Source organism: Photobacterium sagamiensis (genome assembly GCF_050337085.1).
Lineage (GTDB): Bacteria > Pseudomonadota > Gammaproteobacteria > Enterobacterales > Vibrionaceae > Photobacterium > Photobacterium sagamiensis.
The window spans coordinates 1-48358 of sequence record NZ_JAKJSP010000056.1 but is presented as its reverse complement, the minus strand read 5'-3'; the positions used below and the strand labels follow the sequence as shown (position 1 = coordinate 48358).

Genomic DNA, 48358 nt, shown 5'->3' with positions numbered 1-48358 from the left:
CAAGTAATGGTACTAGAAGAGATCGCGAAGCAGTTTATTTTACCTGCTAGAAGAGAACGAAGTTACCCTAGAGTATTGAAGTGCTCAAAAAACCGATATCCCGTTAGAAAAAACAATGCCGCTCACGTTAAGTGAACGGCATTACGCATTTGCGGCCTTTTTCTCGCGCACAAAAAAGCCGCAATACAGAAAGTAATTGCGGCATCAAGGTACAACGAAGGAAACTTATCTCAGCCGTTGATACCCTGCGGGACAATTATCCCGCTTGGTATATGACAGCCTTTTCTGGTGAAATTATGGAAGGTTAACGACTTTTCTATCGCTATCACCTTCAATATCATCCTGGTTCAATGCTTCAGCCTTGGGGTCGACCTCTACAGTCACAGAGAGCATATCAGTCAATTTTGCTAACTGTTTTTCTAATTCTTCCACTCTTTTCTGTTTCTCTAAATACAGCCTTTCGAATTCCTCGTCCTCTGGTACTAACGAATTACGCGCTGCGGTTACAGCCATTTCCACTGCCAGCGTTTCATCGTCATGAGGCTCGATCTGTTCAGCTACCGTTGAAATAGCCGCATCCATCACCTCTTGTTCAAGCTCATGCAGCGCATCTTCCATATAGCCGGCAATCACTTCAAAGCCAGGCAGCGACTGATTACATGCGACCAACGAGTAATACATGGTGCCCGCGTTGCTGTAGAAGGTGATATTAAGCGTCTGTCCGGGCATTAACAGCGATACCGGATACTGCTCTTTAACTTCCGCGCCCATGAAATAGAGACGATCTTTAGACCCTGGTACATTAGAGATCAGCAGGTTACTTGCCGGCGGAATGAAGCTATTGAGGCCAAACTTTCCGCTGATTAATGAAACACCATTAACTAACAGGGAGTAATTGATGTACGCGTCTGGTGAGATATTCAATGCTTCATTTTTAAGATCTAACGTAGCCTGCTGAATGGCTTCTAAGCGTTCAAGCGGTGATAAATCTGCCCGGCCGAGCTCAACATGCCCAATCGACATTTTATTGCCCTTAGCTTCTAATTCATTTTTACCGCGTAAATTAATCGGCATCATCGCGACCAGGGGCTTTCTTAATGGTAATGAGCGATCATTTAAATATTGATTCAAGGCTATATCACTGACAGTGAAAAGCACATCGTTCATCGACGCACCGGTGATACGACTCAGATGCTTTAATTTGGCAATCGGAAATTGCCCCAGACTTACCGCCCGGCTACGTTTGGGACTGAGGTTAAACGGCGTTTTCGGTGCAGTAAACGGGATTTTCAGGTCGCTGTCTGCCAAGTTAACAGCTTTTAAAGCCAACTTACTGCCAAGACGGAACATCGAAGGAATGAGCGAAACCTGTTTAGAAGCCTGCTTCGCCGTCTTCATCACCATGTCGGTCAAATGCGTTTCTGCTTTTCGCTCAGAAGCTGTTTTCCGTAAATCACATTGCCAAAGCGGTTTAGAGAAAGACTCTTCAATCGTCGTAGCACAGCTTTGAGTAAATATTCTGCTGGCACGCACACCATCAATCATCGAATGGTGCACTTTCAGAACCAGTGCCACACGGTCATTTTCAAGCCCACCAATCAACCATACTTCCCACATCGGTTTATTGCGATCCAATACCTGGCTATGCAAACGGCCAACGACTTGTTGCAGCTGCTGATCAGTGCCTGGTGATGGCAGCATGGTAATGCGTAAATGGTCTTCTAAATTCACAGCTGGCACTACTTTCCAGCTAGGTTTACCGGTAAATGACCAGTTTAATTTCCAGTTAAACGGGGCTGCCACATCAGTTTGTTGCAAAAAGTGCGCATAAAGATCTTGAGCAAAAGTAGCAGCTTGCTCTTTAGGCGGATCCAACACAACCAGCCCTGTCACATGCATCGGTGTTTTCGCCGACTCAAAAATAATAAAACTTAAGTCAAGAAGAGACAAATTCGGCATAGATGTTCCTTTATCATTCCTGTCTGTCTACCAATCTATCCCAAACAATAGGCACTTAAAGTCGCATTGAGAAAAGTACTTGTTCGTATCAGAGACAAAGCCATTAAGTAAGGGTTATTTTTTTTGCATTAACTTATCGACAGCTGTGGTCAGCTCATCAACGCTGTTTTCCAATCCTAATAGCCTAGTACGATCAATTCCACTAGTACAACGGATAACATGATTTACCTGACTCTCGACTTTGTTAAGTACTACAGATTTCGTTGTCTCGACACGCTGCAATGTTTCAGATTCAACGTCAGTACCCTTTTCAACGAAGCCTTTAAATTGAGTCGCCAGCAAACGCTGAGTTTGTTCACTCTGCTCCTTGCCTTTGCTATAAACACCTAAACCAGCCAGAAAAACATTACGAACGGTACCTTCACCGAAAACAGTCATTGGCTTTACATTCTTAATTATTGTTCCAAACATCATGACTTTTACCTTATTTATTATCTTCTTAAAACTTACATAATAAAGAAGACGTCTATTACCAACGGATGAGGGTAACAATAAAAATTAGATCATTCTTTCTAATTCCTATTCTTTTAAGGTATTTAGATCACAAAAATCAAACCTTAAAGATGAAACAAATAAATACCTCAATATCAACACCTTACTGCAAGATTTATTGGCTGTCATTATTTACAGAGTGAACAATACGAAGCAGGTATTCCTATGCAACCGGGTGATATTTGTGATTGGCATCAATTAAATGAAATAAGAAGTAATTAGTTGTTAGACATGTAGAGTTATGGCTCTATTCTTAAAGCGGACGAAAAAATAAAAATAAAAATAAAAATATTAATCACAACATCTCATGGCCAATAATAATACATCACAAAAGGACTTCGCTATGTCAGTACTGGAGCTGGTTGAAACAAGTACTCAATCCCTTTCTATACAATCCAAAATTCTTACTGAGGAATCAGTAGATAACGTCAAACCGCCTGCCGAGGTACTTGTTCATACAGATGAACTTGTTGATAGTATTATTGCGCACGTGGGAAAAAACATTGTAGTCGGCCTTCCTCTTGCCATTGGTAAACCCATTGCTTTTGTCAATGCACTCTACCAGAGGGCAAAATCCGACCCATCTATTTCACTGAGTATCGAAACGGGTATTTCGCTTGAAAAGCCTGTCGGAAAAAATGCGTTAGAAAGGCAATTTCTGAAACCTTTTGTCGAGCGCGAATTTGCTAATGTACCTGATCTTGACTACATACTTGATTTAAGAAAAGGTGCAGTACCAGACAACATATCCATCAACGAATTTTTCTTTAAAGCCGGAAGCTTCTTAAACTCTCCTCAACAACAAAATTACACCAGTACAAACTATACTCATGCCGTTCGTGATCTGTTAGACAAAGGCGTCAATGTCGTTGCCCAGCTTGTAGCTAAACGCACCATTAACGGAGTAACAACCTACAGCTTATGCAGTAATTCTGATCTGGCTCTCGACTTTGCCCCGGTAATGGACAAGTTACAGAAAAACGGGACAAATGTGGCGATGGTCGCAGAAGTCAACACCAACATGCCTTTCATGCAAAACCATGCCGAAGTCGCTGATAATGTCTTTGATTTGGTCTTAGACCAAAATTTACAGCAGGATCACAAAGATTACGCCCTGTTCGCCGCTCCTCACGCAAGTATTTCACCAGAAGATCATATGATAGGCTTTTATGCCAGCACACTGGTCAAAGATGGCGGCACCCTTCAAGTGGGCATTGGTTCTTTAAGCAGTGCACTTACCTACAGTACGATGCTACGCCACAGACAGAATTCACTGTATAAGCAATTAATGAAAGACCTGCAGGTAGAGCAGAAATTTCCTATCTGTAAAAGTGTCGGTGACACTGGGACTTTTGAAGAAGGATTATATGGCTGCAGCGAGTTAATGGTTGATGGTTTCATGCATCTGTTTAACGCTGGGATATTAAAGCGTGAAGTCTTTGAAGATCTGACTGTCCAGACCTTACTCAATAAAAAGAAAATTACCATTCAGGTCACTATTTCTACCCTGCTCACTTTGCAGGATCATAACGCAATCTCGACAGTATTGACTGAAAACGATGTTGAATACCTAAAACGAATTGGTGTTTTCAAACCGTCAGTGAAGCTCATAGACGACTTGCTACACATTGACGACCAGAGCTTTGTCGGAAACCTGAAAAATGCTGAAGCCCTGCAGTGGATCACCAAATATTGCTTAGGTGAGGAACTGGCTGGTGGCGTAGTCATGCATGGTGCTTTCTTCATCGGGCCGAGAGATTTCTATGATGCACTCAATAATATGAGTGATGCGGACCATAAAAAATTCTGCATGACCAGCGTTAACTACGTGAATGATCTTTATGATCACTTCATTGGAAACCAGCAGCTAAAACAAGCTCAACGTAAACATGCCCGTTTTATTAACTCAGCAATGATGGTCACACTTAATGGCTCTGCTATTTCAGATGCTTTAGAAAATGGTCAGGTGGTGAGTGGTGTTGGCGGACAGTACAACTTTGTTGCTCAGTCGCATCAGATGCCAGATTCACGCTCGATCATGAAACTACGCAGTTGCGCAGTACGAAACGGCAAACTGAAATCCAATATCTTATTTAACTACGGCCATACCACCATTCCTCGCCAACTTCGTGACATTGTTATCACTGAATATGGCATTGCTGATCTGCGCAGCAAACCGGATCATGTCGTTTATACCGAACTGATCAAAATTGCTGATTCTCGCTTCCAGCAGGAGCTACTTGATAAAGCAAAAGCCGCGGGAAAAGTCGCGAAAAATTATGAGATCCCCGCAGAGTTCCGCAATAACACCCCGCAAGCCATTGCTAAGCTCTATAAAACATATACACAGCAAGAGGTCTTCGGTCCGTTTCCCTTTGGCTGCAGCTTTACTGAACAAGAATTGCAACTGGGTAAAGCATTGAAATCACTGAAGAATAAAACCGCCTCTCGTAAAGGAAAAATGGAATGCTTATGGCAGGCTGTTACCGCACCTAAGCCAAGTCAGACCGTTGCACCTTTGCTAAAACGTATGGGACTGGATAACCCTAAAAACCTGCAAGAACATATAACTAAACGACTGCTGACGGCAGAGTTATCTAAATAACCAACCTGAGCGGTAAAAGGAAAGCAATAATCCGGTCGCTATTCATCGATGAGCTGCAGCAAATCGGTGAATAGCAACTTATCAATGTGAGCAACCGACCTTGTACGAGGTGTATTAACAATGACAAAAAAGAACAAAGAAATGGCGCTTTGCCCCTATGCAGCAGTCTGGGGTTGCCCAAAGTGTCCGGTCAAGAGAATTTGTCCGGGAAAAACCACGATTGGCGATCAGCCTTTGAAACCTAAGGCAAGTAAAACCAAATAGCACTAAAACTTCACATCACAGCTAACAGAATAAACCCCGATACAGAAAGAAAGCGATTGTGCTTTCTTTCTTTTCTCAATTGAAAGGAAATAAGGGAACCAACACGGAAAAACCTCGGCTACCATAACTCATGTCCCTGGCTAAGCGCGATCCATTCGCTACCATCCTATAATGGATCGGATTTTTTATGAGACTGACCAGCTGTCGATAACAGCAATTACCTGATCTACGGCGGCCTGAAAATCTGCCTGGCTGGCGGCTAAACGGACAAATGAAGTAAACCCCAGCAAGCTGCTCATAATAAAATTCACCTTCTGCGAAACATCACTGACAGCTGCCGCTTCCAAGTTAGCAGTAAATACTTCAGTCATTTGGCGGTAATTAGCTCGCAGCATTTGACTATGCTCCGGTGTTAACAGGTTTTCCTCATTGAGCGATAAAGTAAGCAGACATCCTTTCCCCCCCTGCCAGCCATCATCGCAAGCAGCCTGAACAAATTGACTAATATTGTTTAGCCCGAGAGGTGTCGCAATAAGAAGGTGACCAAACTTGCACTGTTTACCTTCCATGTAATGACTTAACGCAACCGCAAACAAGCCTGCTTTACTACCAAATTCATGATAAAGACTTTTACGGTTAAGGCCGGTAGCCTCAGACAGATCTGCCAGAGAGGCCGCTTCATACCCCTTCTCCTGAAACACGCCTACTGCCTTTTGAACAACATCAAGACGCTCGTACTTTTTTGCTCTAGCCATACATCTTTCACTTACTTGCCTGCATACCTAGATATATTACACCGATTAGGAAAATATGTATTGCACCAATAGTAACCGATCGTTTACCATCCATTAAGTAACCGATTGGTTACCTTTAATTTAAACTGTCATTCCAATACTAACTCTACAAGGAAGATGCTATGTCTCTGGCTCTACACTCTTTTTTCAACATAGATCGCAGCAGTCGTGTTCGCTGGCTGGCAGAAGAACTTGGGATAACGATTGAGGAAAATCGCCTCAATCCGTTTGAAGGTAAACATAAGCAAGGTGCCTTCCGAAAACTGAGCCCGTTTGGCTTAGTTCCTGCAGCGGTGATTGACGATACGCCAATGTATGACTCTGCAGCTATCATGCTGTCTCTGGCCGAGAAAGAAAACTCAGAATTAGCACCAGCCGTTGCATCTGAGGAACGTCAAAGATTTTTGAGCCTCTATTTCTATGCCGCAAGCAACCTGGATGCATCTGTTTTTCAGTATGTCTCAGCCATCCGCGCAGAAAAACCCGACGAAGATATTGCCGCAAAACGCGATTCGCTAGGTGAACAGCTGACAACTCTCAATCAATGGCTTGAAGGTAAAACAACCCTGCTTGCAAACTTCACCCTGGCAGATATCTTAGTCAGCCAACTGCTCGGTATTTTAAATCGTATTGATGCACTGGAAAGTTATCCAAGCCTGAAACAATACGTAACTGCCATGTCTGCCCGTCCGGCCGCGGTAAAAGCCGAAGTATTTACTTCAGCCTTCCCTGCTAACTGACCGGCGGTCACTTCTGTAGTAGCCAGGAAAGTTCGAGCATTACTACAAAAAATGCCTGTCAGCATGGCTGACAGGTCTTATACCCAAGTGACCTCAAGATGCAGGATTCAGAGTGAGCTCAGCGAGTTCAATTCAAGGAAAATGAGCACAGGAATGGTTGCCCCTTTCAAGCTCATTTGACACAGAAATGGGCACGCTGACTCACTCCCAAAGGGCGAGTTTTATTGGCTCCTATGCTGCGTTGCTGATTTTTAACGTAGAATAACTATGTCTTCAAATCAGCGCCTTACCTAGAAGCCAATAAATTCTCGCTGAAACGAGCATCTTGAGGTCACTTGGGTATAACGTCATTTTCAGGATCTATTAATTCTTTTCCTTTCCCTTCACTATTTTCTCAAATAGTTCATCCGAACACGACCACCCACACAGTTAACCCGCCCGAAATATCCGCTTCGTCTCCTATATACCCAAGTTACCTCCCACTCTCCGCCTATCAAGTAAGGGAATATCTGGCCAAGCAAAACGCGAATCGGGAGACTCTCATTTCTGGTGCAACTTAACACAGTATTTTTATCGCTATACTGAGTAAAGACTTAGTAACTCAGACCGGAACTAAGGAGTCAGCATGGCAAACGAACCCTCAGACCAAAGTAAAGACCAAGAAGGCCTTAAATCCACAGGCGGCAGTGCTAACCAACCGGAACAAGATGCAGACCAGTCTCGCAGAATGTTTTTTAAACGTGTCGCCGTTGGTGGCGGTGCGGCACTTTTAGGCGGTGCAGGCGCTTATGCGGCAGGAGCCGCGTCGGTTGAAGGTAAAATTGACAAAGATTATCCGGAAACCAACGAAGACTTTAAACCGTTTGACCAAAAGAATACGGTACTGAGCTATGTCGCCAGCCCAGTGCTGGTGCAAAAAGACAACACACGCATGGAGCAGTTTAAGAAGCTTCATGACAAGCCAGCTGACTATTCCTGGCAGGAGGACTTTAAACATTTTGAACACGCCTTACCTTATGATCCTAACCGCCCTGGTTTTACTCAGCTAGACGGGGCACTTCAGCACGCAACCTGGATGCCGTGGCTCGAATGGCATGGCCAAAAAGGAAAAGTTTTGCTTATGGGTGGGGCCGGTGTGCCGAATACCCCGCCGTATACCTGGGACCAATCACCTAAATATAAAGAAAAACACCAATTTAAAGATGCCAAAGAAGCCGCCGATGCGATTCGTTCTGCTGGCCGTCTGTTTGGTGCCCTGCGGGTCGGTATTGCGCACAATGATCCGCGTTGGAATTATGATCCGCTTTATGATTTGACTCAGGACAAAGAGCTGAGCTGGGAAAACGATTTTCCGTTTAAACCCAAATCCGTCATCGTCATGGTTGTCCCCATGGATTACGACGCGATGGCAACGGCGCCCAGCCGTATTTCTGCAGCAGCCGCAGGTATGGGTTACACCCAGATGGCGGTGGTCGCAGGGGCCATGAAACACTTTATGAACGGCCTTGGTTACAACGCAGTCGGGGCAGGTAATGACCTGGCAATATCCGGTGCCTACGGCATCATGGCCGGTTTAGGTGAAGGTGGCCGTAATAACTGCCTGATGGTTCCCGGTTACGGCCCTCGCGTACGTATCTGTAAGGTATTTACCGATTTCGACTTTGAAGATCAGTATGACGAACCGCGCACCTGGGGCATGACCGAATTCTGTAAATCCTGTAAAAAATGCGCCGATGCCTGTCCGAGCGAGGCCGTATCACAGCAGGATGAACCAAGCTTCGTCCCGGTGCACGATCGGGCCAATGAGCCGGGGTATAACTGGAGTAACCATCTAGGCGTTAAGAAGTTCCATACCGATGCTAAACGGTGTCTGACCTACTGGCTGGAGATTGATGGTGACTGTGGTGCCTGTATCGCCGCCTGTACCTTCAACGAGCCGGATTTTTGGCATCACTGGTTCATCATGGCGATTAACCCAATTATGCCAACAGCGATCCACAGTTTAATGGCTGAACTACACCCTGCCTTTGGTTATGGCTCGACCCAGAACCCGGAGAAAGCGAAAAAATTCTGGAGAACCGGTGAAGGCATGCGGGTTAACAAGCACAACAAATCGACTTTTGGTACCTCAAATATTTCCTGATGGGGGAACGATATTATGGAATTAATGCAGTGGTTCGGCTTTGGCGTCCTGTTCACTCTGATGGTAGAGGGCGTCGCTTATTTGTCGATTAAGGTCAAACTAAGTTGGTGGGTTTGGATAGCTCTGATCGGATCTTGTCTGGCGATCCTGTTCGGTTTGGCATGGGCGGGGGCTTCATTTGTTGAAGGTGTTGCCCAGTCAGGAGCATTGGCTCTGATCCTATTTGCTGGACCGGGCGTTCTGATCATCGCCTGGCTGTGGAGAAAATATATTCAGCCGCAAAAAGTCTGATACCAATCAAGACAGTTATCCCGATTGGTATAAGCGTATAACAACAAACATAAATAGAGTGCAACCTTGCTTGCACTCTGTTTTTTTTTTCTATACTAGCTTTAGAGATATAAAAACAATCAGGATATTTCATGAAAACTCATTTAGGCCCGCATCTTGAAAAAATATGGATATTATTTGCGTGGAGCACTTTGGTTTTAGCATTTATCATCGGGCACATTGCCGCTCAACCTGACTACCTGGCCTTAGCAAAAGCCCAGTATCCGGATCACGACTGGGTCCGTTCAGACGTCTATTCAGCCGCCCCCGTCGTATTTGTACCGAGCCCCGATGCCACTGACGAAGCCGTGGTGATTGCAACCGGTAAAGGTTTTGGCGGGCCTTTTGTACTTGGTGTGAGGGCACAAAAGGAGGAAGGCACAGCCCGGGTTAAAGAAGTCGTGGTATTGTCACACAAAGAAACGCCTCCCTACCTGCAAAAACTCATCCGGCAAAATTTTTTCAGGCAATTTATTAATAAACGAGTTACTAATGATTTCATTTTTGATGAAGACGTAGACGGTATTTCCGGGGCAACCATTTCATCAAAGGGCTTCACTAAAGCCATAGCCGAAGCGTTGCACCGAGGTGCTATAAACCACCTCGGTCTTAAAAAGACCTGGCGCGAAGTCGAATGGTCTCCCGGTATTAATGAAGCTTTGATGGTTGGGCTGTTTTTAATGGTTTTCGTGGTCGTTTACGCCCCGAAAAATATAGCTAAACCTTTCAAAATCGCACTTCCGTTTGCCACACTGGCCTTTGTTGGGTTTTATGTCAATGCCTCCATTAGCCTGGGGACTTTAGCCGGAATTGTCATGGGTTATGTTCCTGAATTCCGACAACATCCAATTTGGTGGATCATAATAGGCGGTGTACTGACCAGCATTATTCTACTGGGCCGGAATTTATACTGTGGTTATTTGTGTCCCTTCAGTGTTGTTCAGGATTTACTGCAAAAAGTCAGCGGCATCAAACTGGCCTTGCGGCCTGGAATGGCCCAGAACGCCAAAAAAGTGATCTACGGCTTGAGCTGGCTTGCACTGGTTTTGATTTTCTTGTCTCGCCATCCGGCTTTAGGCTCTTACGAACCGTTCAGCATGATGTTTTCCCTGCAAGGATTAGGCATTCAATGGTACATATTGCCGTTTAGCCTACTGGGTTCTTTTTTCATCCCTCAATTCTGGTGCCGACTATTTTGCCCGGTAGGTTTATACCTGTCAGAGGCTGTGCGCTTACGACAAGCAACCGTACGCAGAGTAGGCAACATCTTTATCAAAGACGTTACCCGAGAAATCAGTGCTTCTGAAAGCTACTCCAAAGCAACTGATACACTCACGATCCTGTTTGGAACGCAAACCGGTAATTCCAAGCGGTTGGCTTATCAAATGAAGGCGGCTTGCGATGCCAACGGATTGCCCGCTCGGGTCAAATCTATGGCTGAGTACCCTGCCGACGATCTGGCGCAGGAAAGCTATCTTATTATCATTACCAGTACTTATGGCGAAGGCGATCCGCCAGAAGGCGCGGAACGCTTTCACCGTCAACTTTTTGCCGACGATACCCATAAATTAAATAACCTGAAGTACGCGGTATTGGCCTTAGGAGACAGCAGCTACCGCTTCTTTTGCCAGACGGGGATCGAATTTGACGAACGGCTTGCCCAGCTTGGAGCTGAACGATTTCAAGAACGTGTCGACTGTGATTTAGATTATGACGATCAAGCCGACGCATGGATGATGTCGGCCGTTAAATATTTACAAGGTCAACTTGAAGCCAGCTGCGCCAATGCCGTTAAGCCGGTTGATTCAACGCGTGCAGAACAGGCTTACTACAATAAGGGGCGTCCATTTTCTGCCAAGCTAATACACAATGAAAGGCTAACCGCTGATCAGTGCCAAAAAGACACCCGCCATATTGTGCTGTCTTTAGAAGGGTCAGGAATTCAATATAAGCCTGGTGACCTGTTGGGAGTCTGGTTCCAAAACTCTGCCGAAGAAGTTGAATCGCTGCTGCAGAGTCTGGCGATCTCTCCGGACGTTGAAACTGAAGTCGAAGGCAAGATGATGACAATTCGACAAGCATTGGTTGAGCATTTTGAGTTAACCCAATGCCATCCGGGGTTCATTGAAAAATATGCGGCACTGAGTCAACAGCAAGATCTGCTCGATTTGCTTGACGACAATACTTCTGTGCGAGAGTACGCACGCCAGCACCAGATTTTTGAGGTAGTCCGCAAATATCCTTTTGCACTTTCACCAGAGCAATTCCTCCAGTGTCTGCGTAAATTGACGCCACGGAAATATTCCATCGCCTCAAGCCAATCTAAATTCAGGGATGAGGTTCACCTAACGGTTGTGTTGGTTGATTACCAGAAAGCAGATGGTCACCGTTATTTAGGCGGTGCCACCGGCTTTTTGTGTCAACGGGTTTCCATGCACGGAGTGGTCAAAGTATTTGTAGAAGACAATGAAAGCTTCCGCCTTCCTGAACACAGCGATGCGCCAATAATCATGATTGGCCCGGGAACCGGCATTGCACCTTTCCGTGCATTTTTGCAAGAACGTACTGCTAAATCGCACACAGGTAAGAACTGGCTTTTCTTCGGTAACCAAAATCAATCGCTTGATTATCTCTATAAAGATGACTGGGAGAGTTACCTTGAACAAGGTGTCTTAAGCAGCTTAGATCTGGCTTTCTCCCGGGATCAGCAACAGAAAATATATGTTCAGCATCGCATGCAAGAACACTCCACCAAGTTTTATGCCTGGCTTGAGCAAGGTGCATTTGTCTATATCTGTGGTGATGCCTCGCACATGGCCGCCGATGTAGAAAAGACCATTTTGCAGATTATAGAGCAGCAGGGAAATCTATCCGGCGACGAGGCCTTAGTCTATTTGACCAACATGAAAAATGAAAAGCGCTTTTTAAAAGACATTTACTAATAAAAAGACACGGGGTGTCATCCCTGAACAAATACGAGGTACTGACTTTGAATCAATCAAACAATACCGCTGATAAAGCAAGTAAACTAAAAAACAGTAAATTCGAGACCAAAGCTAGCTTTGCTTTAGCGCTAATTACCCTTTTTCTTATATTTGGTTACTTCTGGCAGTCATTTACGCACATTCAGCAACAAGAAATTATTGTCATCGCCATTGAGCGAATAGAATCAAAAGTTGACGCCAAAAAAGAGCAAGAATGAAACTAACTGAAGGATCTAACAGGTGAATAGTATGAAATATGGTGCTCCAATTTATCGCCAATGCGCTCACTGTCAGCACGCTATCGAAATTCATCCTTTAGTTGATGGTAGCCATAGCGGTAGCGTGTTATGGAGCGATGGCTACGTTGAGTCTCTTATGATGCCAGAGCAGGCAATACTGGCGAAATGCGGCAATTGTGCAGAGGTGGTTTGGTTCACCGATTTGGAGTCGGTTAACAATCCCGAACCGGAGCAGATCACCGGTTACAAAGATCTAACAGCGGCAGACTATCTGGCGTTATTAGAGACCCCCTTATCTCTGGATACAGAACGCACCGTTATATTAAGAACTCTGGCCTGGCAAAAAACCAACCATTCCCGCCGTGGTAAAGAAATGCCCAAAGCTTATTCTGAAGCCGAACAGAAGAATATGCGTGAATTGGATGCCTTGCTTGGCGATGAATGGGAAAATGAGATCATTATGAAAATTGAAATCGCCAGAGAGCTGGAAGATTTCGAAAAAGCGACAAAATTGATGGAAGATATAGATTTTAGCCTTCAAATTAGTCATTTAACCAATCAGCTAAAAAAACTGGTTGAAGAAAAAAATTCGAAAGTGAAGGCCTTTCAAACCCAAGGCCTGGGCGATATCGATTATACGCCTGATATCAGGGCGAGACCGTAATCGTTATTACACACAAAAAAATCAGCATTAGGCTGGGTTGATATCATGCGATGGGGCGGACACATTCCCTTAATGAAATTCCTAATTAGGTTTTTATTAAATCAGCTGTCATCGGGACTGATTCGCTGTCAGGAAACACCATAGCAAGATTATTTTGGCTAATTCCAATATGCTGATTGAGTACACCTTTGATAACCGAACGCATATCAATTGTTGGCAATAAATCGCGACCCTGGAATAAATTTTCAGGAGCCAAACCCGGCCACTGACTAATAACACGTCTACCTTTTACGGCTCCTCCTGCCAGCATAAGCGCATTAGCCGTACCATGATCGGTACCCTTAGTTCCATTTTCAGCAGCCGTTCGACCAAACTCACTCGCCGCCACAATCACGGTACGTGACCATGCATCACCTAATTCCGTTTTTAGAGTCGCTAAGCCAGTATCCAACGTCTTAAGTTGGTTAGCTAACCGTCCGGAAATCCCCCCTTGACCAGCATGAGTATCCCATCCTCCAAGTTCAAGTACAGCTATATTGGGCCCATTGGGAGAAGTACAAAAGCTCCCCGCTTGTTTTGCCAATGCCTTAAATTGTTTACTTGGCGATTTTTGATCAGCGATTTTTTCAATTCTCATCGCCTCTTCAAAGTTCATAGCCAAGGCACTATCTGCCTGGTACATTTCCTCAAGCAATGTAGCTTGCTGCTCTTTAATTTTAAGCTTGTGAGGGTACCAGCTACTCGAAGGAACCTCCCCTTGTAAAATCAATGGCAGTCCTGAATCAATAGCAATACTACTTGCCTGTTTGTCAATTTTTAACACCCGATTTAGCCAGCCATCTTTATTCAGTGGATCAACAGTGCCATTTTCTAATACTTTCTGGCCATCAAAATGAGAACGCTGACGATAAGGAGTCGCACAAGCATGAATAAAAGCCATCTCACCCTGCATGTACCAAGCATATCCATTTTTTAATGCTGGATGTAAACCAAAGAAATCATCCAATTTGTTGATTTCATCTTCTTTAATTCCAATGTTTTTTCGAATCGGCAAATAATTTTTATCACCATATGGAACCACGACATTCAAACCATCCATCGCACCTCTGAGCGTTATCCATATAATAATATTCGGCGAAGATGTTTTAGCGAATACCGCTTGAGGCATGGCTGAACAGAGTCCAAGAGCAGACAAATATTTTAGAAAATCACGCCTATCAATCGTCATCATTGATCCCCTTAACGATATTGAAATTGAGGGCTTAGCCACAATAATGAAAGCTTAGACGCCACACTCTCAGCTTTATTGGTTGCAACCTCTGTATGTTGATCTAAATAGTCACCATAGAGGGTTGTTCGTACGTCACTAAATAATGACAATGGTTTTTTACCTTCCGATTTTGCATGTTTTACAGCCATAGCAGCAATTACATTTGCAATTTGCCATCGTTGGACTAACGCGGATGGACTGTTGTAATCACGATCATAATCAGACCACCCTGCAGGTGATCCCGCCATGAAAGGCGTTTGCCCAAGCCGATCTAACATATTTCTCATCTGCTTACCTGTTGGCTCCATTCCCACACTTCGTAATACGGCAAAAAACCACTCTTGTGGCGTTCTGAAGCGCACTGGCGTTTCAACCAAACAAGCAGGGTGATTGATGAGAATGTGATAAAGAGGCTTTAACTCACCTTTATGCTTTAGAAAAGCCGAAGATAGTTTCTCAACGAGATCTTGTTGACCATCCCCCGCAAAATGTAGCGCTAATTTTGCCGCAATATAGTTGGCTGTACTCAAATGCAAAGCCAAATCATTAAGGCAAGCTTCACCTTGTTTAATTCCAGCTTGTGGATATGACTTATTAAGTAACGAGATACTTCCCGGCTCATGCATAGAAAAGTTGAATGCAAAACCTGGTTGATTTTCATTGAAACTGACGGTCCAGCCTGTAATCGCTTTTGCTAAACTCGTGACATCTGTTTGCGAATACCCACCATTCACACCCAGTGTATGTAACTCCATTATCTCTCTGGCTAAATTTTCGTTTAATCCTTTGTTACGTTTTTTCCCGACTTTAGAATGCGGGCCGATAGATAAGTTATTGTCGAGAAATATTAACATCGCAGGATGCTTGATAGACCCCATCAGCATATCTTTAAAGTTCCCATTCCAATATTTCCGAACAATATCATTTTCAATGGTTGCCGCGAGCGGTCTAATCTTTCGCTTATCTACCGAGATCGCAAAGTGATTACTCCAAAATTGGATTAAACGCTCTTGGAAGTCTAATGGTGAGTGAAGTGTTTGTAGATTACGAGCATGGATTTGTTCATTATATTGCTGCTTGGAAAACGTATTTTCCTGCTGTTGTATCTTTTGTTTTTCAGCCTGCTTTTTTTTTGATTTTCGCCTTTTCTGCTGAAAATGTCCCATTTCAATAATAATATCATTGGTCGGAGTCAAGCCTGCAAGAGCATCATGTTTATACGGAACCGTTTCAACTTGTGCAGACAATGTATAAGATTGTAGTGAATTAGCTAAGGCCGCACCAAACCCGAATCGTTGTTGAGCTAAAATTATTCTTGAGTAATATTTCATAAATAGTCTAACTCTTATTTTTAATAAGATTATTTATAAGCATATCGTTAACTAGCCACAAATAATGTGAAGCTAACATTAAAAATACTAGCGAAGTATATAATTTGATGGCGGTTAAGGATTCATGCAATCAATAATTACATCAGATAGCTTTTCTATCGTTATCATTCTTCTTCTGATATAGAGCTTGATAGCGTATTTTGATTACCACCAAGAGCCAAAAGCCATTTGATAATTGGGAACGGTCCTCATTATCCATGACAGGCGATGAAAGTTGCTTTGCATAAATATTCACAATATTATTGACACTTATCCACGTTTGATGTTTGAATCAAGCCATCCCATATTTTATGGGATCAGAAGAGGTGCGTTAACCAGGTGATCTGTTCGAGGTATCCAAATACCCTCGACGGCAGATAAGGGGGATTAACGCCGAGGTAAGTTTGCGTTTGGAAGCAAGGCTTATCGGTTTCTGGGGCTGAATCCTCAGGACTGTCACCTATGGTGGAGAGCTTCTGGTGTTTGTGTTTTATCGCCCCACGTGGCTAATTGTCACTGGCGCCTTCGCAAAACCAAGCTCTCTGAACTGATATCAAAAAGTTCGGATGAGAGATGCCTAATCAAAATTCTATTCCCGCTGTCGGGAATGAACGCTTACAACAAACCACATTATGGACGGCGCTCATCACCCCGTTCCACTCCGATGAGTCTATTGACTTTGCGACCCTGATCCAACTAGCCAAAGAGCAAGATGCGGCCGGGAATGGGATCCTGATCCTCGGCAGTACCGGCGAAGCATTAGCAATGACACCGACGGAACAACAGGATGTGATCCGCCATATCTGTGCGCTGGATCTTTCTGTACCGCTCATGGTGGGTGTCGGCGGCTTCCAGCTGCAGCAACAAATGCAGTGGCTGGATTTTTTACAGGATTTTCCTGTCGATGCCCTGCTGATACCGGTTCCGCTTTACGCCAAGCCTGGTGCCGCTAGCCAGTTGAAGTGGTTTAACAGTCTGCTTGATGCCAGCAATTGGCCATGCATGATCTATAACGTACCTTCACGCACCGGTGTCGCCCTTAATGAGCAAACCTTGGGTTCACTCGAAAGTCATCCCAATACATGGGCAGTGAAAGAAGCCAGCGGAAGCATCGAAGCTTTCACCCGTTACCGCAACGCGGCTCCATCGCTACAGTTTTACTGTGGTGATGATGGCCTGCTGGTCGATTTTGTTGCTGCCGGTGCCTGCGGTCTGGTCTCTGTGGCCGCCAACGCCTGGCCTGAAGCCACTGCACACTATGTTCGCCAGAGCCTTAGCCAAACAGTTCCAAGCTTCAAGACCTTATGGCAACAAGCCAGCAACAGCTTATTCTGTGCCGCCAGCCCGATCCCGGTGAAAGCCCTGATGCAACATCAAGGTCGCCTCAATAACGCTGGACTGCGTCCCCCCCTATACATGGAAGAGATGCAAGAGTTAACCCCTGTTTTAAATGCCGATGCGGCAATATACCAATGGATGAAAACATGTCTGAATCAGTAGTAACCCCGGGCTGGAAGCTTTTACTTGATCAACTTGAGCGCGGCGAAATACGCACTGCAAACCAAGACCCAAAAGGTAACTGGCACGCCGATGCCGCTGTGAAACAGGGGATCTTAGCCGCTTTTCCAGCCGGAGAACTGATCAGCTTCGGACCTGAATACCCTGGCGCAGTTGACAAACATAACCTGTATCCACGTCAGTTTACGCCGGAAGAACAGGTTCGTCTGGTACCGGGGGGCTCAGCAGTTCGTCGCGGTGCTTATGTCGCACCGGGTGTTGTGATCATGCCGCCGGCCTACATTAATATCGGCGCTTATGTCGACAGCGGTACGATGGTAGACAGCCATGCTCTGGTCGGCTCTTGTGCCCAGATTGGCAAGAATGTCCACCTCTCTGCAGGTGTGCAGATTGGCGGTGTGCTTGAGCCTGTAGGTCAAACACCCGTGATCATCGAAGATGACGCCTTTATCGGTGCCGGTTGTGTGATCGTTGAAGGGATTGTTGTAAAAAAAGGGGCGGTACTGGCACCGGGTGTAACGCTGTCAGCTGCAGTAGCTGTTTATGATCTGATTAATGAATGCCAGTTGCCAAAAGGCGCACCGATCCCTGAAGGCGCGGTTGTTGTTCCAGGCAGCCGCCCGGCCAGCAGTGAGTGGGGCAAAAAGATGGGCCTGAGCGTACAGTGTCCGGTGATCATCAAATACCGCGATGACAGTAGCGATGCTTCACTGGTTCTGGAAGAGGCGCTTCGTTAATGGCACTGACTGAGCAAGTTCGCAAGGTACTACAACTCGCCAGCAAGCAACAACCTCATTCATTTTATGCCTATGATCTTGACGGTCTGGATCAGCACTTGGCAGGCCTTGAAAGTGCGCCGGCCAAGTTATGGTATGCCGTTAAAGCTAATCCGTTATCGGCCATCATCCAGGCTCTTGATGCCAGAGGCTTTGGCTTTGATGTCGCAAGCCTAGGCGAGTTAAAACAGGTATTGGCACAAGGCGTCGATCCATCACGTATTTTAAATACCGGCCCGGTAAAAACACCGGAGCACCTTGCCGAGTTTGTTGAGCGCGGCGTGCGTATATTTGTACTTGAAAGCCACCAGCAGGCAGATGATCTGGCCAAGATCGCCCGCGAAAAACAAATCCGTATTCAGGTGCTGCTACGGGTACAGCTTCCGTGGGCGAAAGATCCGGAAGAAAAGATGAATGTATTAGGGGGAAGTAACCCTACCCCGTTCGGGCTGACGCCTGAACAGTGGATGCCTGATACTTTCACTTTGCCTGATGAATTTGAGCTGTTGGGTGTGCATTGCTTCCAATGGGGCAATATCCTTTGTGCCGATACTCTGGTGCAAACCTGGCAGGCAGCTATGCCTAAACTTAACGCCCTGCTTGATGCCTGGCAAATACAAGAACCTGTCGTCGACTTAGGCGGCGGGCTTGGTATCCCTTATGCCGGACAACAGCAAGAGCTAGACTGGCAGCGGGTTTGCCAGGGGCTGGAACAGTTAAAATGCAAATTCCAGCTTGGCGAATGCTGGATGGAATTAGGCCGTTATGCGGTTGGCCCCTATGGTTATTACGCAAGTAAGGTTGCCGATATCAAAGATAATCAGGGTGTCCATTTTGCCGTGATTGAAGGCGGAAGCCAGCACCTGCTACGTCCGGCGCTTACAGAGCAAGCTTTCCCGGTTGAATCTCTGCAACCTAGTGACTCGCCGCTAACCTCTTACCAGATCCATGGTGCCCTCTGCACCGGGCTGGACTGCCTTGGCTGTTTACAATTACCAGACAGCCTGCAGCGGGGCGAGTGGCTGATCTTCTCTCAGGCGGGCGCCTATGGTTTTACCGAAAGTATGCCCTACTTCCTCTGCCACGCCCTCCCTGCGGAGCTAACCTTCTCGCAATCAAGCATTGACGTTTTGCGACCAAGTCTTCCAGCCAGTCATTATTTGGCTTAAATAGAGATGTCACCTGTAACCACATACACAGCTAACCACCAGGTGTTATGCTGTTGCCAAAACATGGAAAGGAGCCGGATCAAGCATATCCGGCAGTGCTGATGATTAAAACAACCACAGTCAAAGTCGGCGAGCAGCCGACCGGCGATCCGATGGAAGTGCCGGTGATCAAAATTCAAGGTCAGGGCAATGGCCCTCGTGTTTATATCCAGGCCAATATCCATGGCGCTGAGGTGCAGGGCAATGCCGTCATTTACCAGCTGTTGGAATTTTTCCGCCAGCATCCGCCACAAGGGGATGTGGTTATGGTGCCCCAGGCTAACCCTCTGGGTATTAATCAAAAAAGTGGCGAATTTACCCTTGGTCGTTTCGACCCGGTTACAGGCACCAACTGGAATCGCCAGTATCATTTTGACAGCAGCCTGCTTGAGCCGTTCACCCAGCAATATCTTGATGCCGATGAAGCCGTGATCCGTGATGCGTTTCGCCAAAAGCTGAGGGAACAAATCAATGAGCGCCAGAGCTCACCCTGGGGCCTGACCTGTGGTCAACATTTAGCCATGAACTTACAAGAAATGGCCATGGAAGCAGATATTGTTCTTGATCTGCATACCGGACCTATCTCAGCCCGTCACCTTTATGTGCCAGAATATGCGCGCGAGCGAGCCCGCCACTTTAATATTTCGCTAAATATTCTTATCCCAAGCGACTTTGACGGCGCATTGGATGAAGCCAGCTTTAGCCCCTGGTGGCAGTTAAGCCAGCAGTTTGCCAAACATGGCCGCAAACTACCGGTAATGGTGGATGCCTTTACCCTGGAATTGGGTTCGCAAGAGCTGCTGGATGTAAACGCAGCCGAACGTGATGCGCTGGGGATTTGCAATTACCTGCAGCATCAGGGCATGTGGCCAGACAAGCCATTTAATTGTGATCCTGTCTCGCTTTACGCCTGCGATCTCAGTGACTATAAAGCCTATCACAGCCCGGCCGGCGGCCAAGTCGAATATCTGGCTCAGCTTAATCAACCACTTTCAGCCGGCGAGCCACTGGCAACACTTTGGCATTTTAATACCCTCGGCAGCGAGTCTTGCCTGAGCCGTGAACTTACCCTGCCCTGTGACAGCATCCCTGTCTTGCACTTTGCCTCAGCAAGCGTGCAGCAAGGAACAGAGTTGTATAAGGTTCTAACCAATACATTTATGCTTTAGCTCTGATAGATCTGAATTAATATCTCAGTATTCAAATATCAATATCTAAATTCAGACTCTGATCTTTAAGTATCTCCGGGGGCTCTGGCCTCCCTTCTTTGATCCGCACTTCAGTGACTGCACTGATAGTAAATACCGATGACAAACAACTTGCCAAGCAGGTATACAGTCAATATTTGAATGAGCATGGTCGCAAGGGTACCTACTACAAACAGGCCCTTAAACGTTTGAGTGAAATAGATAGCTCAACAAACTAATGGTGCCATCTCTCTGTATACCATCAAGGTATGAAGTGTAATAAGTAATGTGATGTCCTCACTATCAAATAGTGTCATCAGGATAATTATTAAGCCCTATACTGGCCGATATATAGACCTCCTGTTTATCGATCAAAAAAGGACGAACCAGCACATCAAGGCATTTTTGCGCGATAATTTCCGCCTCCTTGGCTGTCTTTAGATCCAGCAAGATTACGGTAAACTCATCACAACCAAACCGAGCAACAGTATCTTCATTTCGAACACAAGATGTCAGTCGTCTGGCGACACACTGCAACAATCTGTCACCTGTTTGATGGCCAAGGGAATCATTGATCCATTTAAAGCGATCCAGATCGATAAATAGCAGACCCACCTTTTTGTTCTGACGTGCCGCCTGGGTAAAAGCACAATGCAAGCGGTCTTTAAACAAATGACGATTCGGCAAACCGGTTAACAAATCGGAATTGGCAGGAATACAGCACCGCAGGTGTCATTTTCAGAACAAATTCCAACCGCGCCTTGGTTTCAACGAGCAACTCAGGCTCAAGGCTCTTACTTGAAGAAGAGTTATGGATTAGCGTGTAAATTTCACCTTGATTGCTCATGTTCCCTCCCTGAGCTGATCTACCGGGCTGATCTACCGGGCTGATGACCGTCATATATCAAGCATCAGAATATAACCACTGTTTCATATGGGTGCCATATAAAAATAATAGACAATTAACCTAAACAAACATTATACGACTGACAAAATGAGATTTCGGTTAACAATTGTTCGTTTAACCAGCCAGGCTAACTTTCCAGCAGTTGGTTATCATGGATATACTGCAGAATCATTCCTGAACATGGCTGGTTTAGTTTTTTACTTATCACAAATCCAGCTAATTAGCAGGAACATAACCAACATTTCCCCCATTAAAACCCCGGCCATCTCGAAAGTATCTTGCAAAATCTGACAGTGGTTGAGTGCCAAAGTATAGTTATCCATAGAGAATCTTTCAGTAACCATCAAATATATTCAAAATTCGCATCGCCAGTTACCGTTCAAATTAATGACCAAAGCGCGTAACTTCAAAACTATTGAGCAGACGGTGAACCAGGTAACAAATAAGTAATGTTGCAGTGACGGCAAGCAGAACACTGCTAACGCGGTAAAGCGCACTGAAGATCAAATCATTTCCCGGTGCAAGGTTCTGTCCGAAGAGAACTCCAAGAGTGGTCAGTGCACCAAACGCCACGCCCGAGCCGCCGCCTTCTTTGGCATGGGCATAGCTAAACAGCATCAAGCATATCCAAAATAAGGGGATGACTAATAACAGTTGCCCTGACCAATTGTATAAAAACAACTGGCCGGCCAAACCAAGGGTTACCCCCAGTACTGTGCCCATGGCACGTTTTCTTGCATAAGACAGAACACCGTTCCAATGCATAGGAAATAAGAGCAAAACGGTTGTTGCCTGAGCTGACAGGGAATCACTGAGATCAAAAACCTGGAACACAAGAAACGATAAGGTTGCAATGGATGCCCCCATTAGTGCTTCATGACGCATTCGGTGTGACTGCTTAGGCTGCGCAGAATGACCAGCCCTTTTCTCGGCATCAGGGATCAGTGCTGTCATTAAAAACGCAATGGCCACGGACAATACACTCCCCCCGATATTGCTGCAAATAAGTTCATTGAGGTCGGTTGTTGGATAGCTCGCAAAATGCAGCATGATACTCAGGTTCACTGCGCTATTTGCACCAAATAAGAACAGGCTGCCTTTCGACATGCAGGCAAACTTATAAACAAACAAGAAAAAGGCAATGATGGTCATCAAGGCTGGATGACTGGCAAAAAAACCACCCAAAATACCAACTTCCACACCGCACAAAACGGATGAAGCCAGACACTGCCGGGCAACATGGGCATTCATTACCGGCACCATTCCCAATAGCAATATGGGAGTAACGGTAAAGAAAACACCATAATTGAGGTTAAAAAACTTACATATCGTAAAGCTCAAAGCTGTGCCCGTTGCGATCCTCAGGCATTGCCGCAGGTCATTTTCAGTTAAAGGGTGATGCCACAAATTCATATCGCTTCACCTTAATAAATGTAATGCAAAAGACTCAGAAAACGGATTTGCACTGTGGCAAGCCATGCAAAAATCCGGTTCTCTGGCAGCACCTGAACGGTTGCTCGCGCACMTGAAGGTAAAGTATTCGGATAGGCTGCATCTAATGCCAAATGCATACGCATACGTTGTGCATCCCGTACCCATCGATTCGATTCCGTCGGCGTTGCAAGACTGCCGTTTGCATCAAACTGACCGGCACTGACCCCTGCATCTATGCTAGTAACATAAGCCGGATATAATTGACCGGGCTCACCGTCAAATGCCACCAAGGCGCGACTACCGGCTGAAGCCGAACGTGAGCTTTTTTCGCGAAAATCAGCAATGATATCGATCTTAGTGGAAACCAAAGCAAGCAAAGGCTTTCCCGAAGTAGCATAGGCGCCGACTTCAAGCTGGAGGTTGGTGACGATACCATCTTGCTCCGCCTTAACCTGGGTATAAGATAAGTTTAATTCCGCTTGTTTAAGCTGGTTTCTGGCAACTCTAAGATTCAAGTTATGCTCATTGAGATCACCTCGGCTTACTTGCAGCTCTTTCAATCGTGCTTTAGCGGCCAGCAATTTAGCTTGTGCTGCGGTTGCGGAGCTTTGGGTATCATCTTTTTGTTGTTGCGATACCCCTTTGCGGTTAAACAAGGCCTCGATACGCAGGGCATTACGTTGCTTTTGCTGCGCAATAATACTGTTTGCTTTTACATCAGCTTCGACGGCAGTTAATGAGGCATCCAGCTGCTCGTTAGCTTTATTGGTCTGCTCCAGGCTCAGCTTCGCTTTTTCCACAGCAAGCTGATATGGGACAGGATCGATATAAAACAGCACATCGCCTTTACGAACCGCCTGGTTGTTCTCAACATTGAGCGCAACGATATGGCCATTAACCCTGGGGGCAACCTTAGTTACACCTCTGGCCGCCATCGCTTGCGGCGTGAGCGGCATTTCCAGGTCGGCAAGGAGGAAATATGCAAAAATCATCAGAAAAGCCATCATAGAAAGCTTGATCCAGCGATTAAACTTTTTCTCTGCTGTCATCTAATCCTCTTTTTTTTCTGCTTCTGTTTCATTTAATTTGCTGAATGCATTGTGAGCTATTCGCTCGAGAACACTTTTAACCACAATGAGTTCTTCATCATCGATATCGGCTAATAAGTCCTGACGGATATGCAGAATATGGTCTTCAATTTGTGTTATGACTGACCTGCCCTTATCGGTAAGGCTAACTATGCGCACCCGTTTATCTTTCTCGCAGCAACGGCGAACAATCAGGCCTTGTTCTTCTAACTGATTAAGGGTTCGCATAAGTGACGCTAATTCGATTTCAAGTGCATTGGCGAGCGCTTTCTGGCTGACATTGTCGTTCAGGCGCTGCAATTTCCATAACGCGGTCCAACGCGAGTTGGTTAATTCAAGCGGAAACAGCTCCCGATCGGCCACCGTGCGCCATAAACGGGCAACGCGTCCCAGTTGCTCGGCAAGTGACAACGTCCTCAACATCTTCATATCATCAACCATCTGCCTACCCCTTAATTACTTAGCGTGCTAAGCAATATAACTTAGTTAGCACGCTAAGTAAATATTTAGTGACCAATATCTCAATTATCGTAAGCAAATGGGTTACTCGCGAATCCAAGTCTAAGCTTCTGAACGGTATGAATTATCATCGGCGGCTAATAATTTGAGCTTGCATCCCCGGCTCGCCTTCGCCCATGGCGAGTTACGCCGCTGTACTCATGCTCTTTTGTGTTTTCACCATAAAAGCAGAACAATAAAAAACCCCGGCATTTCTGCCAGGGCTTATTTATTTAGAACGGCACACGAGAATCCCCATCTTCAATGGATTAGACGTGATCGTAGTGGTTAACCTTGATATGCCTCTATCTGTGCTTCATCAGAAAAATCTGCGATGAATTTCTCAACTTTATTTACCATCACGGGTGATCCAGCAAAGAAAGGGACCCGCTGATGAAGTTCTGTCGGCTCCATATCCAGAATCCTGTTTATTCCATCGGACGCCACGCCTCCCGCTTGCTCCATAATGAAGGCCATAGGGTTGCACTCATAGAGCAAGCGCAGCTTACCGTTCGGATGAGTCGCGGTGGCTGGATAGAGATAAATACCACCTTTAAGCAGGTTGCGGTGAAAATCGGACACCAGTGAACCAATATAACGAGAGGCATAAGGGCGGTTTTCTTCCGGCACATATTCCTGGCAGTATTTAATGTACTTTTTCACCCCCAGTGGGAAACGAATATAATTGCCTTCGTTAATCGAGTAGATCTTGCCGTCTTCAGGGATCCGCATATCTTCGTGTGAAAGGCAGAATACCCCCAGCGATGGATCGTAAGTGAAGCTATGAACACCATTTCCTGTCGTGTAAACCAGCATGGTCGAGGAACCATAAATGACATATCCCGCAGCAACCTGATGTTTGCCAGCCTGAAGGAAATCTTTTTCTGTTGCTGGCGTACCGACCGGTGTTACACGGCGATAAATGGAAAAGATGGTGCCGACGGAAACGTTTACGTCGATATTCGAAGAACCATCCAATGGATCGATTAATACGACGTATTTAGCGTTACGGTTCAGCTCTTTACTAAAGACGACGGCTTCGTCATCTTCTTCACTGGCTACACCACACACTTGATCGCGGGCCTCTAGGGCTGTCTTGAATTTTTCGTTGGCATAAAGATCGAGTTTTTGCTGCTCTTCTCCCTGAACATTCTCTTCGCCGGATGCGCCTGTGATATCAACCAATCCTGCTTTATTTAGTTCACGGTTTACAATCTGGGCGGCGAGTTTGATCGAACCAAGTAGCGACGAAAGCTCACCACTTGCGTGGGGAAAGTCACTCTGCTTCTCAATAATGAACTCGCCAAGTGTTTTTATATCGGACATTTCCTATCCCTGTAATCCTGTTACGCAGCTGTATCGCTAAAAATATTCTATTAACCTCAATTGAGTATTAAGAGCTTTTAAAAAAGAGGTCTGTAACATATTAGCCAAATATAAATTTTTGATATATACATAGCGCGTAATATAACTGTTTACACACGCGAACAATCTGATCCTTTTATAAGAACACGTGGCTATATTTCTAACGAATTTTGAAGTCGGTATTCGGCATTGGATAAACCGAGAATTCAACTCGCGCATACAATTAAGCACGACAGGACTGGGACAGGGACAATAGACGCACAATATACAATAGTAAGAATTATCCTGCTATTAATGGCTCTTAGGAATTTGACTCAAAATAATTTTAAGCCGCTACGAGAATAAGAAATTGACAGCAGTAACGAGCCTGGCTAGCAATACATTACTGCACAGCCCTGTGCCTAACACCACCTGAATGTTGGAAAGGGTGGAAGACCCAAATGCTCCTCCCTCTCCGGCTGCGGTTATGAGAGAGCAAGGGCTGGGGTTATGAGAGAGCAAGGGCTGGGGTTAAAGCGCTTACATTTTCATTTACCGCCAAACTGGAACAGCAGTTTCGGCCGCTATGTTTCGCTTCATATAAGGCTTCATCCGCAACCTCCATCAGTTTGCGAGAAGAAATCTCCGAATTAGGAATAACGGTCGAGGCGCCAACACTGACAGTAAGATGATTACTCGAAGGTGAAGAGCTATGAGGTTTACTCAGTATCTCAATGCTCTCTCTGATACGTTTTGCCACCTGCATCGCCCCTTCAGTGTCGGTTTCTGGGAGGATAATGGCAAACTCTTCACCACCAATACGAGCAAACTTATCCAATTCGCGTAGCGGAATGCTCGAAAGCGTTCGTGCAACTTCCCTGAGGCAGTCATCACCAACCTGGTGCCCATAGGTATCGTTGTATGCTTTAAAATGATCAATATCTAACATGATCAAAGAAAGAGGTCTTTGGGCCCTTATTCCCCGCTTCCACTCCGCATTAAACACTTCATCAAAACGCCGTCGATTCAACAGGCCAGTCAGACCATCGGTGGTAGACAACATCAGTAGCTGTTCATTCGTTTCCTCCAGCTGCTGTTGCAGTTCTTCGAGCTCAACAAGTTTGCGGTTAAATTCCTGCGTTTTTTCTCGCAAGGCTTCTTTTTGCTGAAATAATTCGATAAATACACCGACTTTACTTTGAAACACCATGGGAACCAGTGGTTTCAACAGATAATCGACAGCACCCGATTCATAACCTTTGAAGATGTGTTCGGACGCTTTAGAGGCAGCAGTTACAAAAATAATCGGGATATGTTTGTTTTTTTTGTTTCCCCGCATCAATTCTGCAACTTCATAGCCATCCATTCCCGGCATCTGGACATCGAGAAGGATCAACGCAAATTCATGATCCAGAGTATGTGCCAACGCCTCCTCGCCCGAGTTGGCTTTGATGAGATCAATATTGAACTGCTCAAGCAATCCTTCAAGCGCTAACAGATTTTCTGGTCTGTCATCAACAATCAATATCTTGGGAATACCCATAATTATTCAGATTCGYAAAGTATATTTAAAAAATGACCTATTTCATTCAAAGGCAAAATATGGTCAACCTCTACTGCTTCAATGGCCGCTTTGGGCATGGCTTCCGCCTCGGCTGTCTCAGGAGACTGCACCACTGCCAGTCCTCCAAGCTGCTTAATTTTGATCAGCCCAGCAGCACCATCAGAGTTGGCACCGGTCAGAACGATCCCGATCAGCGCATCCTGGTAAGCTTCTGCGGCAGTTTCAAACAGCACATCGATGGATGGACGAGAAAAATTCACCCGCTCGTCTGTTGATAACGCGATAGCCCTGTCGCACTCAACCATCAAGTGATAATTTGGCGGGGCGAAATAGACGACGCTGCCTTCTATACGCTCTTTATCCTCAGCCTCTTTCACTTCCAACATGCAATGATTGCTGAAATGGATAGGAAGGTAATTTTCAGAGGTGGGGCTGATATGCTGAACAACCAGTACAGGAAGTGAAAATGTGCCCTTAAGAACTGGCAATATTTTTTCCAGTGCGGCCAATCCACCCGCTGAGACACCAATAACTACCGCCCGGTATTGTCTGCTCTTGCTCATCCCACCTATTCCCTAAAATATGCGTTTTTTGCGGTAAATTTTTTCTCGCTCAGATACCACTTCAAACTGATCGGCAACATCAGAGAACCTGAGGCTCTCCTTTGAACCCAGGCAGAGAAAGCCGCCAGGGCACAAGCTATCACAAAACAACTGTAGCACCCGGTTCTGCAGCTCCCGGTTGAAATAAATCAATACGTTTCTACAGAAAATGATGTTCATCTCTCCGAACACACCATCAGTTACCAGGTTATGAGGTGAAAACAACATCTTATCTTTAAGAAAACTCTTCATTACCACGTTGTCGTAATCGGCAGCATAGTAGTCTGAAAAAGAGCGGGTACCACCTGATTGCTGATAGTTAGCTGTGTACTCTCGCACGAGATCCATCGGGTAGATGCCTAGCTTTGCCTTTTCAAGGATCCGCTCATTAAAATCCGTGGCATAGATCTGAACTCTATCTTTTACACCCTCTTCTTCCAGCAGGATCCCCATCGAGTAGACTTCCTGGCCGGATGAACAGCCTGCGTGCCACACTTTGATAAAAGGATAAGTTTTAAGATGAGGCACTACGGTGTCGCGAACCCGCTGGTAAAACCAGGGATCTCTAAACATCTCAGTGACATTGATGGAAAGATCAAGCAGCACCTTATTAAAAAACGGCTCATCACGGATCACCCGGTGCTGCATCTCCGAGAAGCTTCTCAACCCCTCATGCGCTCGCCGGTGTTCAAGTCTGCGCTTGGTATGTGCGAACGCATAATTCCTGAAATCATAGCCATATTTACGAAATATGGCTTCTAACAGCAGCTGGATCTCCAGCTGCTCATCTGAAATAGTTACTGTATTAGACATTAGTACAACCACACCCTCAACATGGATAGAAGTTTGTCGGTATTCACTGGTTTAGCTAAATAGTCGCTGGCACCGGCCTCGATGCATTTACTGCGATCACCTTTCATTGCCTTGGCCGTTAACGCAATAATGGGCAACTTCGCAAACTCCCTCTGTTTGCGGATCTCGCGCATCGCTTCATAACCATCCATCTTGGGCATCATTATGTCCATCAGTACGCCATCAATATTGGTTTCCTCTTTAAGCTTATCGAGACACTCAAGTCCATTTCTGGCAATGACGACTTCCATGCCTTTCTCTTCCAGCACACTGGATAGCGCAAACACATTGCGCATATCGTCATCCACCAGCAACATTGTTTTACCACTCAACACGGCTTCCTTATCATGGATCATCTTGAGCATACCGCGCTGCTCAGCCGGCAGGTTAGCTTCTACCCGATGCAGGAACAGAGCTGACTCATCGAGCAGGCGCTCCGGCGATTTCACCCCTTTGATGATGATACTCTCAGCATAGCGATTGAGCTCTTTCTCCTCATCTCGCGTCAAATCACGGCCGGTATAGATGATAATCGGCACCCGGGCTGCGGTTTCGCTTTTGCGAATACACTCCAGAAGTTCAAACCCGGACATGTCACCAAGCCCCAGATCCAGGACCATGCAGTCATAACTGCTGTCTTCCAGCTCTTGTAATGCTTCTTTACCTGTGCCTACCGCGGTAATGCTGACATCGCCGTCGCCGATCAGCTCCTTGATACTTTCTCGCTGTACATCATCATCCTCTACCACCAGTAATCGACCCACAGGCTTAGAGATAATATCTTCGATTTTACCGAATGCCTTTTCCATCTTATTTACGTCGACAGGTTTGGTCAGATAACCGATCGCTCCCATTCGCATGGCATCTAGCGTACTGTCATTGGCCGACATGAAATGCACCGGAATGTGCCTCAGTTCAGAGTTGTCCTTAAGGCGTTCCATCACCGTCCAGCCATCGATGCCTGGCAAACCAATATCAAGAATAATGGCACTGGGCTTATAGTAATCGGCAAAGTGCAGACCCGTTTCACCATCTTCCGCGACGATACACTTAAAGCCTCGCTCCCTGCCAAAGTCACGCATAATCTTGGCAAAGGCACGATCATCTTCAATGATTAGCAGGCTCTTGTTTTCAGCCGTTACCGCCTTGCGATCATCATCAATGTACTCACTCTCTGTGGGCGGTATCTGCAATGGTTGCACCGCCGGTGCAGGTATCGACGACATCGGAACACTGGCTTTCGTTTTTACTTCTGGTTCTGAAGCTTTAGGTGAGCTTGCCGGCTTAGTTTCAAGTACGGAGTCAACGACAATTCCCGTGTTGTCTAACATTTCGTCGGTATGGGCTGCTTTGCCTTCATGTGCAAGAGGCAGCACAATGGTAAAGGTACTTCCCTGCCCCTCTTCACTTTCCAGATAAATCGCGCCGCCCAAAAGGTGAGTCAACTCTTTAGTGATTGAAAGCCCAAGCCCAGTACCGCCGTAATTGCGGCTGGTGCTGCCATCGGCCTGCTGAAACGCCTGGAAAATAGCGGTTTGTTTCTCTTTCGCAATCCCTATCCCATCATCTTTAACCGCAAACACGATCAGAGACTCAGGCTCAGCATTTAGCTGCTTACACATCTGAGAGTCAGGACGTGAAATGGACAACTCCACAGCCCCCTCATGAGTAAATTTAAAGGCATTAGTCAGGAGATTACGTAAGATTTGCTGCAGGCGCTGCGAGTCAGAACGCAAGGATTTCGGCGCATCATCCGAAATATTCAGCTCAAACGCGACCCCTTTCTCGCTAGCAATATCCTTATAGATGCGATTAAGATCTTTGATCAAGCCATCAATACCGACCTCTTCTATAAAGAGTTCAACCTTGCCAGCCTCAATCTTAGACAGATCCAGGATCTCGTTAATCAATGACAAGAGATCAGAGCCGGAGGAGTTGATCGCATTGGCAGACTCAATCTGTTTATCTGTCAGATTACCGCCTTTGTTGTTAGCAAACAGCTGGGAAAGAATAAGAATGCTATTTAACGGGGTTCTCAACTCATGAGACATATTGGCAAGAAACTCAGACTTATACTTACTCGCCACTTCAACCTCGCGAGCCTTTTCTTTTACCACTTCTTGTGCCTGAACCAACTTTTCATTATTTAAGAGTATCTCCCCTTTTTGCTCTTCTAATGCCTTGGTGCGCTCTTCCAGCTCTTCGTTGGTAACTCGCAACTCTTCCTGTTGTGCCTGCAATTCCGCTTCAGATTCCTTAAGCACTTTCGCCTGCTCTTCAAGCTCTTCATTGCTTACGCGAAGCTCTTCCTGCTGGGTTTGAAGTACCTCTTCCGATTTCTTGAGCGCTACAGTTTGCTCTTCCAGCTCTTCATTGGCCACCCGCAGCTCTTCCTGCTGCTTCTGAGCATGTTCTAGTAGTTCGCGGATCACCTGGCGATTGTTGGCCGCATTAAACAAGATTCCGGCGTTGAGGATCACTTGTTCCACAAAGCGTCGGTGCAGCTTGGTGAAGTTATCTGATGTGCCGAGTAGTACGGCACCGATCAGCTTGTCATCAATGGTGATAGGGATCGCCATAAAGTTATGCGGAACCACTTCTCCGGCACCGTAATTAATGACTGGTGCGTTATCAATAATATCGGTAAAAGTGATAATTTCATTTTCAAGTGCGGCCTGTCCGACCATACCTTCACCCAACTTAATACGGTTGTAGTTCCCTCTGCGGTCGGTGAACGCGTAGCTTGCCTGAAGCTCAAGCATATCCTCATTAACAAGATATAAAGCACCCAGCTGGGCCCCCATATGTTTGCTAAAAAAGGTGATAAATCGAGTCGCGAGATCAGCCGTTTCCAAATCACCGCGTAACTGATCGTCCAATGTTTCTTTACCCGATTTAAGCCAATCCTGCTCCTGAAGATTACTCGCCATATTGTTTAATGCCAGAGCCAAATCGCCAAGCTCATCTTTACGATCCAGATCCAGACTTGATGTCAGCTCACCTTTGGCGATCGCTTGTGCAAAGCGCATCCCCTCAATCAAAGGTCGCGTGGTGGCCCGAGAGAGAAATAAAGCGGCAATAGCGATCAGCACCAACAACAAGCCACCAATAATAGTCAGTGTCTGGTAGATCGTATATATCGGTTGGGTTACTTCATTCTCATTAATTTTAGAGATCAGATACCAATCAACGCCCGGCGCGTCGACCTTGTTGTAGGTCACCAATACCGGTACACCAGCACTGTCAGTATACGTATCAAATCCTCCGCCAACGCCGGTTTCCACAGCCTTAAGCCAATAATCAAGGGGCGGATTCAAAGAGTACCCGACCACATAGCGCCCGTTGCCCATCGTTTGCATATTGCTACGAAACTCGTAGGTACCATCTTGCTTATTGGCACCTAGCAGATAGGACTCCCCCGTTTCCCCCATTCCGATACGAGAATCCACAATCCGGGTGATGAATTCTGGAGACAGTTGCAGAACCAATACTCCGGTTATTTGCCCGCGTTGATTAGAAATTGGATGTGCGAGGAAAGCCGTTTCACTGCCAGCGGAAGGTTCGTAGGATTCAAAGTCAGTCAACACCACTTTGCCCGTCGAGAGGACTTTACGCCACGCATCGGCCAGCCCGCTATTCTGGTACCTCCCGTGGGTCAGGTTGGTTCCTTTAATATCGGTACCAGAGAGCGAGAACATGACATGACCGTGATCTGCATCGAGGATATAGAGATCGCTGTAGCCATACGCTTCAACATAATTCTTGAAATGGGGAAGAAAGCGCCCGATTAACTGAGAGTATGCGTTAGATTGAACATCTATCGAGGAGGTTGCTCCCGTATCAATCTCTTTCTCATGCTGATTTAGCTGCTGTGATAGCTCAATCACGCGTTCAGAGTCAGCTAAAACATCAATATCAGCAAAGCGCTCGTTGAAAAAGTCCTCAATATTCCCCTTTCGGATCGACTGAATCGTGATAAGACCATCAAATGATTCTTCAATCAGGGCTTGTGTGGCAAGTCGACTGCTGAAATAAACAGCTATCACCATAGGGATAACACCCGTGATAACCAGCAACCCCACCAGCTTGGGGCGAATACGCAAATCGGCAAAGCGAATCATTGTTACTCCAAAATTTAAAAAGCAGCCCATGCGCTCAGATACAAGCTTTCAATCTATCAGGGAAATCTTGGGTGACGATGAGTTCAACCAGAGTGTTCGAATAGAGGCCTTATAAGTTATCGGCATATTTTTTCATAAATTCATTAACAAAACCAATAATTAGTCCGTAAGAGTGCAACTAAGACAAGTGGTTGGATCAATTGAGATACTATTAAGCATGCTTATGCGGCAGATTTTCTACCCATAAGTACACTGCACGAGAAAGGCGTAGGAAATTAAAACTAATACCAATCGGTATACATAGGTTGGCCATGATTACCGAATTCAGTGTTAATGGCATAATTGTTCATTATCTGAGCGCTTCAAAAAAGCCGCACAATGCCGCACACCCCACGTTAGGTTAGAATAATTTGAGTCTGCACCGCCGTACAAATTAGGTATGTGAAGAGCTTATCGTCAATACTGACAAGAGAAACGAATCACCTTGCTGTTCAGTTTGAATAGTAGGGTTCAACATCAGGTTTATGCGCCCAAGGAGAAATGATGAAAAGTCTACTCGCTGTTGCTGTATTCGTATGTATGTCGTTCTCAGCGCATGCCGTCAATTGTACCACCTACGGGTCTGGTTCAATGAAACAGACACATTGTAGTGATGGCTCAACCCATACCAAGTACGAGAGCAAATCCAATAAAGCGGATACGAAGGAAGACGACGGTTTTATCAGCCACCAATCGTCGAGCACCAAGTTTGAGACAAGAACGGATTCACAAGGCAACCGCAAGTCAGCTACCTGCCGTACTGTAGGCAAAAATAAATATTGTGATTGATGACTGTTAACATCAAGCATGAGCACTGTCCCCATGATCAAATGTCGATTGGATATAAAGTGAAGAAGTCTTTTCTTATTGGAACTTTCCGAATTTCAGGCAAAAAAACCAGCATTAAGCTGGCTTGATTGCTATATCTCTCACTAATTTCAGCTCTACCAGCGCACAATGACTAATGAAGTTAGATAGTGGCACTGGGTTTTGAACAAATCATTTAGCACAGAAAAGCTTATTACTGGCTCAAGCGGAACCGGAGATTGGGGCTGCTGTTTAGTCAGGAAAGGAACCCAATGACATTGATCCCTTCTTACCATTGGGCGTATACCGTATGAAGTACATTTTGGTTCCACTCTTACCCACTAATAAGCGGAAGCCCTGCATTGATGTACACGAGTATTCACATTCACGAGTATAGGCTTGAAATGGAGGGGGAATGGCTCCCCCTTGATGCTCTTGTTTTCTATGCTCCTCATGAAACTAACAACTTACTCCACGGCTTTCTCTTCAACAGAAATAGCGAGCCCTTCAGTGTAAGTCATAACAACAACATCACCCACAGCAGATTTTTTTAAGTTTTCTGGATTGTGCGCAGTGAATTCACGGACGGCACCGTCAGTATTTTTCAACTTGAATGTATTTGCTTTAAGATTGATTTCTTCAACCGTTAATACATCAACTTTCGTACCTACAAGGGCCATACCAGGTATATCCCCCTCTTCAGCTCGACCAAGAACGGTTAATTCAGCCGCTGCGGCCTCAGGATTTTTAGTCGCTAGCACACGGAGAGAAAAGTTTTGCATGTACTCAGCCGTCACAGTGTCACCCACATTCACCTGTCCTAGATTACGAACGTCTTTACCTGCTGTGAAGGTGACTGGCTTACCTTCTTCATCTTTCAAGGTTACAAGGCGAGTTTTATGATCAATCGCAATCACCGTGGAGGTTACTACCACTGAGATACTGGCCGAAAAAGCAGGCTTTTCTGCTGACTCATACGGCACCGCATTCACACCCATAGTTACTTCTGCCGTTGCGTTGGGTGCATCGATTTCGGCTGGATTATTGGAGCATGCAGACAAAACAATAGTCGATGCGATGATGGAGGTCGTAAATAAGGTTCTTAATGTCATAATAATCCTTTATATGGCGGCTAACTTTATAAACAAGAGGACTCTCTCTTCTTAGGTAAATCGTTCGATCATTTTAATACTTGTGTTGTTCAAGAATAAGCGGGGATTAATTCCCCCAACTCAACACTCAATTAAATTAATATAGACCCTATATCAGACTCTTACAATATTAAACCATTCAGAACGGTTTAAACCTAGAACCAGAAGGATGGACAAAGAACCTTATTAATAATACTTATTTAGGTTTCATGTCCACTTAGCAACCATCGTAGATGGAAATGGTTAATGGCTTAAATGTTTTGGCCTGCCCATATCGCCAAGTGTATAATCACAAACCCCATCCGGAAAGGTTTGCTTTAATGCGCTCACTTTTGCAGACAAATCCAAATCGCCATACATGCCATTTTCAATGGCTGTTTCGATAAGAATGGTCTGACACTTAAAAATACTTCCTTGCCAGGGAGCACCTGCTTTTATTCGACTATTACTATAGATGGGGAAAAGGTTAGTACAAGTACCATTTGCTTGTTGATTCCAATCACCATTAAAAACGCCATTACCAGAGGCTATGATATTGCCGTTTTCGGCAAAACAGGTGTCTTTGGCCATAATGGGCTTAGCTATTTGTACTTTTTGTTGATAAGACAAGTGATCGGGCAGCTGGTTTATGGTCATTAACCATTTATCCATAACATCATAGGCTTTTTCAATTGGAGTATAGTGCTTATCAGAAATCCATATCACATGATTTTGAGTATGTTTTTGCGAGTTAAGGATCCGTAAGCGGCTGGCAAAAGAGGCCGAGGTATGATGCATATTCAAATCGTCTTCAAGGTAATGGCGAATATCAATGATGGGTAAGGAAATACGGCCAATAAACACCTGGCCATATTCATAGGCCTTGTTAATAGCTGTTAATGAAGCCGATTGTCGTTTCGCCGAGACGGTGTCGACTTTGGTAATATTATGATGTCCCCATAACGATAACCAAATTGGCGGAATTTTTGCGCTAAGGCTTATCATTCGTTCTGCCTTCATTTGTTTTAGAGGTTTCCATGAGCCAATTTTTCTATTTAAGTCAATAAATTCATTAAATGTAATGTGGTTTTTTAGCAACGCTTGCAGACCATATTGAACCCCTACATTATCCCAGGTCGATAAGCCAAAGCCGTGTTCATCTTGACCAAATATATGCACCATATCCTGCCAATAATTCCAGTTGACCTTTTCAACAACTGAATCATGAAAGTAGGGTTTAAGAAAGCCTTGTTTAGGGTTATTAATGTAACTGCTTAAACCAAAATAGCCGTTGATACATTCATTATTGCCCCGCGGAAATTCTGGTTTTTGCCAACGCAATAACTGATTTAACGGTTGCAGCCAACCGGCTTTTTGTTTCGCGCCATTTATGGCCCGTAGGCCTTCCACATGCTGTCGATTTTGCCAATTTTGCCATCTGACTCTATCACTGGCTCGAAAGCTGAAATAGTTATTAAGCAAGTCGCAATCTAAGGCATAAGTGGCGACACTTACCATGTCTGGGTAAGAATACAAAGGCAGCAAACCGTCTAATATGTCCTGACTATTTTGGCCGATAAGGTATTGCGATAAGCCACCGCCAGATCCTCCTATTCCAACTGTATACAAAGGCTTGTCGAATAAACTTACAAATTGCGCCTTTACCCGTCTGGCGGTATCTTCTGCCAATAACATATTATATCCATAGCTGGTTCGATTACCGCTGGAGGTGATTAAGGCGTAACCTTTTTTCAATTGGGAAAGATCTTTATTAATTAATCTGAACAGTCTAATTCGACCCTGCCTGTAACCTATGCCGGAGCCTCCTTCAAAACGATAAATCAAGCGTTTATTCCAGGCATTGGCACTGCTTTGATTGCCGAGCTCAGTCGGATAAATCGGCATCAATATGGTGTAGATATAACGGTTGATGGTGCCTTGTTCCACCCTAATTAATAGCTCGCCTTTGTTTAGTGGCGATTGCTTTAGTTCGAGCTCTGTTTTGCTATGTAGCTTATTGTTTTTATCGACAACGACATAGGCAAGGCGGGTATTTAATGAACAATCTTTAGAATAGCCAAGGTGTTTTTCGCCGTTAACAATGTCATAAACGGGAACCCCAAAACCTGTTTGATTATCCATGAGCGGCTGACCTAAACCTGAGTCTAAAGTCATGCAATAAAAGGGGTATTGATTGGGGCCTGAATAAAGGGACTGAGCAGGTCCAATGCCCCCTACTTTAATGGGAAACGGAAAAGTCTCTTCAGGCCTTTGGGTTTTGCTGATGTGCTGATTAATCTTTAGCAGATAATTAGCTTCAGGTGTGGCAATGGCTCTTACTTGCCTTGCAATTACACTGTCCTGATTAATCATCTGGCGGATGATGATAAATAAGAGTAAGAAGCCAACCAGCCCAACTATTATTTTTTTCATAGCATCATTTAGGTTTTCTGATCCATATCTATAAGTTTAGCTTCGCAATACCGGGATTGATTTAAATGTAACGGGGTTTTGGCCGAGTTTTCATGAAGTAGAGCGCCACGGTTAACAATTGACGTTATCAGTCAACTACTTGGTTTCAAGGTATTGGCGTGAATATGAGATTATAAATAGGGAAATTGCAATTGTTGCAAGTTCAGTTCACATTGTGCGCGATTTTTGATGACCTTGTTATATGATCGCGCGTATCAATGGTGGCGCGTCTTGCCTTTCGCCGTCTTGCCTTTTGCCACGTCTTGCCTTTTGCCTCTAACTCGCTAAGGGACAAAAATGAGTTAGATTAATTACTTAATTCGACAAATATGGAACTAATTTAAGTATCGAAAAGTCGCTTAACAATGTGTCCTGTATTAGTGGTACATATTCAGTCAAAAATCATCTTATTCGCATAACAGAAAGAGGTGATAATTTGAGGTCTCTATCCATTTAATGAAGTTGACTAATTAGTTGACTCTAACGCTTTTATCAGGCGAACATTTTTCGCTTCAATCGAGGATAATGAAACATCCGCAGTATAAGGCTTATACCAAGACTGTTGCGAAAAATAACGATTTAAATCTTCAGATTTAAATATGTAGCCGTGACGAGCGAAAATTTCGTTACGTATCAATCGAAGTTCAGCTGGACTGTATATCGCGAGTTCATCTTTACTAAGTAATCTGCCTGCTGAGTCGCCAATTAAATAGTTCTCGTTTTTAACACTCACCTTCACATCATCAGAACCAAACTCAATAGATTCGGAACGAAGTATTTCGTCTTCTAACATGCGTAGATACTCAACGTTATACCGCTCAATATCAGATAGCTGCACCGACGTATCCATCGGACGATACCAACTGGTTGCTTCAAAATAATACGCTAGCTCCTTAGAACTAAATTTATACCCATGCCTAGCAAATATCTCATTTCGAGCTAAACGTAAACGAGCAACATCCAAAGAACCAACATCATCATTGGTTAATTTTCTTTCTGAGCTAACCGCAAGTATCATCTCGTCTGAGCTTTTTTCAGGCCATAGGACACGTAATGATAACTCTTGACTAGTTATGTCATTTGGTGAATATGAAATCCATATCTCATGTTTTCCGTGGTTAATGAAAATGTTACCACCGTCAACAGAAAAGTGTTCACCTTTAGTTAATTGGTTAAGCGTTTTAACAGGTAAGATTTCCGTAATATCATAATAGTCATAAACATCGCCAGATCTCTTGCCTACAGCAAGACCATTAATATGAAACTCATCAAAGGGTATGTAGCGCTGGTTTTGTTGATCAACTATCTTTGCAGACCATAGGTCATCCCCTTTCCTTTGGAATAAAATGGGCTTATCGACATTTGAAGTGATATAAAATTTATCAGACTCAGCAGGTAATAATTCGCCAGTTAACGCTAAAGCAATTAACATAATATAGAACATACCCAACCTCTTTTTGAACGAGTGAACAAGTAGAAGCATGATATGGCATTCGAGAAAAAGGAACAAATGAGAAATTCCCAATATGTTACGAGCAACTACTCTAAATTGTTTTGGGGCAGAAATCACTTAGACTTTCTGCTCTAAATCATTGAGGGACAGAAATACGTTAGAGCATTTACGTTAAATAGTACTGTTTAGATGACATTCTCTATTGGATATTGCCTAAAGCTTTATTTATACCAGCCATCAGCCAATACTTCAGCATCATTTTTCATACGAGCTTTTACCTCAACACGTAGCAGCTGTTTTTCAAGCTTTATTGTCTGCTAAAGTCTTAAAGTTCGTATTGACACTCAGTAAGTATTTTTGATAATGCTTCTTTCGCGCCGTCAACCGGAATAACAAAGTGGTCCCAAGTACCTAGACCAGTGTATTGTTCCCAAGATTTTGGACCTAAATCACCACTCCCGTTATCCGGCCTCGGAATCTCAAGATACACTTCATTAGAATCTGCAATATCTTTAAGTATCCCTTTTTCTAGAACGTTAAAAATGCTCAGAAAGTTTAGGTGCTCTGGATGTTGATATAGCATAATGCCCGTGCAGGTGTCGCCGGAAACCGTACATAGCTGTGCATTTATTATATTAAATTCAATACCAGAATATTCCTGAGTTTTATCCTCGACAAGTACTGGCGCGTCACCTTTAAATTGCATTTGTATACGCACTGAATTGCGTGGTACGCATTGTACAGCTAAGCCCATCATTGTTTGGTCATTCATATCACCGATTGCACTAACGGATCTTAACGGCTGAACAGACGCAGTCCATAATTTTGTGCCTGCACTATTAATGACTCTGGAATTTGTTTTCCATTCCGGTACCGTTTTTGGTTTTTCATTCCCATATTTGTCTACGGGAACACCGTATAAATTCAAGCGTTCAGTATAAGCATATGCTGAGACTGTGCTAAGTATTATTCCAACGACCAAAATAAATTTTGAGATTTTAATCAACATATCCATTCCTTCTGTTTGCTCACCACGCATCTTTATTTTAACTGGATCGAAATCGACAAACCATGATTTGAAGGTGGCTTGCGCCATTTCTTCTAGGAATTGAACAAATATGATGTCAATTAGTTAGTTACATTGTACTAATGCCTAGTGCAATGGAACTAAGTTGCCTTTGTCCCAAGGCGATTAGAAATGATCTTCTGATCCGAATGCACCTACATTATTTTGAATGAATATTCATATCTTTGATGTTAAGCAATATTAGCGTAGGGGCTCTTCTCCGGTTAGGTGAGCTTGATTTCTGGATAAAAMATTGAATGCGTTTCTTTGGTCGATGTTTGCCTAATCTTTAACTTAAAATACTCTGTGTCTCTAACCCCGCGAGCTCTTCGCCTCAGAAGGCCAATTGACACGTTGCCTGCTTCCACACGAGCATTCGTCAGCCTATATTTAGCGTAATTACATATGCCGACTCTTCTCTCCCAGAGAGAGTYAGCAAAATTGATAAGTGATAAAATCCTTGTCTTTTTGGCTAGCYGGCACCACGCAYCAAGAGCTATAACCATTGAGTCAAAATCACGYTCACACCACAAAGCTTGTAGTTGCTCTTTAAGCATATAAATGGTGCAAAGTGTCTTATTACTTTCAAGTAAATCATCCAATCTATCTGACTGTTTATCATTTAATTTAGGTGCATTCTTAAGGAGRAGAAACAACGTGCCCTTAAGCATCTTTTTTTCYTGATGTGTACCATTTCTAAACGCTTTRTTTCGTTCTTTYCTAATCAGTAGATGGTAGTTTTGCATCACGTGAAATCGGTCAAATACGATGTCTGAGTTTGGTARAACTTTTCTCACTGCKGATTGATAGGATTGGCCCATATCCATTGATACTGCTTGAATTCCGTCTCTTGTTTTCAGCGGTAATTGCTCTAAAAAATGGATAAGTATATTGGCAGTTCTTCCGTGATCTACCCATATCAAGTGCCCTGAGATAAGGTCATAAACAACGGTCATGTAGTCATGGCCTTTGGCTCTTGCTACCTCGTCGACACCAATATGAACAAGGTCAACCAGCTTACTRGRTTCAAGTGCAGGGAGAGTAGAAWACAAGATAGCCTTGTCGACATTTTACAAGTACTGTCGATGCTTCTTCGGTAGAAATAGAATGAATGCATTGGCCTGGAAAGTTAAATAGAGCTGAAGTCAGTGACATCAGAGTACTACACCGTTCTGTTAATAAAATAAATTCTATAAAACATTACGTTAAGTTATTTCTATTAACAATCGGAGACTCAACAAACCGGAGAAGAGCCGGAAAGTATGGGAAACGTTCGATAGGCAAAATACAAGACCTGACCCCGTTAGTTTTACGTTAGTTTTTCTCTAAAGATGGTATCGATATCAAAATTGGCACTATTCACTCAGTAAAAGAGGAAACTAATATGGCAACGTTATTATTTGAGAATCAGAATTATGGTAATTCTGAAGGCGATTATTTTTTTGGTAAACCATCAGGTGATTTGTTTTGTGGAGATGAATATAACCGTCCACAAAGTTTTGAACGTTTAGAAGGAAGGTGAAAACAACTTATGTTGCTATGAGCCGGCCGACTCACTTATTGTGTATTGCAATGAATAAAGACCTAGTCGGTTGTAATACTTACCCACAAGAAAAAAAAGAAAAATGTAATTGGGAAATTATTGAGTAGCTTTTCTAATCAACTTTAATTAATGGTGGTTTTGTGAGGGAGTTATGCTAGATTCAATTAACAAGGGCACTCACCGTTAATTGATAAACCAGAGCCTCTCAACTAAGGCTAAATAACGACCTAAAGTGAGAGGTTTTTTATTATGGCGGTGGCAGTTCACACTTTCCTCTTTATAAATTCAGCATCTGCTTTTTTAACCTTGCTAAGTCAATCGCGTTTGACCGTACGGTGAGCTTAATATGACTATACTCATATTCTTCCTTAGTGACACTCATGCTAGATCGAATTTCACCTATGATACCTTTAGCTGTATAAGGAACAATAATCTCATCTTCAATCATCTCGTGCTCGGCAACGCCAACGATATATTTATGCAGTTTAGTGATATCAAGAGGGTTGCGGGTTGAAGTCATCATGGCATCAGGAAACTCTTCCATCAGTGCCTGCTGTTGCTCAGTGTTCAGTTGATCTGATTTATTCAGTACAAGTAATTTTTTAATGCCTTCAACGCCCACTTCTTCCAGTACCTCGTGTACAACATCAAGTTGCGAACGAAAAGAAGGATCTGAGGCATCAACCACATACAACAACAATGAAGCATCATGCGCTTCTGCTAAGGTTGAATGAAATGAGGCAACTAAATCGTGAGGTAATTTTTTAATAAAACCTACTGTATCTGAAACTAATATTCGAGGTTGAGTGATTGGCTGCAACGCACGTACGGTGGTATCAAGCGTTGCGAAAAGTTTGTTTTCTACTAATACCTCACTACCTGTAATCGCTCGCATCATTGATGACTTGCCCGCATTGGTATAACCAACCAAAGCGACACAAAAAAGTTCAGAACGTTGTGTACGTCGGCCTTTCATTTCATCTTGAACACTAACCAACTCGCGCTTTAGTTCGGCTAATTGGTCGCGTACTTTACGACGGTCTAGCTCTAGCGTAGTTTCGCCAGCACCTTTACCCATTTGACGTTCTTTATTACCACTTGTGGACTCTCTAAGTCGCGGCGCTAAATAATTAAGGCGAGCAATTTCAACTTGTAAGCGTGCTGTTCGGGTACGAGCATGACGACTAAAAATTTCAATAATAATCCCCGTACGGTCAAACACTTCTACGCCTAATTGATTCTCCACATTACGCAGCTGTGATGGACTTAAATCGCAATCAAATACCACCACATCAGCACATGAAAACGGCAGGTTTTCTGAAGGGATGTCAGTAAATGGCGTCTCATCAGGTAAGTCTTCGGCTTCTTCTCCTTCTTCAACCAAACCCTTGTTACCAGTGAGGTGCGCTATTTCAGCCAGTTTTCCTAAACCCAGTACATTCAGTCTTTGGGTCGAACTTTGCTTTTGCGACTGCGTGCCGACCACTTTAAACCCTAGGGTAGTCACTAAACGAGCAAGTTCTGCAAGTGATTCTGTTGCCTCATCACCTTTAAACTGCGGTGTGCAAATAGAAATAAGTAAAGCGTGATTAAGTGATGCTTTTGCTGTTAGTTGCATGATTTTTTATGTTAGTGCACCTGAGTGCAAACCTGGTTTTTTATCTAAAGTTGTTTGATCCTACGCTGTTATAGGTGAGCTTTATAGGGTAATAGAATACTAAATACAGATATTATTTTAGTTGGCGATAAATCGCCGACATATAGTGGTGTTAGGCAATATATTCAGTCATGTTGTCACCGCAACTTTTGGCTCTTAGATGTCCAACAGGACTGTAAATTTAGTGAATCAGTGGGATCTTGCGTTTTGCTATCGCATAAACTCAAGAATGACAAAACTAGGTGAACAGAATGTGTATGAGCTTCTACTCATACTCACAATGGGGCATAACCGAATTAGCGTTCTTGATTTACTTCTGCATAGCAATGCAACCTGGAGATAGTCAACAAAGAGTCAGTTTTTGCTCGGTATTGGGAGGAAATGAGCAGCTTGATAATGCAAAGCTATACTAATGTGAATACAACGCTAGGTAACACATGATGAAAAAGATGAAACCAATTACTCGAAATGAAGTATCTCAGCTAACTTGTGATAAATGTGGATTCACTGCAAGTTCTGAAGATGCCGAATTTCATGAATTTCTCTGCATCGATAAAACTGGCGGTTACAATTCAGTTTTTGGTGATGGTAATCATATAGAGCTAGATTTATGTCAGGATTGCCTTAAAGAACTTCTGGGAAGTTGGATTCGAATCAGTGCAAAGTGTGAAGACAGAAAATCTTGGAATAAGGTTTTCGAAGAAGAACAGGTTGAAGACGACTTCCTAAGCGAGCGAGATGATGTACCACCTGGCCGTATAGGTGATTAACTGCGACAAACTAACACAAGCGGCGGTTTTCAAGCTACTTGTCGCCTGTTAGTTAAATATTATGCCGCCTCGACTTCTTTGCTATTGGCTTTCCCTTTTTCAGGATTCAGGTATACAGAACCGACTTGTTCTAAATTTTTAATATTGCCACTCCATCGCTCTGGGTGTCGTGCTTTCGCAGCATGATATAACCGAGTTCGTTTAGCTAAAATTTCGATGTCTTTCCCTGTATGGCGTTGTTGCAAATAATTAGATAAGACAGATCTACCCAGTGATGGGCTTAATGATTACTGGTAAACAACCTCAACATTGAATAGACGATTCATGAAGGCGGATCTCTCCCGCACAAGGGTTTTACGTTCATCATGACGAAGCCAAAAATCAATCTGCCCTTTGTTTACCATCCGTAATGACTCAAATCCCTGGATGGCTGACCAGGCTCGCTTTCGTATTTTAAACCCACCAGTGGCTACAACGAGTTTCTTTATTGGGGCGTGATCAGACTCGATACCATTATTGAGATACTTCACTTGCCGCTGCTCGACATCCACTCGCAGTCGTCCCTCCTTCTTCAAGCGGGCAATCGCATTGGCGTATGAGGAATGCTTGTCGGTGTTTAACGTTTTAGGCTGATTATCTAAGTCGTAATATCTCAGGCAGCGCCTAAGAAACTGATAAGCGGCTTCTTTATTACGTTTGTGAGAGAAATAGAAATCCAGCGTTTCGCCTTGCTTGTTGATGGCACGGTAAAGGTAGTGCCATTTCCCCTTCACTTTGACGTAGGTTTCATCGAGCTGCCACGAAGAGTCTGTCCGGATGAATTGATGGCGACGTAACTTCTTGCGTAATGCCGGGGCATATTCAATGAACCAACGATAAATGGTCGAACGATTAACCGAAATCCCCCGCTCTGCCAGCATGTCGCTGAGATTTGCGTAGCTCATCGGTGTTGAACCATACCAACGAAGGCACCAAAGAATGATTTCAGGAGCAAAGTGTTTCCATTTGAATTCGGGGTTGGTCATCGAGTTGCTGGATTGGATGGGAAAGAAGGAATTCTGAGCCTTGGCTGATTTTTTTGCAACAATCCCCATTCTGGTGGGATATCTTGTCCTGAATCCCATCGCGCGACTGTCCTCACAGTTTTAAAACAAAGATTAGCGGCTTCAATCTTTGATAAACCGCACATAAATTTCTTAAATTAATAATTCCGTTCGCATTCGGAATTTATATGCACTAAGTTCAACATTGTCCGCTACAAATTGTTTTTCGCCCCTTTTTTTCCTGTGGGGGATTGTCTATTTAAGGGAATATTATGATAGAGAAACGCAAGCATCAACGTATCAAAGCACCCTATGAGGTTATACTGAATCACCCTTCTTTCGGCACAGTGGTCGGCAAGGTCAAGGATATGTCGTATGGCGGTTTTTTTCTGATGTTCGATTCAATACCTCCCTTTGAGGAGGGACTGGTGGTCGAGGCGAAAATTCAAGGCGATGGCTGGGACGAGTCAATACCTTTTCTTAAGGTGCGGGTGATGCGTCTGGAAGCGTTGAGCATGGCGTTACAGTTTGTCGGGGGCTACCGTTTGCCTGATGTGCTATTTCGATACGGGCAAAACGTTAGACTTTTCGAGCTCATTGAAATGAACAACGGTTAACATTTGTAGGGGTCGGTAGAGGCCTTTTTTGCACCTGTTCGAGAGTGCTGTTCTTGTTACAGCACCACGTTTCGGTCACCTATAGGCCGTGGCCTAGCAGTGGTTATCCACCATTTCTGTGGATGCAAAGTAGGACACATAGCTATGAATACGGTTAGTAACGGGAACTCACCATACCAGAATGTGACATCTCTAAAATAGGGAAATGTGACATCACTATATTGGGTTAACACTGAGTATGTGTACGCTACATATCGACACCACCTGGACATAAATCAGCTAAAATTAACTCTGTGCCTTATCTGACAGACATTACCCGCTTTCGGCCAAAAGCCGACATCGAATTGATTTTGGATCTTGGGATAGAATGTGATTTCGATCCTATCTGGATCTACTGTGAAACCGTTTTCCGATACCGCGCATAAATTTGACCATCATCAGCATGGTGACACCCATTACGATAAGTGCGCAAGCAACAAACCATGCTAATATCTGCGGATATACGATGATTGCTAAACCTAGGATGATGAAAATAATCCCAGGAATAAACATCCATAAACCGGTGACCGGTTTCTCCATCATCCCCTTACATGTCTCTCCATCGCTGTATTGATAGTGTTCATATTCTGCTCCCAGCAAGATCATCAGGCTTTATGAACAGCGTAGTTGTGCTTCGATGTTATTGTTGTTTCATCTCTAAAACTTGCTTTGATTGGGCAAAGCACACCGCTTTTTCCAGCTTCTAACGATCCGCTTCTGAAAAATTTAGTGGCACATTAAATATCAATGTAATGGTATCAACGTGCGGAAATGGTTTATCGGTCTCTGTGAGTTCGATTTCCACCACTGTCAGAAAATCACCCAGAATCTGATAAATCTGCTCGGTATCTTCATCTGAAACGCCCAACCATGGGCGGGCAGGAATGGCGGCATTTTGTGGTCTTATTTCAGGGGAGCCTCCGAAATGGTGGATTGCCCCGTATTCATAGTTAGTGCCGAACGCGAACGACATCGGCTGTGCCTGGTAGTTCAGCTCCCGACCTAAATGCTGATTCAGTACCAGGATAAAGTCTTGGTTCTTTTTCTTCCGCTTCTTGTAATCTTCACTCAGTGGTTACCATGTCTGGCCGTCGGGTGATTCTTGTTTAGCCCAGCGTTCGTTATGGCTAAGAAGCAGCATTTCTCCGATATCCTGAAAGGCAGGCTGCAGGTTCTGGCCACGGGCTAACAGTTCGTTGAGGCGGGCATGAATATGGGCGTTGCCATCTAAGGTGTTTGAATAGTTCGCCCCCGCCATTAAATCAGCCCTTCTTTTCTCGCCTCGTCAATTAAAGCCTCATCAGCATCAGCTATCACAGCTTCCCAGAGCTCACCAATTTGATCGGCCTCTTCGCCATGGGCCAGCTTCTCCAACTTGAAGAGATGGCGCAGTAATTCAATGGTTAAATGCTGTTTTAACAGGTCTTGGGCTTGGATTAAAAGGGTCATAATCTGTCCTTTTTTGGTTAACTCGCAGTAGCAACCGCTTCGGTAATGAATGCAAAGGCATCCGGTAAAGTGCTTTCTGATGTCTGGGGCGCTAACAACCAGGCGACGAAATGCTCGGCAAACCATTCACTGTCATTAATGCCACCGTATTTCGTTAATGATGGTCGTCCCTTCGCCTGCGGCGGTATATTGGGCTTCCCTAATTTATAGTAGACCTGATGACCCATTTCGTGCACCCAAGTCGTCACAATTCTCGCTGATGAATTCAATGGATAAATAATACCAATCGGGATAACTGCGTTGTTACAGATGAAATAGAAATGAGGCTACATAGTCAATACTTTAGCAGATAAGATAGTGACGGAATGAGTTGAGGATAAGAATTGGCAATCCCCGTAAAGGATTGATTCACCTGATTGGGGTTTAAGCGCAGCATCCATGCTGCAGAGAGTCAGCTTAGCTATGAAACGGTTTTACATCACCGGGTTTTCTGAGCATCTTGTCGACTTCATCAAGATGAAGCTCTTCGAGGGCTATCATTTCCCTGGCATACTCTTCAAGCAATACCGATTGGCCTTCTGCCAGATGAAGAAGCTTATAATACAAGGCCAGAGCCGATTTCTCATGCTCTAAACTTTCCCTAAGTATATCACCAACATCATGTTTTTGGGTCTCCAGCAAAGGACCCACCTTGAGTGATGGATGCCCGCCCAACAAGGTCACAAGTTCCCCCGCTTTATGAGCATGAGCAAGGCCTTCTTCAGCATTTCCCTTCAGCCAGGAAACTATCGGTATGCGGTTATAGCCAAATACCATTAAGGAATAGTGAGTATAGCGAACAACACCTGCCAACTCCGCTTCCATAATATTATTCAATAAATCAACTACTTGTTGTTTTTCACTGTCATTCATCATGATTCCTTACTTATTTGCAACTCAGCATCAGCAGGCGGCCGAAACCACTGCCTGAAGGGAAAGTAATGTTTACTTATACAGAGTCTTATTTTAGTAGAGATCAAGAATCATGGTGTTGCTGGCCGATTGGTATAACGCAAAAAGGCCGCCCATTGGGTAATGCCGATCAGTTAAGGATCAGTTGAACGATCCTATGAGGCTGACATAATCCGGAATCAGTTAATGATTCCGGATTTTTTTATGCAACTTTCAGATGCTCTTGCCTCCGTTTCCCTTAACAGCCGTACTGACTTTCAAAGTCTTGCTGATGTTCTCGATCCTGCTCTTATCGAACAAGGCTTGAAT

At 44.4% G+C, this 48358-nt stretch carries 41 protein-coding genes, 3 pseudogenes and 1 riboswitch; of the genes and pseudogenes, 15 read left to right on the top strand and 29 right to left on the bottom strand.

Features of this window, described 5'->3' with window-relative positions; genetic code table 11:
* Nucleotides 1-294: 294 nt before the first annotated feature.
* Together L4D76_RS23075 and L4D76_RS23070 are read right to left on the bottom strand one after the other, a co-directional pair.
* Nucleotides 295-1959, bottom strand: a complete 1665-nt coding sequence (locus tag L4D76_RS23075; RefSeq protein ID WP_428443216.1) for a wax ester/triacylglycerol synthase family O-acyltransferase — start codon at nucleotides 1957-1959, stop codon at nucleotides 295-297.
* Nucleotides 1960-2073: 114 nt separating this feature from the next.
* A complete protein-coding gene (locus tag L4D76_RS23070) occupies nucleotides 2074-2433 on the bottom strand; it encodes a phasin-related domain-containing protein (RefSeq protein ID WP_428443215.1) in 360 nt (119 codons plus the stop codon).
* Between the two features lie 421 nt (nucleotides 2434-2854).
* Between L4D76_RS23070 and L4D76_RS23065 the strand changes: the two genes are divergently transcribed.
* Entirely contained in the window at nucleotides 2855-5116 is a 2262-nt protein-coding gene (locus L4D76_RS23065; RefSeq protein ID WP_428443214.1) for an acetyl-CoA hydrolase/transferase C-terminal domain-containing protein, read from the top strand.
* Nucleotides 5117-5565: 449 nt separating this feature from the next.
* Here L4D76_RS23065 and L4D76_RS23060 read toward each other — a convergent pair whose 3' ends face one another.
* Nucleotides 5566-6135 carry a TetR/AcrR family transcriptional regulator gene (locus L4D76_RS23060; RefSeq protein WP_428443213.1) on the bottom strand — a complete coding sequence of 190 codons (570 nt, stop codon included), beginning with the start codon at nucleotides 6133-6135 and terminating at the stop codon, nucleotides 5566-5568.
* Between the two features lie 161 nt (nucleotides 6136-6296).
* Here L4D76_RS23060 and L4D76_RS23055 point away from each other — a divergent pair, with 161 nt between their 5' ends.
* The 6 genes from L4D76_RS23055 (at nucleotide 6297) to L4D76_RS23030 (ending at nucleotide 13274) form a co-directional block, all read left to right on the top strand.
* Complete coding sequence (locus L4D76_RS23055; protein ID WP_428443212.1) at nucleotides 6297-6914, top strand: glutathione S-transferase family protein; 618 nt, start codon at nucleotides 6297-6299, stop codon at nucleotides 6912-6914.
* A gap of 625 nt (nucleotides 6915-7539) precedes the next feature.
* On the top strand, nucleotides 7540-9057 hold the full coding sequence (locus tag L4D76_RS23050; RefSeq protein ID WP_428443211.1) for a reductive dehalogenase: 1518 nt from the start codon (nucleotides 7540-7542) through the stop codon (nucleotides 9055-9057).
* 15 nt (nucleotides 9058-9072) lie between these two features.
* Nucleotides 9073-9348, top strand: coding sequence for a hypothetical protein (locus L4D76_RS23045; RefSeq protein WP_428443210.1), 276 nt, complete (start codon nucleotides 9073-9075; stop codon nucleotides 9346-9348).
* Nucleotides 9349-9479: 131 nt separating this feature from the next.
* Nucleotides 9480-12329: an assimilatory sulfite reductase (NADPH) flavoprotein subunit gene (locus L4D76_RS23040; protein WP_428443209.1), complete on the top strand. Its 2850-nt coding sequence runs from the start codon at nucleotides 9480-9482 to the stop codon at nucleotides 12327-12329.
* Nucleotides 12330-12376: 47 nt separating this feature from the next.
* Nucleotides 12377-12589, top strand: coding sequence for a hypothetical protein (locus tag L4D76_RS23035; RefSeq protein WP_428443208.1), 213 nt, complete (start codon nucleotides 12377-12379; stop codon nucleotides 12587-12589).
* Nucleotides 12590-12620: 31 nt separating this feature from the next.
* A complete protein-coding gene (locus L4D76_RS23030) occupies nucleotides 12621-13274 on the top strand; it encodes a hypothetical protein (protein WP_428443207.1) in 654 nt (217 codons plus the stop codon).
* An 85-nt stretch (nucleotides 13275-13359) separates the two neighbouring features.
* Here the strand turns inward: L4D76_RS23030 and L4D76_RS23025 are convergent, their stop codons facing one another.
* On the bottom strand, nucleotides 13360-14505 hold the full coding sequence (locus L4D76_RS23025; RefSeq protein ID WP_428443206.1) for a DUF1501 domain-containing protein: 1146 nt from the start codon (nucleotides 14503-14505) through the stop codon (nucleotides 13360-13362).
* Nucleotides 14506-14513: 8 nt separating this feature from the next.
* The gene (locus tag L4D76_RS23020; RefSeq protein ID WP_428443205.1) at nucleotides 14514-15875 is read right to left on the bottom strand and encodes a DUF1800 domain-containing protein; all 1362 of its coding nucleotides are present in this window, start codon (nucleotides 15873-15875) and stop codon (nucleotides 14514-14516) included.
* A 352-nt stretch (nucleotides 15876-16227) separates the two neighbouring features.
* A riboswitch (Lysine riboswitch) is annotated at nucleotides 16228-16398 on the top strand.
* 89 nt (nucleotides 16399-16487) lie between these two features.
* Here L4D76_RS23020 and dapA point away from each other — a divergent pair.
* From dapA to L4D76_RS23000, 4 genes are read left to right on the top strand one after another with little or no spacing between them, the layout of a single operon-like run.
* The gene (gene dapA / locus L4D76_RS23015; protein WP_428443204.1) at nucleotides 16488-17414 is read left to right on the top strand and encodes a 4-hydroxy-tetrahydrodipicolinate synthase; all 927 of its coding nucleotides are present in this window, start codon (nucleotides 16488-16490) and stop codon (nucleotides 17412-17414) included.
* On the top strand, nucleotides 17399-18169 hold the full coding sequence (locus L4D76_RS23010; protein ID WP_428443203.1) for a 2,3,4,5-tetrahydropyridine-2,6-dicarboxylate N-succinyltransferase: 771 nt from the start codon (nucleotides 17399-17401) through the stop codon (nucleotides 18167-18169). Before dapA ends, L4D76_RS23010 begins: the two co-directional genes overlap by 16 nt.
* Nucleotides 18169-19377 carry a PLP-dependent decarboxylase gene (locus L4D76_RS23005; RefSeq protein ID WP_428443202.1) on the top strand — a complete coding sequence of 403 codons (1209 nt, stop codon included), beginning with the start codon at nucleotides 18169-18171 and terminating at the stop codon, nucleotides 19375-19377. Before L4D76_RS23010 ends, L4D76_RS23005 begins: the two co-directional genes overlap by 1 nt.
* Nucleotides 19378-19430: 53 nt before the next feature.
* The gene (locus L4D76_RS23000) at nucleotides 19431-20585 is read left to right on the top strand and encodes a succinylglutamate desuccinylase/aspartoacylase family protein (RefSeq protein ID WP_428443201.1); all 1155 of its coding nucleotides are present in this window, start codon (nucleotides 19431-19433) and stop codon (nucleotides 20583-20585) included.
* A 321-nt stretch (nucleotides 20586-20906) separates the two neighbouring features.
* Here L4D76_RS23000 and L4D76_RS22995 read toward each other — a convergent pair whose 3' ends face one another.
* The 11 genes from L4D76_RS22995 to L4D76_RS22945 all read right to left on the bottom strand — a co-directional run bounded on the left by L4D76_RS22995 (nucleotide 20907) and on the right by L4D76_RS22945 (nucleotide 33013).
* Nucleotides 20907-21275 carry a diguanylate cyclase domain-containing protein gene (locus L4D76_RS22995; protein ID WP_428443200.1) on the bottom strand — a complete coding sequence of 123 codons (369 nt, stop codon included), beginning with the start codon at nucleotides 21273-21275 and terminating at the stop codon, nucleotides 20907-20909.
* Nucleotides 21268-21450: a hypothetical protein gene (locus tag L4D76_RS22990; RefSeq protein WP_428443199.1), complete on the bottom strand. Its 183-nt coding sequence runs from the start codon at nucleotides 21448-21450 to the stop codon at nucleotides 21268-21270. Before L4D76_RS22990 ends, L4D76_RS22995 begins: the two co-directional genes overlap by 8 nt.
* A gap of 257 nt (nucleotides 21451-21707) precedes the next feature.
* A complete protein-coding gene (locus L4D76_RS22985) occupies nucleotides 21708-21833 on the bottom strand; it encodes a hypothetical protein (RefSeq protein WP_428443198.1) in 126 nt (41 codons plus the stop codon).
* Nucleotides 21834-21894: 61 nt separating this feature from the next.
* Complete coding sequence (locus L4D76_RS22980; protein ID WP_428443197.1) at nucleotides 21895-22923, bottom strand: DUF2955 domain-containing protein; 1029 nt, start codon at nucleotides 22921-22923, stop codon at nucleotides 21895-21897.
* Between the two features lie 11 nt (nucleotides 22924-22934).
* Entirely contained in the window at nucleotides 22935-23993 is a 1059-nt protein-coding gene (locus tag L4D76_RS22975; RefSeq protein WP_428443196.1) for an HlyD family secretion protein, read from the bottom strand.
* Entirely contained in the window at nucleotides 23994-24473 is a 480-nt protein-coding gene (gene slyA, locus L4D76_RS22970; protein ID WP_428443195.1) for a transcriptional regulator SlyA, read from the bottom strand.
* 345 nt (nucleotides 24474-24818) lie between these two features.
* A complete protein-coding gene (gene fbp / locus L4D76_RS22965; protein WP_428443194.1) occupies nucleotides 24819-25856 on the bottom strand; it encodes a class 1 fructose-bisphosphatase in 1038 nt (345 codons plus the stop codon).
* Nucleotides 25857-26382: 526 nt separating this feature from the next.
* Nucleotides 26383-27417, bottom strand: coding sequence for a GGDEF domain-containing response regulator (locus tag L4D76_RS22960; RefSeq protein WP_428443193.1), 1035 nt, complete (start codon nucleotides 27415-27417; stop codon nucleotides 26383-26385).
* Between the two features lie 2 nt (nucleotides 27418-27419).
* Nucleotides 27420-28001 carry a chemotaxis protein CheB gene (locus L4D76_RS22955; protein WP_428443192.1) on the bottom strand — a complete coding sequence of 194 codons (582 nt, stop codon included), beginning with the start codon at nucleotides 27999-28001 and terminating at the stop codon, nucleotides 27420-27422.
* Between the two features lie 12 nt (nucleotides 28002-28013).
* A complete protein-coding gene (locus L4D76_RS22950) occupies nucleotides 28014-28853 on the bottom strand; it encodes a CheR family methyltransferase (RefSeq protein WP_428443191.1) in 840 nt (279 codons plus the stop codon).
* On the bottom strand, nucleotides 28853-33013 hold the full coding sequence (locus L4D76_RS22945) for a response regulator (RefSeq protein WP_428443190.1): 4161 nt from the start codon (nucleotides 33011-33013) through the stop codon (nucleotides 28853-28855). The genes L4D76_RS22950 and L4D76_RS22945 overlap by 1 nt, the downstream gene beginning before the upstream one ends.
* 543 nt (nucleotides 33014-33556) lie before the next feature.
* Between L4D76_RS22945 and L4D76_RS22940 the strand changes: the two genes are divergently transcribed.
* Nucleotides 33557-33841 carry a hypothetical protein gene (locus L4D76_RS22940; RefSeq protein WP_428443189.1) on the top strand — a complete coding sequence of 95 codons (285 nt, stop codon included), beginning with the start codon at nucleotides 33557-33559 and terminating at the stop codon, nucleotides 33839-33841.
* Between the two features lie 270 nt (nucleotides 33842-34111).
* On the opposite strand, the gene L4D76_RS22935 is transcribed toward L4D76_RS22940, so the two are convergent.
* The 6 genes and pseudogenes from L4D76_RS22935 to L4D76_RS22910 form a co-directional block, all read right to left on the bottom strand.
* Nucleotides 34112-34222, bottom strand: coding sequence for an Arm DNA-binding domain-containing protein (locus tag L4D76_RS22935; RefSeq protein WP_428443188.1), 111 nt, complete (start codon nucleotides 34220-34222; stop codon nucleotides 34112-34114).
* A 104-nt stretch (nucleotides 34223-34326) separates the two neighbouring features.
* On the bottom strand, nucleotides 34327-34971 hold the full coding sequence (locus tag L4D76_RS22930) for a hypothetical protein (RefSeq protein WP_428443187.1): 645 nt from the start codon (nucleotides 34969-34971) through the stop codon (nucleotides 34327-34329).
* Between the two features lie 282 nt (nucleotides 34972-35253).
* Nucleotides 35254-37422 carry a DUF6351 family protein gene (locus tag L4D76_RS22925; RefSeq protein WP_428443186.1) on the bottom strand — a complete coding sequence of 723 codons (2169 nt, stop codon included), beginning with the start codon at nucleotides 37420-37422 and terminating at the stop codon, nucleotides 35254-35256.
* A 505-nt stretch (nucleotides 37423-37927) separates the two neighbouring features.
* Nucleotides 37928-38905: a YARHG domain-containing protein gene (locus L4D76_RS22920; protein WP_428443185.1), complete on the bottom strand. Its 978-nt coding sequence runs from the start codon at nucleotides 38903-38905 to the stop codon at nucleotides 37928-37930.
* Nucleotides 38906-39239: 334 nt separating this feature from the next.
* A complete protein-coding gene (locus tag L4D76_RS22915) occupies nucleotides 39240-40010 on the bottom strand; it encodes a hypothetical protein (RefSeq protein WP_428443184.1) in 771 nt (256 codons plus the stop codon).
* Between the two features lie 194 nt (nucleotides 40011-40204).
* A pseudogene (locus L4D76_RS22910) lies at nucleotides 40205-41050 on the bottom strand (ISL3 family transposase); the annotation flags it as partial.
* Between the two features lie 314 nt (nucleotides 41051-41364).
* On the opposite strand from L4D76_RS22910, the gene L4D76_RS22905 reads away from it, so the two are divergent.
* Nucleotides 41365-41502, top strand: a complete 138-nt coding sequence (locus tag L4D76_RS22905) for a hypothetical protein (protein ID WP_428443183.1) — start codon at nucleotides 41365-41367, stop codon at nucleotides 41500-41502.
* Nucleotides 41503-41800: 298 nt separating this feature from the next.
* Here L4D76_RS22905 and hflX read toward each other — a convergent pair whose 3' ends face one another.
* Nucleotides 41801-43141: a GTPase HflX gene (gene hflX / locus L4D76_RS22900; RefSeq protein ID WP_428443182.1), complete on the bottom strand. Its 1341-nt coding sequence runs from the start codon at nucleotides 43139-43141 to the stop codon at nucleotides 41801-41803.
* Between the two features lie 476 nt (nucleotides 43142-43617).
* On the opposite strand from hflX, the gene L4D76_RS22895 reads away from it, so the two are divergent.
* A complete protein-coding gene (locus tag L4D76_RS22895) occupies nucleotides 43618-43950 on the top strand; it encodes an AbrB/MazE/SpoVT family DNA-binding domain-containing protein (RefSeq protein WP_428443181.1) in 333 nt (110 codons plus the stop codon).
* Between the two features lie 59 nt (nucleotides 43951-44009).
* Here L4D76_RS22895 and L4D76_RS22890 read toward each other — a convergent pair.
* Nucleotides 44010-44189 (bottom strand): annotated as a pseudogene (locus L4D76_RS22890) (IS3-like element ISPpr7 family transposase); the annotation flags it as partial.
* A gap of 48 nt (nucleotides 44190-44237) precedes the next feature.
* Nucleotides 44238-44975 (bottom strand): IS6 family transposase, encoded by a 738-nt coding sequence (locus L4D76_RS22885; protein ID WP_428443180.1) that lies wholly within the window; start codon nucleotides 44973-44975, stop codon nucleotides 44238-44240.
* 290 nt (nucleotides 44976-45265) lie between these two features.
* Between L4D76_RS22885 and L4D76_RS22880 the strand changes: the two genes are divergently transcribed.
* Nucleotides 45266-45610 carry a PilZ domain-containing protein gene (locus L4D76_RS22880; protein ID WP_428443179.1) on the top strand — a complete coding sequence of 115 codons (345 nt, stop codon included), beginning with the start codon at nucleotides 45266-45268 and terminating at the stop codon, nucleotides 45608-45610.
* A 742-nt stretch (nucleotides 45611-46352) separates the two neighbouring features.
* On the opposite strand, the pseudogene L4D76_RS22875 reads toward L4D76_RS22880, so the two are convergent.
* The 4 genes and pseudogenes from L4D76_RS22875 to L4D76_RS22860 all read right to left on the bottom strand — a co-directional run bounded on the left by L4D76_RS22875 (nucleotide 46353) and on the right by L4D76_RS22860 (nucleotide 48010).
* Nucleotides 46353-46907, bottom strand: a pseudogene (locus tag L4D76_RS22875) (phage virion morphogenesis protein).
* Nucleotides 46907-47098, bottom strand: coding sequence for a hypothetical protein (locus L4D76_RS22870; RefSeq protein ID WP_428443178.1), 192 nt, complete (start codon nucleotides 47096-47098; stop codon nucleotides 46907-46909). Before L4D76_RS22870 ends, L4D76_RS22875 begins: the two are co-directional and overlap by 1 nt.
* Before the next feature lie 17 nt (nucleotides 47099-47115).
* Complete coding sequence (locus L4D76_RS22865; protein WP_428443177.1) at nucleotides 47116-47325, bottom strand: hypothetical protein; 210 nt, start codon at nucleotides 47323-47325, stop codon at nucleotides 47116-47118.
* A gap of 229 nt (nucleotides 47326-47554) precedes the next feature.
* Nucleotides 47555-48010 carry a ferritin-like domain-containing protein gene (locus L4D76_RS22860; protein ID WP_428443176.1) on the bottom strand — a complete coding sequence of 152 codons (456 nt, stop codon included), beginning with the start codon at nucleotides 48008-48010 and terminating at the stop codon, nucleotides 47555-47557.
* Nucleotides 48011-48358 lie beyond the last annotated feature (348 nt).

Coding starts and splice junctions, on each gene's coding strand:
- L4D76_RS23075 (WP_428443216.1), bottom strand. CDS start 1,959: ATGCCGAATTTGTCTCTTCTTGACTTAAGTTTTATTATTTTTGAGTCG.
- L4D76_RS23070 (WP_428443215.1), bottom strand. CDS start 2,433: ATGATGTTTGGAACAATAATTAAGAATGTAAAGCCAATGACTGTTTTC.
- L4D76_RS23065 (WP_428443214.1), top strand. CDS start 2,855: ATGTCAGTACTGGAGCTGGTTGAAACAAGTACTCAATCCCTTTCTATA.
- L4D76_RS23060 (WP_428443213.1), bottom strand. CDS start 6,135: ATGGCTAGAGCAAAAAAGTACGAGCGTCTTGATGTTGTTCAAAAGGCA.
- L4D76_RS23055 (WP_428443212.1), top strand. CDS start 6,297: ATGTCTCTGGCTCTACACTCTTTTTTCAACATAGATCGCAGCAGTCGT.
- L4D76_RS23050 (WP_428443211.1), top strand. CDS start 7,540: ATGGCAAACGAACCCTCAGACCAAAGTAAAGACCAAGAAGGCCTTAAA.
- L4D76_RS23045 (WP_428443210.1), top strand. CDS start 9,073: ATGGAATTAATGCAGTGGTTCGGCTTTGGCGTCCTGTTCACTCTGATG.
- L4D76_RS23040 (WP_428443209.1), top strand. CDS start 9,480: ATGAAAACTCATTTAGGCCCGCATCTTGAAAAAATATGGATATTATTT.
- L4D76_RS23030 (WP_428443207.1), top strand. CDS start 12,621: ATGAAATATGGTGCTCCAATTTATCGCCAATGCGCTCACTGTCAGCAC.
- L4D76_RS23025 (WP_428443206.1), bottom strand. CDS start 14,505: ATGATGACGATTGATAGGCGTGATTTTCTAAAATATTTGTCTGCTCTT.
- L4D76_RS23020 (WP_428443205.1), bottom strand. CDS start 15,875: ATGAAATATTACTCAAGAATAATTTTAGCTCAACAACGATTCGGGTTT.
- dapA (WP_428443204.1), top strand. CDS start 16,488: ATGCCTAATCAAAATTCTATTCCCGCTGTCGGGAATGAACGCTTACAA.
- L4D76_RS23010 (WP_428443203.1), top strand. CDS start 17,399: ATGTCTGAATCAGTAGTAACCCCGGGCTGGAAGCTTTTACTTGATCAA.
- L4D76_RS23005 (WP_428443202.1), top strand. CDS start 18,169: ATGGCACTGACTGAGCAAGTTCGCAAGGTACTACAACTCGCCAGCAAG.
- L4D76_RS22990 (WP_428443199.1), bottom strand. CDS start 21,450: ATGAGCAATCAAGGTGAAATTTACACGCTAATCCATAACTCTTCTTCA.
- L4D76_RS22985 (WP_428443198.1), bottom strand. CDS start 21,833: ATGGATAACTATACTTTGGCACTCAACCACTGTCAGATTTTGCAAGAT.
- L4D76_RS22980 (WP_428443197.1), bottom strand. CDS start 22,923: ATGAATTTGTGGCATCACCCTTTAACTGAAAATGACCTGCGGCAATGC.
- slyA (WP_428443195.1), bottom strand. CDS start 24,473: ATGGTTGATGATATGAAGATGTTGAGGACGTTGTCACTTGCCGAGCAA.
- fbp (WP_428443194.1), bottom strand. CDS start 25,856: ATGTCCGATATAAAAACACTTGGCGAGTTCATTATTGAGAAGCAGAGT.
- L4D76_RS22960 (WP_428443193.1), bottom strand. CDS start 27,417: ATGGGTATTCCCAAGATATTGATTGTTGATGACAGACCAGAAAATCTG.
- L4D76_RS22950 (WP_428443191.1), bottom strand. CDS start 28,853: ATGTCTAATACAGTAACTATTTCAGATGAGCAGCTGGAGATCCAGCTG.
- L4D76_RS22945 (WP_428443190.1), bottom strand. CDS start 33,013: ATGATTCGCTTTGCCGATTTGCGTATTCGCCCCAAGCTGGTGGGGTTG.
- L4D76_RS22940 (WP_428443189.1), top strand. CDS start 33,557: ATGAAAAGTCTACTCGCTGTTGCTGTATTCGTATGTATGTCGTTCTCA.
- L4D76_RS22935 (WP_428443188.1), bottom strand. CDS start 34,222: ATGCAGGGCTTCCGCTTATTAGTGGGTAAGAGTGGAACCAAAATGTAC.
- L4D76_RS22930 (WP_428443187.1), bottom strand. CDS start 34,971: ATGACATTAAGAACCTTATTTACGACCTCCATCATCGCATCGACTATT.
- L4D76_RS22925 (WP_428443186.1), bottom strand. CDS start 37,422: ATGAAAAAAATAATAGTTGGGCTGGTTGGCTTCTTACTCTTATTTATC.
- L4D76_RS22920 (WP_428443185.1), bottom strand. CDS start 38,905: ATGTTCTATATTATGTTAATTGCTTTAGCGTTAACTGGCGAATTATTA.
- L4D76_RS22915 (WP_428443184.1), bottom strand. CDS start 40,010: ATGGCGCAAGCCACCTTCAAATCATGGTTTGTCGATTTCGATCCAGTT.
- L4D76_RS22905 (WP_428443183.1), top strand. CDS start 41,365: ATGGCAACGTTATTATTTGAGAATCAGAATTATGGTAATTCTGAAGGC.
- hflX (WP_428443182.1), bottom strand. CDS start 43,141: ATGCAACTAACAGCAAAAGCATCACTTAATCACGCTTTACTTATTTCT.
- L4D76_RS22895 (WP_428443181.1), top strand. CDS start 43,618: ATGATGAAAAAGATGAAACCAATTACTCGAAATGAAGTATCTCAGCTA.
- L4D76_RS22885 (WP_428443180.1), bottom strand. CDS start 44,975: ATGACCAACCCCGAATTCAAATGGAAACACTTTGCTCCTGAAATCATT.
- L4D76_RS22880 (WP_428443179.1), top strand. CDS start 45,266: ATGATAGAGAAACGCAAGCATCAACGTATCAAAGCACCCTATGAGGTT.
- L4D76_RS22870 (WP_428443178.1), bottom strand. CDS start 47,098: ATGACCCTTTTAATCCAAGCCCAAGACCTGTTAAAACAGCATTTAACC.
- L4D76_RS22865 (WP_428443177.1), bottom strand. CDS start 47,325: ATGGGTCATCAGGTCTACTATAAATTAGGGAAGCCCAATATACCGCCG.
- L4D76_RS22860 (WP_428443176.1), bottom strand. CDS start 48,010: ATGAATGACAGTGAAAAACAACAAGTAGTTGATTTATTGAATAATATT.